Genomic DNA, 44,301 nt, shown 5'->3' on the forward strand with positions numbered 1-44,301 from the left:
GGCGGCGCGCGGCGCTGCGGGCGGGCGGCCTGCTGGCCGGCGCGCCGCTGCTGGCGAAGGGGCTGGCGCTGCTGGCCCGGACAAGGCGCATCCCGCGCATCCGCGCGGTGGCGAGACTGCGCGCGGAGGGCGAGGGGCGGGTCGAGCGCGTCGCCTGGGCAGGCGGCACCACGGACTGCGACACGCTGCTGCTGCATGAGGGCGTTGTGCCGGCGGTGCAGGTCTCCCTGGCCATCGGGCTGGACCATGCCTGGGATGCGGCGCAGCGCTGCTGGCGGCCGCGGGTCGATGGCTTCGGCGCGTCCTCCCATCCCCGCATTGCGGTGGCGGGCGATGGCGCGGGGATCGGCGGTTGGCAGGCGGCCATGGCGTCAGGGCGGCTGGCGGCGATGGATGCGGCGCGGCGCCTGGGGCGGCTGACGCCGGAAGGCCTGGCTCGCCGTGCCGCGCCGGTGCTGGCCGCGCGCCGGGCGGCGCTGGCGCTGCGGCCATTCCTCGACGCGCTCTATGCCCCGCCGGACTGGGTGCTGGTGCCGCCGGACGACGCCACGCTGGTCTGCCGCTGCGAGGAGGTGACGGCCGGCCAGGTCCGGCAGGCGGCGCGCCTCGGGGCGACCGGGCCGAACCAGGCGAAGGCCTATCTGCGGGCGGGAATGGGCCCCTGCCAGGGGCGGATGTGCGGCGCGACCGTCGCGGCGCTGATCGCGGAGGCGCGCGGCGCCACGCCGGAGGCGGTCGGCACGCTGCGGCCGCGGGCGCCCTACAAGCCGCTCACCGTCGGCGAACTGGCCGGGCCCTAGGCCGTCCCGCGACGGGTCGTCCCCGGCCCTGAGCCCGGCTCCGCATCGCGGGCCAGCCTGATCGCGGCGGTGCGTCGCATGGCGGGGTCGATTGGGTACCCGCAAGCGTGATCGGCGCGGCGGCAGTATTTGCGCCGCGTGGCGGCCCTTTGGCCGCGCGCGCCAATCGGAACGCTGTACCGTCCCCGCCCTGCACGCTTCTCCCGGGGACCATGCCGCACCCGTGGAAGGCCCAGAGGCCAGGCCACTCCCTCACCGCCGCCATTCCGCCGCTGCTGGTCGTTCTGCTGGTGGTGCTGTTCCTTCACCGCGTGATCGCCGGCCTCGATGCTGGCCCGCCGCCACTGACGGCCGCCGCCGCGAAGGACCCCACCGGGGCGGGCAGCGGTCCGGCCCAGGCCTCGGCCGGCGGCTGACCGCCGGCGGGGCTCGCCGCAGCGCAGCAAGGCCGCTAGCCTTGCGGCCGCAGAGGTGGAGTCGGGACCATGGCCTTCGTGGTGGCGGTGGCGCAGCAGAAGGGAGGCGCCGGGAAATCCACCGTGGCGGCCAATCTCGCCGCCGCCCTGGCGGCCGATGGTCAGCGCGTCGCGCTGCTGGACACCGACCCGCAGGCCTCGCTCGCCCGCTGGCATGGCGAGAGGGTGAAGCAGGGCGACAAGGCCCGGCCGCTCTCCTTCGAGGCCTCGGCCGGCTGGCGCGTGCCGGCGACGCTGGACCGGCTGCGCGGCGGGCATGACGTCGTCATCCTCGACACGCCGCCGCATGCCGAGACCGAGGCGAAGCTGGCGATCCGCGCCGCCGACCTGGTGCTGATGCCGCTGCAGCCCTCCCCGGCCGATCTCTGGGCGGCCGAGGCGACGCTGAAGCTGGCGAAGGACGAGCGCCGCCAGGTCGCGGCTGTGCTGAACCGTGCCCCGGCGACAGGCCGGCTGAAGGCGAGCATCCTGGCCGCCCTGGGCCGCCAGGGCGTGCCGGTGCTGGACCAGGCGATCGGCAACCGCGTGCAATTCGCCAATGCCTTCCTCGATGGCCTGGCGGTAACCGAGGCGGCGCCGAAGAGCCCCGCCGCGGCGGAGATGCGCGCCGTGGCGGCTGAGATCATGGCGCTGACGCGCAAGGGATAGGGACGCGGATGCTGGGAAGCCTGTTCTACACGCTGCATGTGCTTGGCGCCGTCCTCTGGGTCGGCGGCATGGCCTTCGCGCTGCTGGCGCTGCGGCCGGCGCTGGCGCCGCTGGAACCGCCGCAGCGGATGCTGGTGCATGAGGGCGCGCTGAAGCGCTTCTTCCTGATCGTCTGGCATGCCATGCCGATCCTGCTGCTGACCGGCTATGCCCTGCTGTTCGGCTGGTATGGCGGCTTCCGCGGCGCCGGCTGGCATGTGCATGCCATGCACCTGACGGCGCTGATCATGGCCGGCATCTTCCTGGCGCTGTTCACTGGGCCGTGGAAGGAGTTCCGGGCGGCCCGCGCCGCCGGCGACCTGCCGAAGGCCGCGACGGCGATGGACCGCATCCGCCAGCTGGTGGGCATGAACCTCGTCCTCGGCCTGCTGACGGTGGCGGTGGCGGCCTGGGGGCGCTTCGGCGGCTGACCGGGCGGGCGGCCCGCTGGCAAGCGGGCCGCTTGCGGTCCATCAAGGCGCAACACCGCGCCGGCGCGCTGCGTTGCAGCGCCGGAACACGCGGCGGGGTGGGACAGGCATAATGACGGCCGAAGGCATTCAGATCAGCGAGGACGACTACCCCGAGATGGAGGCGGTGGCCGCCATCCAACGCGGCCTGCACGCCTTCAACCAAGAGATGGGCGGTCCCTATGACCGGGAACCGGTCACGGTGCTGGCCCGCGATGCTCAGGAGACGGTGCGGGGCGGCCTGCTGGGGCTGACCTACTGGAACTGGCTGTTCATCGACTGGCTCTGGCTGGCGCGCGACATGCGCGGCAAGGGCATCGGCAGCGAGTTGCTGAAGCGCGCCGAGGACATCGCCCGCCGCCGCGGCTGCACCGATGCCTATACCGACACCTTCAGCTTCCAGGCGCCGGAATTCTGGGTCGGCAACGGCTATCAGGAGTTCGGCCGGCTCGACCACATGCCGCGCGGCCATTCCCGCATCTGGTTCAAGAAGCCGCTTTGACGGCGCCGCCACCGCTGGCGCTGGAGGTCACCGCGACGCCTTCGCGGGACGACCGGAAGGCGGTCGGCCGCGGCCTTGGTGCCTACAACCGCGCCGCCTATGGCAGGCTGCGGGGCAAGGCGCGCTGGATCCTGGCGCGCGACGCGGCCGGGACGGTGCAGGCCGGCGCGAAATGCGAGGTCGCCTCGGGCTGGCTGTACCTCGACTGGCTCTGGGTGGCGGAAGGGCTGCGGCGGCAGGGCCAGGGCACGCGGCTGCTGGCGGCGGTGGAGGACCTGGCGCGCGAGCAGGGGTGCCAGGGCGTGCACCTGCACACCTGGTCCTTCCAGGCGCCCGATTTCTACCCGCGTCATGGCTATGCCGTCATGGGCCGCGTGGAGGACATGCCGCCCGGCGCGGTGCGGTACTGGCTCGCGAAGCGGTTCTGAGGTCCACTCCGCCCCGAAGGCTCGCAGGGGGAAGATGCCATGAAGGCCGTGATCGTCACCGACCAGGGCGTGCAGGTGCGGGAGGTGCCGGACCCCAAGCCCGGACCGCAGGAGGTGCTGGTGCGCGTCCGCGCCGCCGGCCTGAACCGCGCCGATCTCGGCGTCGCCTCCGGCCAGGCGCATGGCCGCATGGGCGGCGCGGGCACCATCATCGGCCTGGAATTCGCCGGGGAGGTGGTCTCGGTCGGCAGCGAGGTGCCGGGCACGATCGCGCCGGGCATGCGGGTGATGTGCAGCGGATCCGGCGGCTATGCCGAATACGCCGTGGCGGATTGGGGCCGCTGCTCGCCGCTGCCCGACTCCAACATGGGCTGGGTGCAGGCGGCGACCCTGCCGGTGGCGCTGCAGACCATGCATGACGCGGTGGTGACGAATGGCGGGCTGCAGGCGGGCGAGAGCATCCTGATCCAGGGCGCGAGTTCCGGCGTCGGGCTGATGGGCATGCAGATCGCCAAGGCGATGGGCGCGCGGCTGGTGCTCGGCGGGTCGCGCAACCCCGCGGCGCGCGCCCGCTTCGCCGAGTATGGCTGCGACCTGGCGGTGGACACCGCCGATCAGGCCTGGCCCGACACGGTGCTGGAGGCGACGGGCGGTAAGGGCGTCGAGGTCATCGTGGACCAGGTCTCCGGCAGCGTTGCCAACGGCAATTTGCGCGCCTGCGCCATCCTCGGCCGCATCGTGAATGTCGGCCGCCTGGGCGGGGCAAAGGCGGAATTCGACTTCGACCTGCATGCGCTGCGCCGCATCCGCTATGTCGGCGTGACCTTCCGTACCCGCAGCGTGGAGGAGGTGCGGGAGATCAACCGCCGCATGCGCGCCGATCTCTGGGCCGCGGTGGAGGCCGGCAAGCTGCGCCTGCCGGTCGACAGGGTCTTCCCGCTGGCCGAGGCCGCCGCGGCGCTCGAGCACATGAAGGCCAATGCGCATTTCGGCAAGATCGTGCTGGAGTGCTGACGCGTGCCGGGTGAAATCCTCGTCGACCTGCGCGAGGCCGAGGGCGGCGGCCGCATCGCCACCGTCACCATCGCGCATGAGGCCAAGCTCAACACGCTGAATCCCGGCCTGATGCGCGACATCGCCGCGACCTTCGCGCGCCTGTCGGCGGATGCGGCGCTGCGCGCGGTGGTGCTGACCGGCGCCGGGCCGAAATCCTTCGTCGGCGGCGCCGACATCACCACCATGGCCGCGCTGGCGGATGGCGCGGCGGCGCGCGACTTCATCACGCTGGTGCATGGAACCTGCCGCGCGGTGCGGGACTGCCCGGCGCCGGTGATCGCGCGCATCAATGGCTGGACGCTCGGCGCCGGCCTGGAACTCGCGGCCGCCTGCGACCTGCGCCTCGCCGCCGACCATGCGCGCTTCGGCATGCCCGAGGTGCGCGTCGGCATCCCCTCGGTGGTGGAAGCGGCGCTGCTGCCCGGCCTGATCGGCTGGGGGCGCACCCGTCGCCTGCTGCTGCTGGGCGAGACCATCGGCGCCGCCGAGGCCTTGGAGTGGGGCCTGGTGGAGCGCGTGGTCACGGCCGAGGCGCTGGACGCGGCGGTGGCGGAATGGCTGGCGCATCTCGGCGCTGCCGGCCTGCAGGCGCTGCGGCTGCAGAAGCGGCTGATCCGGCAATGGGAGGACCTGCCGATGCGCGAGGCGATCGCCGCCGGCATCCCCGCCTTCGCCGCCGCCTGGGACACGGACGAACCGAAGCGGATGCTGGGCGCCTTCACAGCGCGCCGGCGCTGACCGCTCAGGCCAGCAACCCGCGCTCCGCCGCCGCGAAGCGCTGCGGGTCCGCCAGGACCCGCGGCACCTTGTGCTGCCCGCCCAGCTTGCCCTGCGCCCGCATCCACGCGGCGAAGGCGCCCGGCGGCAGCAGCACGACCTCCGCCGCATCCATCTGCCCGCCGCGGCGATGCGCCGCGTAGTCGTCATTCGCCCGCAGCAGCGCCGCATCCAAGGCTGCGGCCAACCGCCCGGCCAGCGCCGGATCCACCGGTACCGGCGTCTCGACCAGCCAGCGATGATGCCCGCGCACCGCGCCGAAGACCGGCCCCACAAGGTATTCCGCCACCGCCAGCCCCAGCGCCCGCGCGCCGTCCAGCAGCGCCCGCTCGATCTCCTCGCCCGACAGATGCTCGCCGAAGGCCGAGAGGAAATAGGAGGTCCGCCCGGTCACCAGCAGCCGCGGCGGCGCGCGGTCCAGGAAACGCACCGTATCGCCCAGCACATAGCTCCACAGCCCGGCGCAACTCGTCACCACCACGGCATACTCGACGCCCGCCTCCACCGTCGCGGCCCAGTGCCGCGTCGGGCTCGGCGCATCCAGCTCCGCCACCGGCACGAATTCCCAGAAGACGCCGCGGTCGAGGGTAAGCCGCATGCCCTCGCCATCGCCCCGGTCGGCAATGCCGCAGAACCCTTCGCTGGCCGGATAGACCTCCCGCGTCGCGCAGCCCGGGGGCAGGAAGGGCAGGATGCGGTCGCGATAGGGCGCCCAGGCGACGCCGCCATGGATCAGCAATTCCAGCCCCGACAGCGGTTGCCTACCATGCCGCGCCGCCAGCCTCTCCAGCAGCACCAGCAGCCAGGACGGCGTGCCCGAGAGCATCCGCACCGAAGCCGCCGGCGTTCGCTCCGCCAGCAGGTCCAGCTTGCGGTCCCAGTCGGCCTCCAGCGCGATCGCGCGCGGCGGCCAGGACCAGGGCGAGAGGAACCCCGGCACCTCCGCCGCCGCGATGCCCGACAGGTCGCCCTGCCGCACGCCCGGCGCCACTTCGTCCAGCGCGGTCGAGCCGCCCAGCATGAAGGACAGCCCGCCGAAGATGCGGCTGCGCGGATGGTGGTGCAGGTGCCAGGCCAGCACGTCCAGCGCCGCGCCCCGGTTCGCCCGCAGCATGTCGCGCGTCACTGGGATGTATTTGGTGGTGCCGGAGGTGGTGCCGGAGGACAGCGCGAGATAGGGCACCGCCCCGGGCCAGGTGACGCCGCGCAGACGCGGATAGGCCGGCTGCCAGCAGTCCCGCCAGAAATCCTCGTAGCGCCGTAGCGGCACGCGCGCCTGGTAGTCGGCAACGTCGCGCACCGCGGCGAAGCCATGCGCCTGGCCGAAACGCGTGCCCGCCGCGTGCTGCACCAGGCGCAGCAGCAGCCTGCGCTGCTCCGCGGCAGGATCCATGCGCAGCAGGCGTCGCACCCTCGCCGCGGCCACCGCCCGCAGCACGAACGTGCCGTCGACCGGGGCGCCGCCCCGGACCCCGCGAAGGGGGCGAAGCCCCCCTTCGAGACCCCCCCTCATCAGGGCCTCAGCACGGTGATGCGCGGGAACTCCGTCGCGACCGTCTCGGCGCGCAGGGGCAATCGGATGGCACGCCGCTCCCGCCACAGCGGCACCTGGTCGGCAAAGGCGGCGCTGCCCAGCCAGCCATCCTGCCCGCCGAACAGCGTGAACCAGTTGGCATCCGGGTCCGCCATGTCGGAAACCTGCCGCGCCATCGACCCGAAGCTCACCTCATGCGGGCCGCCGATCAGCCCATGGCCGCTCTTCATCGGCGTCTCGCGCGACCCGCCCACGGGATGGAGGCCGAGCACGAAGCGCCGCCCCAGCACCGGCAGGTTCACCAGCCAATGCGCCGCCCGCAAGCGGTGGATCTCGCCCCAGGTTGCGTAGCGCGCCGCCACCGGCGCTGCCTCCGCCACCGCCGCGCGCAGCACCGCCTCCCGCCGCGCGGCCGGCAGCGCATCCAAATCGTGCAGCAGGAAGGTAGTGAGGAAATTCCAGCCCGTCTCCGGCCCGCGCCCGCCGGCCTCCGGCTGCAGGGCCGGCACCAGCTTCGCCAGGATCAGTTCGAAGACCAGCGCCGCTCGGCTCTCGGCGGCATAGTCGCCATCCCAGCCGCGCAGCGGCGCCAGCAGCGCCGGGTCGGGCGCGCCGCCCGGCAGCGCATCCAGCCGCGCCAGCAGCCCCGCCGCCAGCAGCGCGGCCTTGGGCGCCACCGTGTCGGTCTGCATCGCCGCCAGGTCCTGGGGCGTCAGCTTCGGCCTGGCCAGGGCCAGCGCGCGCAGCCGCGCCACCCGGTCGCCATCCGAGAAGAAATAGCCGATCGGCGGCGGGTCCTTCGCCCAGGTCGCGGGGCTTTCGTTGGCCGAGACCAGCACGCCATCCGCCGGGTTCTCGAGGCGCGGCAGGTCGCGCGCATCCCACAGCCGTCGCCAGGGCCCCGTCGCCGCCGGGTCGCTGCCGTCCAGCACCGGATCCGCCTGCGGGAAGCCAGCGCGCGAGGGCAGGATGGCGGCGGTGACGCGCCCGATGGACCCGTCCCGCCCGGCCCACAGCATGTTCTGCGGCGAGACGGCAAAGCCGGAGAAACTGTCGCGGAACTCGGCGCCGCTGCGGGCGCGCGCGGCCTTCAGCAAAGCGGTGATCTCGTCCGCCCGCTCATGCCCCGCCCAGCGCAGCGCGATGACGTCGCCCGGGCGCGCCGGCACCACCGCGGCATCGCTGATCACCGGCCCCTCCGGCGAGACGCGCACCCGCCGCCGCGCCGGGAACCACAGCCGCTGCCGGATCGTCGCCTCGGACTCCGCGAAGGCCTCCGGCGGCAGGCGCGACACGTCGAACAGGTCGGACGACGCCGCCCGCAGGTTGGTCCCACCCCAGGCCACGTCCGGGTTCCGCCCGAGGCCGACGATCGGCAGCCCCGGCACCATCATCCCGACCAGGTGGAAGGACGGCGACCGCATCCCCGCCAGCAGCCAGAGATTGGGCAGCGACAGGCCCAGATGCGGGTCGGAGGCCAGCATCGCCGCGCCCGAGGCGCTGCGCGCCGGCGCGATCGCCACCGCATTGCTGCCGGACCGCGAGACGCTGCGCAGCAGTACCCCCAGCGCCGCCTCCCCGGCCGTGGCGGGGCCGCCGGTGCCGGCTCCGGCCTCCAGCACCCGCTGCCAGCGCCGGGCGAAGCCGGGCGACCCGCGCTCCGCCAGCAGGGAGAAATAGGAGAACCAGTTGATGTCGGTGCCGGCCAGCCGGCCCACCGCCAGCAGGTCGGCGGTGGTCACGGGCTCCCGCGACAGGCCCAGCAGCCCATATTCGGGCGGCCTTGGCCCGGTCATCAGGGAATGGTTCAGCCCGGCCAGGAAGCGCGCGACGAAATCCCGCGTCTCCGCTGGCCAGGAGGCCTCGATGGCAGGCGCCGCGCGGCCGAAATCCAGGATGCGCAGCGCATGGTCGATGTCGCTCGCCAGCGGCCCGGCGATCTCCGACAGCCGCCCGCGCGCGATCATCCGCAGCAGGGAAACCTGCGCGCCGCGCAGATGGCCATGGACCAGGCCGAGGGCGAAGGCCAAGTCGCCATCCGTCTCTGCCTCGACCCAGGGGACCAGGTGGTCGTTCCAGCGGATGGTGACGGGGCGTTGCAGCGCCAGCCCGTCGCGCGGCAGGGCGGCCAGCCGCTGCTCGACCCCGACCGGGCGCGGCAGCAGCGCGGCGCAGCCCGGCAGCAGCGCCACCACGGCCAGCAGCATGGCCGCCCCCTGGGCCCATCGGTTGCGTCCCGCCACGCCTGCACCCCCGCGCTGTCGCCAGCGCGCGCCTGCCCGCAGGGCAAGCGCGCCGAGGCAGCCATGTTGCCGGCCCGCCCCGGCCAGCAGCTTGGGCCGCGCAGGCCCGATGCAAGCACCGGCGGCAAAAGGTCACGCGGCGATACGGTTCGACGGCGACAGGCCCTGGGCCGGCCGCGGCCCGCCCCTCAGCCCCTGGATCCGCTGCGCTGCGAGCCCGGCACCGGATTGCAGCTTGCGGCCGCACAGGCCGCCCGCGGCGGCGGATCGGGACGCCCGGCCGCGGATAGCCGCATGGGGCAGATCGCCGAACCCGGGCGGCGGGCCCGGCATGCCGCGAGGGAAGCGGCCATGCGGGTCTTCGCGCCGGCAGGTCAGGGCGACGGCCCGCCGCACCCTCGCGCCCGGTCGATCATCCGTGAACCCACCGGCTTCCTACGGGTCGGCTCAGGCGATGCCGGCAACCGCCCGCAGCGCCGCGACCAGCGGCGCGATCTCGATCGGCTTGGTCAGCAGGCGCAGCGGCCCCTGGCCGTCATGCAGCGCGCCCGTGCCCTCGGGCGGCGGGAATCCGGTCATCACCACCACCGGCAGGTCCGGCCGTTCCGCCCGCAGCCGGGCGATCAGCTCCCGCCCATCCAGCCGCGGCATCCGCAGGTCGGTCAGCAGCAGGTCGAAGACGGCGCCCGCCGCCGCCAGTTCCAGCGCCGCCTGGCCATCCGGCGCCGACAGCACGGCGAAGCCGGCATCCTCCAACCCTTCTGCGAGCACCTCGGCAGCCAGCCACTCATCCTCCGCCATCAGCACCCGAAGCGGGATGGTCATGCCGCCGCGCCCCGAGAGGAACCCTGGGCGGCGGCCGGGCCGGATTCGGCCAGCGGCAGCACCAGGCGGAACACGGCGCCGGCCTCCGGCCGCCCCTCCGCCCAGTTGGCCCAGCCCAGCCGGCCGCCCATGCCGCGGACGATGCCCACCGCCAGCGGCAGGCCGAGCCCGGTGCCCTGGCCGGGATCCTTGGTGGTGACGAAGGGCTCCAGCATCCGCGGCGCGATGGCGGCCGGCACGCCGCCGCCGCTGTCCCGCACCGCGATGGTCACATTGCCCGGGGTCGCGCCCGCCGTGATGGACACGGCGATGCGCGCCGGCGCCTCTGGCTCCCGCTGCCGCCGCGCAAGCACCGCGTCGCGGGCATTCTCCAGCAGGTGCAGCACCGCCTGCTCCAGCTGCGCCGGACGGCCGCGGACCAGTGCCTCGGCATGCGGCTCCAGCGTGACCTCGATCCGTTCCAGCGCCCAGGCCCGCCGCGTCACCTCGACGGCGGCGGAAACGGCGCCGGCGGCGTCGAAGGTCTCGGCATCCGTCGGCACGTCGCGCGCCAGGTCGCGCATCCGCTCCAGAAGCGCGCCCAGGCGGCGGGTCTGGTCCATCACCACGTCCAGCGCCCGGCGCGGCCGGGCGGCAGCGCCGTCCAGCGTCGCCCGCGCCCGCTCCGCCCAGAGGCCGATGATGTTCACCGGCTGGCTCATCTCATGCGCCACGCCGGCGCACATGGCGCCGATGGTGGCGCGGCGCGCCGTCTCCACCAAGTCGACCTGCAGCCGCCGCAGCTCCGTCACGTCGCGCAGGCTGCCCAGCAGCAGCACCCAGCCATCGGGATCGGCGGGCAGCGGCACCAGCACCGTGTGCCAGTGGCGCGTGCCGTCCGTCTCCGCGCTCGTGCTTTCCCAGTCCCGCATGGTGCCGGCCGCCAGGCAGGCGGTCAGCTCCCGCTCCAGCTCCGCCGCGGCATCGCTGTCGAGAAGCGCCGACGGCCCCGCGCCCTCGACCGACTCCCGCGCCACGCCGAACAGGCGGCAGAAGGCGGGATTGACGGTCTCGAAGGTGAACTCCCCCGGGCCGGCACGCACGACGAAGAGCGCATCGCCCAAGTGCTCGAAGAACCCGGCCAGCCGCGCCTCGCTGCTGCGGGCGCGCTGCTCGGCCTCCCGCCGCTCCGCCACTTCCCGTGTCAGCTGGTCATTCGCCGCGGCCAGCTCCGCGGCCGAGGGCAGGGCGAGCACCCGCGGCAGCAGCGGCCAGAGCAGGATGGCGGTCGCCACCGAGACCAGGGCGGTCACGGCCTTCATCGCGCCCTGCAGCCCGTAATCCGGGTTCCAGAGGGTCCAGATGCTCATGAAGTGCGTGGCGCCGCATGCCAGGATGAACACCGCGAACAGCTCGAAGGCCCAGGGGAAGACCAGGTCGCGCCGCCGCATGGCGATGACGATGAGGACGACCGGGATCGACCAGTAGGCGAGGCCGGTCAGGGCATCGGAGACGACATGCAGCCACAGCAGCTCCGGCCGCCAGAGCAGGCAGACACCGTGCGGCGTCAAAGCCTCGGTGTCGAGAAGGGCGGCGAGGCTTGGCATCGGCGTCCGTCACTCATCGGCAAGGGCGCGGCCGCAACCGCCGCATTCGAACACATGGTTGAGGTAATGCCGTACAGCCCCAGGCGAGGCGAGCCGGACGGGCAGGACCCCACCAGACTGTGAAGCCGGAACTATAGGCTGATTCATATGCAGCAAAATGAAATTCCGTCGTATCCGGTCGTGTATCTGATGGGCTTGTAGCACATCCGGCTGCGGGGGGCGCCCACGCCCCGGCCCGGGCAATCCGGATGGTCCGCCGCCCGACCCCGCTGGGGCGGAGGGGGGCGGCAGGACGGCGCCCCGGCGCCCGCGGCGGCCGGCTGTCATCCCCGGCGCATCGCCCGGGTGAGCGCCAGCACCGGCAGCAGGCCGGTCGCCACGATCAGCAGGGCGGCGGTGCTGGCCTCCGCCAAGCGTTCATCGGCGGCAAGGCTATGGACCCTGACCGCCAGCGTATCGAAGTCGAAGGGCCGGACGATAAGGGTGGCCGGCAGCTCCTTCATCGTGTCGACGAAGACCAGCAGGAAGCCGGTGAAGAGGCTGCCGCGGGCGAGCGGCAGCTCCACCCGCCAGACCGCCCCGGCCGGCCGCGCCCCCAGCACCCGGGCGGCGTCGCGGAGGGAGGGCTTCACCCGTTCCAGCCCCGATTCCACCGCCGAGAGCGCGACTGCCAGGAAGCGGACCAGATAGGCGAAGACCAGCGCCGCCATCCCGCCCGAGAGCAGCAGGCCGGTGGACACCCCGAAGCGCGCCCGCATCCAGGCATCCAGCGCATTGTCGAACAGGCCGAGCGGCACCAGCGTCCCGACCGCGATGACCGAGCCGGGGATGGCATAGCCGAGCCCGGCCAGCTTCAGCGCCAGGCGCTGCGGCGGCCGCGGCCGCAGCCGGGCGGCCCAGGCGAGGAAGCCGGCCAGCGCCACCGCCAGGGCGGCGGCGACGGCCGCCAGCAGCACACTGTTGCGGGCGAAGGGCAGGAAGCGGGCCGGCTCCAGCGGGTCCCCCACCTGCAGCATCAGGGCGAGCAGCGTGCCGGCCGGCAGCAGGAAGCCGAGCGCGACCGGCGCGAAGCACAGGCCGAAGGCGGCCGCCGCCCGCCAGCCGTGCAGCCGCACCGGCCGCAGCGGCGGGTGGCGCATGGTGGTGGCGTGGAAGCGCCGGCCGCCACGCGAGACCGCTTCGAGCGCCAGCAGCAGCCCGACCAGGCCCATCAGGCAGGCGGCAAGCTGGCTGGCGGCGCCACGGTCGCCCAGGCCGAACCAGGCTTCGTAGATCCCGGTGGTGAAGGTGCGGACGGCGAAATGCTGCACCGTGCCGAAATCGGCCAGGGTCTCCATCAGCGCCAGGGCCACCCCGCCAACGATGGCCGGCCGGGCCATCGGCAGGGCCAGCCGGCGGAAGCAGGCGCCGAGCGAATGGCCGAGGGTGCGGGAGGCTTCGATCAGGCAGACGCTCTGCTGCTGGAACGCGGCGCGGCAGAGCAGGTACACATAAGGATAGAGTACCATCGCCAGCATGACGGCGGCGCCGGGCAGGCTGCGCACCTCCGGGAACCAGTACTGGTTCCAGCGCAGGCCGGTCAGGTCGCGGAAGGCGGTCTGCACCGGCCCGGCGACGTCCAGCAGCCAGGTATAGGCGTAGCCGCAGACATAGGCCGGCATGGCCATGGGCAGCAGCAGCGCCACGTCGAGCACGCGGCTGCCGGGAAAGCGGCAGGCGGTGACCAGCCAGGCGGACAGGGCGCCGGCGCTGGCAGTCATCGCCCCGACCAGCAGGAAGAGCAGGGCGCTGTTCGCCAGCATCTCCGGCAGGGTGGTACGGGCGATGTGGCGGAAGGCCTCGCCGGGCGGCACGGCGGCAGCCAGCAGCACCGCCAGCAGCGGCGCGGCGATCAGCCCAGCCAGCGGCAGGGCCAGCAGGCTCCAGCCCGGGCGGTCGGCGCGGGGCCGGGCCTGGGCTGCGGGCAGCGCCAGCCCGGCGGGGGCGATGGGGGTGACGGTCATTTGCGAGTGATTCTCAAATGACCCGGTAGCATGCCGGCGCCAGCCTGGAAATCCGGCCCGCGCATCCCGGGGCGAACCGGCGCGCCCGGGCCCGAACTGGCGCGCCCCGCGGCGAACCGGCCGCCGGCCCCGTCCCGGCGCGCGACTGCCGGCGTTGCCCGGTCCGGCCTATTCGGCGGCCTTCTTCGCCTCCCACTCCGCCACGCTGAGCCGCGGCACCTCGAACCGGTCGGTCGTACGGGTGTACCAGCCGCGGCCATGCATGCGGCCGACCAGGCCGAGCTTCGGGGTGTCCACGTAGCATTTGGCGACGTCGAGCACGCAGTCGTCCTTGATGTGTACGGCGACGACCCGGCCCAGGACGATGGTGTGTCGCCCGGCCGGGACCAGCTGGAAGGTGACGCATTCCAGCGCCACCGGGCTTTCCGCGATGCGCGGCGGCTTCACCTTCGCGGATGGCGCCTTGGTCAGCCCGGCCTCCGCCAGCTCGTCCACGCCGGCCGGGAAGTCGATGGCGGTGACATTCATGCCCTGCACGGCGCTTTCCGGCACCAGATTCACCACGAATTCCCCGGTTTCGCGAATATTCGCCGCGGTGTCCTTCAGCGCGCCCTCCGGCCGCGGGCCGGCGCCGAAGCCGACCACCACCGGGTTGTCGGAGAAGGCATTGAAGAAGGAATAGGGCGCGGCGTTGACGTGCCCCTGCGCGTCCTGGCTGACCACCCAGGCGATCGGCCGCGGCACGACCGAGGACACAACAAGCTTGTAGCAATCCTGCGGAGCGAGTGTCTCGAAGTCGAACAGCATCCGGGGTCTCCCTGCCTTGGCGGCGCGGACGGTGGCGTGGCTGCGCGCCGCTGTCGAGGGGCCGGCGATGGGACTTGCCTCGGGCGGATGCTGTTTGTCCCGGCTTAACCCGCGCCGGCGCAGTCTGCGGGCAAGGAGAGTTCTGCCCATGCGCGTGTTCCGCAACCTGTCCATCGGCCGCAAACTGGCCGCCAGCGCAGCGGTGGCCATCCTGCTGCTGGGCGCGCTGGTCGTGCTGGTCCAGCGGGACCTGAGCGAGGTCCAGCGGCAGCAGGACGCCGAGCGGATGGCCCTGGGCGCGAATGAGGCGGCATCCGCCGGGTCGCTGCACCTGGCGCGCGCCGCGGTGGCGCTGCGCGGCCTGCGCGCCGCCCAGACGGAGGAGGCGGTGACCCGCCTGAACGACACCCTGCAGGCGGAGCTGGCGCAGGCCAGCAGCCGGCTGGATGCCGCCAACACCTCGGCGCGGGACGCCACCGCCGCCGCCCACCTGCTCGACGCCATGCGCGAGTTCGGCGCCTACGCCACCTCGGCCACCGAGCAGGCGCGGCTTCGCCGCAAGCTGATCGAGGAGCGGGACAGCAAGCTCTACCCGCGCACCGCCGAATACGACCAGGCCTTCGAGGCGGTGTCGGGCATGATCGAGATCGACGTCGCCGCCGATCAGCGGGAGGAGGCGCGGCAGCGCCTGATGACCTTCCACACCGCCCTGGGCGAGGTGCGCTTCGGCAGCCAGCGCTTCCTGGCGACGGAGGAGGAGGTGCAGTCCCGCCGGGTGCGCCGTGCCGCCGCGCAGCTTCGGGTGCATGGCCGCGCGCTCGGCTCCATCCCGGTGCAGGGTCCGAGCCAGGGCGATGTCCGCCGGCTGGTGGGCATCGCCGAGGCGGCGACCGCGGCCGCGATCGAGGTAGTGCAGGCCGCCGAGACGCTGCAGCGGGAACAGACCGAGCGCAGCGTACCGGCACGGGAGCGGGTGGAGCGCGCGGTGGCGGCGGCGCAGGCGCGGCTGGGGGAACTGGCACGCGCCCGCACCGCCGAAAGCCTGGCCGCGATGGAGAATGTCCGCACGGCCGTGCTCTGGATCGGCGTGGCCATCGGGCTGCTGCTGGTGGTGTCCGGCTGGCTGACCACCCGGGCGATCGCCGGCCCGCTGCGCCGGCTGTCGGGGGCGATGAGCGCCATTGCCGGCGGCGATGCCGCCACGACGGTGCCGGACCGCGACCGGCGGGACGAGATCGGCAGCATCGCCGGCGCGCTGGAGACGCTGCGCGGCACGGTGCAGCGCGCCTTCGCGCAGCAGCAGATGCTGGAGCAGATGCCGACCGGCATCATGAGCGCGGATCCGCGCGACGATTTCCGCGTGACCTACATGAACCCCTTCAGCCAGGACCTGCTGCGGCGGCTGGAGCAGCACCTGCCGGTGACGGCGGATGCGATGCTGGGGCAGAGCATCGACCTGCTGCACCGCGACCCCGCGCATCAGCGCGCCATCCTGGCCGACCCGTCGCGCCTGCCGCACAAGGCCCGCATCCGGCTGGGCGACGAGGTGATCGACCTTGCGATCAACGCCATCCGCGACCCCCGGGGCGAATACGTCAGCGCCATGCTGGTCTGGACCCTGGCAACCGCGCAGGCGCGCCTGGCCGACCGCTTCGAGGGCGAGGTCGGCGGGGTGGTCGAGGCGGTGGCGGCCGCCGCCAGCCAGGTGCATGCGGCGGCCGAGGCGCTGTCCGGCGCCGCGGCGACCAGCGGGCGGGAGGCCGAGGCGGTGGCCGAGGTCAGCACCCGCGCCGGCAGCGACGTGCAGGCCGTGGCGGCGAGTGCCGAGGAACTGGCCGCCAGCGTCGCCGAGATCACCCGGCAGGTGGCGGACGGCGCCGCGGTGGCGCGTGCCGCGGCCGCCGAGGCGCGGGCGACCGACGGCACCGTGCAGGGCCTGGCCGATGCGGCGCAGAAGATCGGCGACGTGGTGCGGCTGATCGGCGATATCGCCGGGCAGACCAACCTCCTCGCCCTCAACGCGACGATCGAGGCGGCGCGGGCGGGCGAGGCCGGCAAGGGCTTCGCCGTGGTGGCGAGCGAGGTGAAGGCGCTGGCCGGGCAGACCGCCCGGGCGACCGAGGAGATCGGCCAGCAGATCGCTGCCATCCAGTCCGCGACCGGGGAGGCGGTGACGGCCCTGCGCAGCATCGGCAGCACGATCGAGCGGATGAACGAGGTGACCGGCGCCATCGCCGCGGCGGTGGAGGAGCAGGGCAGCGCCACGCGGGAGATCGCCCGCAGCGCCGCCCAGGTGGCCCAGGGCACCGGCGCGGTGAACAGCCGGATCGGCGATGTGCAGCGGGCGGCGCAGGAAACCGGCGATGCGTCGGCATCCCTGCTGCAGGCGGCCAATGATCTCACGGGCCATGCCGGCACGCTGCGCAGCCGGTCCGGCGACTTCATCGCCAATATCCGCCGCGGCTAGGCGGCCAAGGACGCTATCCCCCGTCGCGGCAAGGCCGCGCGGGGCACGACACCGCGGCGCGCACTTCCCCCCCTCCCCACGCGCCGCGGCCTCGGCCCGGGTTCCCCGCCAGGGGCGCCCGGGCCGAGCCCCCCCTTCGGTAGCCATCCGGCTGCCGCCGGCCTAGGCTTCGCCGCGGCAAATGGGGGAACGGGCCATGGCCTTGGGGGAGAAGCAGGTCCCGGCTGTGCATCACCGGCGCATCGGCGACATCACCGTCACCACGGTCAGCGACGGATATCTCGACGGCTCCATGGCCGTCATCCAGAACATCCCGGAGGCCGATGCGGTGCAGCTGCTGCGCGACAGCTTCCGCCCGGTGCCGCGGCGCACCGCGGTGAACTGCTTCCTGATCACCGCCGGGGGGCGCACCGCGCTGGTCGATACCGGCTGCGGCGCGCATATGGCGGCGACCGGCGGCAAGCTGTTCGAGCACCTGGCGGCCCTCGGCGTCGCGCCCGGGAGCGTGGACACGGTGCTGCTGACGCATATGCACCCGGACCATTCCAACGGGCTGGCCGATGCGGATGGCAAGCCGCTCTTCCCCAAGGCCGAACTGGTGATGCATGCGGCCGAGCACGCCTTCTGGCACGACGCCGCCGCCATGGCGCGCGCGGACGAGACCAGCCGGCAGCGCAATTTCCAGGCCGGACGGACGCAGGTGGCGCCCTATCGCGGGCGGCTGCGGCTGCATGAGGGCGGGGAGGTCTTCCCCGGCGTCACCGCCATGCCCTTCCCGGGCCACACGCCGGGCCATACCGGCTACATGGTCGCCTCCGGGAAGGACAGCCTGCTGATCTGGGGCGACATCATCCATGTGCCGGAGATCCAGATCCCCCGCCCCGAGGTGACCATGGCCTTCGACATCGACCCGGCGCAGGCCGCGGCGACGCGCCGCCGCGTCTTCGACATGGTGGCGAAGGACGGCCAGGCGGTGGCCGGGATGCACATGCATTTTCCCGGCTTCCTGCATCTGGTCCGGCGTGGCGAGGGCTATGCCATGATCAACGATGGCTGGTATCCCGGCCTGTAGGGCAGGGGGCCTCGCCGCGAGCGGGGAGATGTTGCTGGAGGGGCCTCGCCGCAAGCGGCGAGGCATGGCAGGCTGCGGGCAACCCCAACCACGGAGGAAACGGGATGCTCGCACCCGGCAGGGCGAAGCCGAAACCCACGCCCGAAACCAAGCATTTCTGGGACGGCTGCAAGGACGGCAAGCTGCTGCTGCAGCGCTGCGGCGATACCGGCAAGGCGTATTTCCCGCCGCGGCCCTTCAGCCCCTACACCGGCACGCGCAATGTCGAGGTCTTCGAGGCGTCCGGCCGCGCCACGCTGCACAGCTACGTGATCCACCACCGGCCGGTGCCCGGCTTCACGCCGCCCTATGCCATCGCGGTGGTCGAGCTGGAGGAAGGTCCGCGGCTGATGACCAATATCGTGGACTGCGAGCAGACGCCGGAGGCGCTGGTGCTGGACATGCCTCTCGAGGTCGCCTTCACCCCGATGGACGAGGAGATCACGCTTCCCCTGTTCCGTCCTGCGAAGGGGAGCTGAGACGATGCTAGGACGTGGAGAGATCGCGGTCGTCGGCGCGGCGGAGACGACGCAGCTCGGCGCCATCCCCGGCATGTCGCAGATCATGCTGCACGCCGATGCGGCGCTGAACGCCATGGCGGATGCCGGCCTCAAGCCCTCGGACATCGACGGCGTCGCCTGCGTCGGGCCGATGATGCCGCAGCAGATCGCGCACTACCTGGGCATCACCCCGAAATGGGTGGACGGCACCGGCGTCGGCGGCTGTTCCTTCATGCTGCATGTGCGCCATGCCGCGGCGGCCATCCATGCGGGCTATGCCAACACCATCCTCATCACCCATGGGGAGAGCGGCAAGTCGCGCATCAACGCCACGCCGCGGCCGGCCGAGCCGGAAGGGCTGAACGGCCAGTTCGAGATGCCCTACGGCCCCTTCGGCCCGCCGACGCTGTTTCCCATCCCCGTGCTCCGCTACATGAAGACGTACGGCGTGACGCATGAGGATCTGGCGACGGTCGCCGTGGTGCAGCGGGAATGGGCGGGCAAGAACCCGCGCGCCATGTTCCGCGACCCGATCACGGTCGACGACGTGCTGAACAGCCGGATGATCGCCTATCCCTTCCGCATCCTGCAGTGCTGCCTGGTGACGGATGGCGGCGGCGCGCTGATCCTGACGAAGTCCGACCGCGCGAAGGATTTCCCGACCAAGCCGGTCTACATCCTCGGCACCGGCGAATCGGTCGAGACCAACATGGTCTCGCAGATGGCGGACTTCACTTCCTCCCGCGCCTTCCGGGTGGCGGGGCCGACGGCGATCGAGGCGGCGGGCATCGACCGAAAGGACGTGGATCACATGATGATCTACGACGCCTTCGCGCATCTGCCGCTGTACGGTCTCGAAGACCTCGGCTTCTGCAAGCCGGGCGAGGCGGCCGGCTTCATCCGGGAGGGCAATACCCGGCCCGGCGGCAAGCTGCCGCTGAACACCACCGGCGGCGGCCTGTCCTACACCCACACGGGCATGTACGGCATGTTCGCCCTGCAGGAGAGCGTGCGGCAGATGCGCGGCACGGCGCCGGCGCAGGTGCCGGGTGCCAAGGTCAGCCTGTGCCATGGCGTCGGCGGCATGTTCAGCGCCTCCGGCACCATCGTTTTCTCGAACGAGCGGCCCTGAGCAGCCGCGGCGGGGGCCCCGTTGTCCTGTGCCCCGATCGGGGCCGGGCGGCGGGGCATCCGCCGCGATGCCGACACGGCGCCGGAGCCGCATGGGATGGGCGCCGGCAGATCCGCGGCGGACGCGCCAGGCGACGTGGCGGACCGGGCGTTCGTGAGGACCGACCTGACCTGTCGGCAAAGCCACCGCGAGGCGTCGCTTGTTGTACGCTGTCGTCGGGGACCGGGGCGGATGGTGGGCGCGACAGGGATTGAACCTGTGACCCCTACCGTGTCAAGGTAGTGCTCTCCCGCTGAGCTACGCGCCCATCGCCCGGGGCCGCGTGTGTAGCCCGGTCGGAAACGGCGGGCAAGCCTCTCGCTGCGGGACGATGGCAACGGATGACACGGGCCGGCGCCTGTGGCTTGAATGGGCGACGCCGATGGACATCCCGCAGGACCTTGCCCCCGCCCCGGCCCTCGCCGCCGAACCGCCCCCCTATCTGCTGACGCGCCCGCTGCGGCAGACCTGTCCGGTCGTCTTCGCCTCGCCGCATTCGGGCCGGCTCTATCCGCCGAATTTCGTCGCCGCGGCGCGGCTGGACCCCGTGGCGCTCCGCAAGTCGGAGGACGGCTTCGTGGACGAGCTGTTCGCCGCCGCGCCGGACCTCGGCGCCCCGCTGCTGGCCGCCACCTTCCCGCGCGTTTTCTGCGACGTGAACCGCGAACCTTGGGAACTGGACCCCGGAATGTTCGACGGGCCGCTGCCGGCCTGGGTGAATACGGCCAGCCCGCGGGTCGGCGCCGGGCTTGGCACCATCGCCCGCGTGGTGGCGACGGGGGAGGCGGTGTATCGCCGCAAGCTCAGCTTCGCCGAGGCGGAGGATCGCATCCGGCGCTACTGGCAGCCCTACCATGCGGCGCTGGCGGCGCTGATCGCCGAGACTCGGGACGAGTTCGGCACCTGCCTGCTGATCGACTGCCATTCCATGCCGACCCACCCGGCGCAGGCCGGCAATCCGCCGGATTTCGTCCTTGGCGATGCGCATGGCACGGCCTGCGCCCCGCGCGCGACCCGGCTGGCGGAGGAGGTGCTGGCAGGCCTCGGCTACCGGGTCCGCCGCAACGACCCCTATGCCGGCGGCTATGTGACGCGCCACTACGGCCGGCCGCGCGAAGGGGTGCATGCCCTGCAGGTGGAGGTGGCGCGGCCGCTCTACATGGATGAGGCGCGGATCGAGCGCCTGCCCCGCATGGCCGCGCTGCAGGCCGACATCACCCGCCTGATCGATGCCCTGGCGAAGGCCGACTGGTCGGCCTTGCGCTGATCGGGGTCCGCCACGGCGGGACCCGCCGTCGATCGCCCGCGCCAGAGGCCCGGACGCGCCAGCGGGTGCGGGCCGGCGATCATCGCGCCGCGCGATGGCGAGGAGCCTGCATCCCGAGCCCGGTTCCGTCCTGCCTGCCGGGCGTCGTCCAGGGGCGCGCCCGGCCGCATCCAGGCTGCGATCCGCTCCGGGCCCGACAAGGTCGTGAACGGCCTCGCGACCCGCTGATCACCGGGAGGGCCGCTGCCTGCCTAAACACGAACTGGCCAGAGGTCCGGTGTAATGCAGCCCGGGGCATGCCCCGGCGCGTGAGACGCGCCGACGGGAGGCGGGACAAAAAAAGGGCGGTGCCGTGAAGCACCGCCGAGTTTAGGGAGGAAACGTCCAAGAAAGACAGACAACCCGGCATTGCCGTGTTGCTGCACCGGGAAAGTAGGATGCAGCCAAGCGGCTTGCAAGGCTTTTTTTGCGCCGCAACATCGCTTTGTTGCGGTGGCCGTGCGTCCCGGCCGGGACCAGGCAAAACGTTAATGAAATACAGCTAGTTGCGCGGGGCGGCTGCGGTCGATCCTTAGGAGTTCTCTGCATGCGTCTCGGCCCCGCCATCCTGCTGCTGCTGGGCCTGACAATGCCGGAGGCGGGGGCGCAGCGGCGCGAGGCATCGCCGACCGGTCCCGCCCTGCTTTGCCGCGAGGCGATCCAGGCGGCGGAGCGCGAGCACCGCCTGCCGGGTGGCCTGCTGCACGCCATTGCCCGCGTCGAGTCCGGCCGCCCCGATCCCGCGGGCGGCGCCGCGCCCTGGCCCTGGACCATCAATGCCGAAGGGCAGGGCCGCTTCTTCGACAGCAAGGAGGCGGCGATCGCCGCCGTGCAGGCGCTGCGGGCCCGTGGCGTCCGCCTGATCGATGTCGGCTGCCTGCAGGTGAACCTGCACCACCACGCCCCGGCCTTCCCCGACCTGGAGACGGCCTTCGATCCGACGGCGAATGCCAGCTATGCCGGGCTGTTCCTCACCCGCCTCCATGCCCAGACCCGAAGCTGGGAGCAGGCAGCCGCCTTCTACCATTCGCAGACGCCCGAACTGGCCGAGGCCTATCGGCTGAAGGTGATGGAAGCCTGGCCGGCCATGGCGGTGCGCCTGGCCGAGGAGCGCCGGCGGGATGACCTGGTCTCGGCCTGGAGCAATGGCCGCGTCCTGGAGGCGCGGCCGATGCCGAACAATGGCTGGCAGGTAGTGACGATGGCACCCACGGCCCGGCCGGCTGCGCCGCGTGGCCCCGGGGCCCCGCTGCTGATCATGGGCACCCCGGTCCTGCGTCCGGCGATCGGCGCGCCGCGCCGTGGGCCGCAGCCTGGCCCTACCCCCCGGGCGCCGTTGCGGCTGGACCTGGCAGAGGCCCCTGGGCGGCGCTGAGGCGGAGCTAGGGCGGCGGCCGCGGGCGCCACATCGGCCCCATTCCCCGCCACCCGTCCACGGGGGAGTGCAGGTTGCGGCAGCGGACGGGATGGCGCTTGCGGCCATGGCGGCGCGGTGACCACGGCCTGCCCCGGCTGGACCGCGGCACTGGCTCCCAGCGCCGCTGTTGCGCGCCCAGGGTCGCCGGGCGTCGCCGCCACGGCACGTCCGGCCTTCGGCACCCCCCGGCCGCGACCAGATCACGCCGATGGCGGATCGTCCGCCTGGCTGCCCCTGCCCCCCGCAAGCGGGTGGCGTCCGGTGGTGCCGTCCGCAGGGGCTAGTGCCGCGATCCTTCCCCGCCGCGGCGAGCACATCGCCCGGCCTGCGCAAGATGCCGCGAGGGGCCCAGGGAAGGGCTTCAGCCGGGCTCTGTCATGGGCCGGCAATGGTGCCGCTTCGCGCAGGACATGCAGTGCGGCCGGGATCTGCAACTCGGTAAAGTATGCAATATTCTTTAGATCCTGTAAGCACCCCGCGCGCTGCACCCGAACGGCGACAGGAGGTGACATGCCTGCTCCGAGCCGCACGACGGCCCCGGCCCTACCCTTCGAGGATGCGTGCCTCGACACGGGGCGCGGTCGCGCCGGCTTCGATGCGATCCGGATCGCGCATCGGGCCTATCGATTGATGCCGCGGGATTTCCGGCAGCGCCTGTTCGCCCGCCTCTCACAGCGGCTGGCACCGCGGCCGCATCCGGCGCCGCTGCCGCCGGCGGGCGGCGTCGTCCTCGTCGGCGAATTCGGCCTGCCGACCGGCGTCGGCGCCGGGGCAAGGCTGATGCGCGACGCGCTGCTGCGGCTGGGCGTGCGGGTCTGATGGGGTGGACGCCCCCCGACGGCATCAATGTGCCAAGGTGGAGGTGTTAAGCAACCACCAGAGGAGGCGTCCGTGGGAGAGGCTAGCACGATCGGGCTGGATATTGCGAAGAACGTTTTCCAGGCGCACGGCGTCGATGCGGATGGGCATGTGGTGTTCCGCAAACGCCTGGTGCGGGCCAAGGTGCTCGAGTTCTTTGCCCGACAGGCACCATGTTTCGTGGCGCTGGAGGCCTGTGGCGGTGCGCACCACTGGGCACGAGAACTTGGCAAGCTGGGCCATACCGTGCGGCTGATCCCGCCGGCCTACGTCAAGCCCTTTGTCAAGCGGCAGAAGAGCGACGTGGCCGATGCCGAGGCGATCTGCGAAGCAGCGCAGCGGCCAAGCATGCGCTTCGTGCCGGTGAAGACTGACACGCAGCAGGCGAACGCCCTTGTGTTCCGGACCCGCGACCTGCTGGTGCGGCAACGGACGCAGTGCATCAACGCGTTGCGCGGGCACCTGACCGAGTATGGCCATGTCGTGCCAAAGGGAACCGATCACGTCGATCAGCTAATCGCTCTGGTCAAGGACGAGACATCGTCTATACCGCAAGCTGCACGAGACATTCTGCAAGTACTTATTGACAGCATCGAGGTGCTCGGGAAGCAGATCAACGACCTCGATGCCCAGATTGGTCGGCGCGCGAAGGACGACCCTGTCGCGCGGCGGCTCATGACAATCCCAGGCATCGGTCCGATCGCAGCAACCGCGATCACCGCTCTGGTGCCGGCGCCAGAGGGCTTCCGGGCAGGGCGCGACTTTGCGGCCTGGCTGGGGCTGACGCCGCTGCAGAAGTCGACAGGGGGCAAGCAGAAGCTCGGAGCTATCTCGAAAATGGGTGAGCGGACCATCCGACGGCTGCTCATCTTGGGCGCCAGCGCGGTGGTGCGCTGGGCCGTTCATCGCGGGGCGGCGCCGGGCTCATGGCTGGCCCAGATGCTCGCGCGCAAGCCGCGCATGCTGGTCACCACCGCGCTGGCCAACAAGACGGCCCGCATCGTCTGGGCCCTGCTGGTCAGGGGCGGGACGTACAAGGCTCCGGCTGTGGCGGCGTAACTCCGCCGCGGTCACTGAGGCGTAGGGCGAGCGAACGGAGGACATGGCGCAATAGTCGACGAGACGGGATTGGGAGAACCAGGCCGCACCAACGTACCCTGAGTACGCGGGTCTGATGTGGACCCAATCCGCGAACTCCCATGCAGGCCGGCGGTCCATGGCCGCGATAGAGGCCGGACAGATGGCAGCATCCGACTACGCGTCACCGCACTCCTGCGGTTTTCCCTTGCCCTGAAGGGGGCGTCCACAGATGGTGCGTGGACGTAGCGGGCATCGTGCCGGGCGGCGACCGCACCGCCGACCCGCCGGCGATCGACCTGGACGGGGTGCCGGAGGGGGCGCCGGTCATCCTGCACGTAAACCCGCCCATCCTGGCCTGGACATTGCTGCGGCTCGGCCGGCAGCTGCTCGGCCGCCGCCGCGTCATCGGCTTCTGGGCCTGGGAACTGGCGGCCATTCCGGCGGCCTGGGCGCCTGCCTTCAGCCTGGTCCACGAGGTCTGGACACCATCGCGCTTCGTGCGGGATGCGGTGCGTCGCGCCTGGCCCGGCCTGGTCCGCCATGTGCCGCATCCGGTTGGCGGGTCGCGCCTCGTGCCCTCCGCGCTCGACCGCGGCGCCTTCGGCCTGCCCGGCGACCGCACCATCGTGCTCGCCTCCTTCAGCCTCGGCTCCTCGCCCATGCGGAAGAATCCGGAAGGCGCCATCGCCGCCTTCCGCCACGCCTTCGGCGACAGCGAGTCGACGCTGCTAGTGCTGAAGGTGTCGGGCCATCGCGCCTTCCCCGACGACCTGGCCCGGCTGCGGGCGCAGGCCGCCGGCCTGGACAATGTCGCGATCGAGACGCGGACCCTGGACGGGCCCGACAATTTCGCGCTGATGCGGAATGCCGACATCGTGCTTTCCCTTCATCGCAGCGAGGGGTTTGGCTTGGTGCCGGCGGAGGCGATGGCGCTCGGCCTGCCGGTGGTGGCGACCGACTGGTCCGCGACCACGGAATATCTCGGCCCCGATTGCGGAGTTCCCGTGCCCTACCGCCTCACCCCGGTCCAGGATCCGCGCGGGGTCTATGCGCTGCCGGGCGCGCTCTGGGCGGAGCCCGATATCGGCGCCGCCGCGGCCGCACTCTCGGCGCTCGCCGCCGATGCGGCGCTGCGTCGCAGGCTGGGCCGGGCCGGGCAGGCGGCCGTGGCGTCGCGCCTCGGCGATGCCGGCCTGGCGGCGGCGCTCGCCGCGCTCGGCCTGTGTCCCGCCCCGCGTCCCGTGCCGGCCGCCCCCATCCCCAGCTACGAGGTGCATGATGACCGACGGCAACAGGGTTGAGCGCGCGCTCGACCTGTTCGACCGGCATGTCGAGGAACTGGAACGCCAAGCCGGCAGCCAGGATTTCGACAAGGGCTACTACCTGAAGCATCGGCCGCGCTTCGCCGGCACCCTGGACCTGATCGCGCCGGCGCAGGAGGCCGGGGCGCGCGCGCTCGAGCTTGGGGCCACGGATTTCCTGCAGGTCGCGCTGCGGCACGTCTTCGGCTACGACGAGGTCTTCGGGTCGGTGTTCAGCACCGAGATCGAGCGAAAATACTACCACCGCGCGGTGGCCGCCGCGGGAATGGAAACCCGCAACCCGACCTTCAGCGTCAACCTCGAGCACGACCTGCTGCCGGTGCCGCCCGAGCATTTCGCCATGGTGCTGTGCTGCGAGGTGCTGGAGCATATGGACATCGATCCGATGTTCATGCTGGTCGAGGTGAACCGGGTCTGCCAGATGGGCGCGGAGCTGGTGCTGACCACGCCCAATTGCTGCTCGGCGCGGAATTTCTGGAAGATCGCGCATGGCTACCGCCCGCATTTCTTCATGCAGTACGAGCGCTCGCGCTCGCCCTACCGGCACAACATCGAATGGGACGTGCATGCGGTGGCGCAGCTGGCCCGTGCCGCCGGATTCGAGCCGGTGACGCTCGAGACCACGGACGTGTTCGAGGCGCCGATGCCCGAGGCGCTCGCGCTGCTGGCCCGCAACGGGCTGACCACCGACCACCGGGGGGACTGCATCATGCTGCGCGCCCGCAAGGTGTCCGGCGTCGTCGACCGCTGGCCCGCCGGCCTCTATGTCTGAGGCCGCGTGATGCTGCGCCAGGCCTTCCGCCTCGTCGCCCGGGTCTCGCCGGGCCTCGCCCGCCATGCCGAGAACCTGAACGTCACCATCAACGGCTGGCGCTTCCACGACATCAAGCACTACATCGACACGCGACTGGCCGCCGGGCTGGATGGCGGCGGCGTGACGCTGTCGCGCAGCTTCCAGGCGATCACCGCCGGAGCGCCCGGTGCCGGGCGCATCGCCTTCGTCAGCAACATGCCGCCCGACGATACCGGCATCGCCGCCTGCTCGCTCTATTCCTGGCTGGGGCATGACGGGCCTGTCGACATCTTCTGCCCGACAATCGACGCCGACTGGTTCGGCGCGCTGGGCGCGCTGCTGGCGGGCGGCGCGGGGCAAGGCGGTCCGCGGCTGCTCGACATCGGCACCCTGCTGACCGCCGACCAGACCGTCGGCTACCGTGCCATCGTCTTCGCCATCGGCAACTCGCCGCATTGCTACTGGGTCCACAAGGCGCTGAAGAAGCTCGGCGCCTTCAGCGGCCTCGATCGCTGCGTGCTCTATGTCCACGACCCCTGCCTGCTGAACCTGGTGCAGAACGGCAGCGGCATCTCGGCGCAGGAGATGGTGCAGTCCATGCAGACCATCTATGGCCGGCCGCTGCCGGAGGCGCTGGCGCCCGGCCTGGTGGAGTGGGAGGTGCACGAGAAACTGGTGGAGGCCGGGATCCTTGGCCCACGCTGGTTCGCCAGCCTCGGCGTGAAGCGCTTCGTGGTGAACTCCGCCGCCGCCGAGGCTCTGCTCCAGGACGACCTGGCCGGCACCGACACCACCATCAGCCGGGTCTTCCATCCCGTCTTCCTGCCGCGCGGCGCGCCGGAGATGATGGCGGAGGCCCGCGCCACGCGGGTGGAGGACCCGGACGGCACCATCACGATCGGCAGCTTCGGCATCCCCGGGACGTCGAAGCGCACCGATGCGATCATCGCCGCGGCGCGGCTGCTGCAGGACCGCGGTCAACGGCTGCGGCTCCTCCTCGCCGGCTATGGCGTCCGCGCCTATGCCGCGACGAATGCCCGTCTCTGGGACGGGCTGGATGTCACGCTGTTCGACGGCCCCAGCGACCTGCAGTTGCTGCAATGCATGCTGGACTGCGACATCGGCCTGCAGCTGCGGTCCCGCAACCTCGGCGAGAGCAGCGGCATCGTGCCGCAGCTGCTCTGCCTGGGGCGGCCGACCATCGTCTCCGACCTCGGCAGCTTCCGCGAGTTCGGCGATGCGGTCGCCAGCGTGCCGCCCGAGGCAACGCCGGAGGAGATCGCGGCGGCGATCGAGCAGACGCTTGCCGCGCCGCCCAGCGCGGCGGCGATGGCACGCTACGTGGCCGAGCGCAGCCCGGCCCGATTCCGCCAGGCGCTGCAGGAAGCGCTGGCGGACCGGCCGGTGGCGCTGCGCAAGGCGTCCTGAGGCGCCGCCCGCCCGGGCGGGCGGCGGGCCCCGGCGGTCAGCCGCCGAACTCGGCGCGGATCGCCGCCGAATGCTGGCCGATGGCGGGCACCGCGCCCAGAGCCCGCGGCCCGTCCGAGAGGCGGGCCGGCGGCGCGCCGACCTGCACCGGTCCGTTCGGCGTCTCCACCGTCACCCGCCGCAGCGCCGGATGCGTCCGCAGCCCCTCGCAGTCGTTGACGAAGCCATAGGCGGTGTTGGCGCGGCGCAGCCGGGCGGCGCATTCCTCCCGGGTCAGGCCGGCGAAGACGCGGGCGATATGGGCATCCACCATGGGCCGGTGGGCGACGCGTTCGTTGTTGCTGCGGAAGCCCTCGCGCGCCGGCAGCCCGGCATCCTCCAGGAAAGCCTCGCAGAAGCCGGCCCATTCCCGCTCGTTCTGGATGGCGATCAGGACGGGGTGGCCGTCCGCGGTCTCGAAGGCGCCGTAGGGGCAGATGGAGGGATGCGCGAGGCCGATGCGCGGCGGGTTCCTGCCCGTGCCCTCGTACTGCAGCAGCGGCACCGTCATCCAGTCCGCCATGCCGTCGAAGAGCGAGACGGCGATGCCCTTGCCGCGGCCGGTGATGCCGCGCTCGATCAGCGCTTCCAGCACCGCGGCATAGCTGTGCATGCCGCAGGCGATGTCGCAGGCCGAGACGCCGACGCGCCCCGCGCCTTCCGCCCGGCCGGTGATGGAGGCGAGGCCGGATTCCGCCTGCACCAGCAGGTCGTAGGCCTTCATCGTGGCGTAGTCGCCCTCATCGCCATAGCCGCTGATGTCCACGGTGATCAGCCGCGGATGCTTCTCCCGCAGCGCGGCGGACGCGAACCCGGCCCGGGCCATGGCGCCGGGGGCGAGGTTCTGGATGAAGACATCGGCGCGGGCGATCAGCTTCGCCAGCAGCGCCTTGTCCGCCGGATTCTTGATGTCGAGGCAGAGGCTTTCCTTGCCGCGGTTCAGCCAGACGAAGTAGCTGGACTGGCCCTTCGCCACCGCGTCATAGGCGCGGGCGAAGTCGCCCTCCGCCCGTTCGATCTTGATGACGCGCGCCCCGGCATCGGCGAGGCGGGAGGCGCAGTAGGGCGCAGCGACGGCCTGCTCCATGGAGACGACCAGCAGCCCTTCGAGGGGCTTCGATCCCGACATGCATTTCTCCCGACCGGCCGGCGACGTTGCGGCAATCTAGCCGCGCCCCGCCGGGCCGGCCAGCCGCCCAGGCCCGGCGCGGCGGCTAGCGCCGGCCGACGGCCCCGGGGTTATGCTCCCGGAATGTCCTGCGGCCCTCTTCTGCGGCGCTGGCGCCTGCTGCGCGGCGAAAGCCAGCTCGACTTCGCCCTGGCAGCGGACACCTCGGCGCGGCACCTTTCCTTCCTGGAGACGGGGCGGGCGCAGAACGAGCCGTTCCTTGCGGCCGGCTTCGCCCCGGCCTTCCGCCACGCCCCGGACCTGGCGGCTCCCCGCAATGTCAGGCTGGCCGAGGCGCTGCGGCTTGTCCTGAAGGCGCAGCATCCCAATGTGGCGCGGTTCCGGTAGGTGATGCCGGCGCCCGGCTGCGCGCCCAGATTGTCGGGGATGATGGCATCCTCCGTCGCCGGAACGTCGATGGTGATGGTCGCGGCCCCGAGCGGCATGGCAGCAAGGGGCAGGGCGGCGAGGATGCCCGGTCGCATGGCTGGTTCTCCTGGCGGGGGCCGGGCCGCGGCCCTGGCGCGGAGAAGCCTCGCCGCAAGGCGGCGCGGCGCGTCATCACGTCGCAGGTCATGCCACCGGCATGGATGGTCCCTGCAGGCCGGGCGCCCGGACGGGCGCCGCGTCGGCAAGGCTTGCGGCGCAGACCGCCCCGCGATGCGGCGCAGACCGCCCCGCGATCGGGCGGGCGTCGATCGCGGTCGCTATCGGCGGCCGTCGGCATAGGGTGGCTGCCCGGCTTGCGCCGCGGCCGCGGCCACCACAGGTCAGGCGCCGCCGGCAGGGGTGGCCGGCGATGACGGGCCGGGATGCATGACGAAGAGCTGGGACGCGAAATTCCAGGGTGCGAAGCCGCCGCATGTCGTGGTGCTGGACAAGCCCTTCGCCGGGCTGAAGCAGGGCCAGCGCCTGTTCATCGCGTCCCCGGCGCTGCTGGAGACGCGCATCCGCGCCATTCCCGCCGGCACGACGCAGGATCCCGCCACGCTGCGGGCCGAACTGGCGCGGGAGCATGGGGCGGATGCCACCTGCCCGGCTTCCACCGGCATCTTTCTCCGCATCATCGCGGAGCGGGCGTTGGAGAGGCTGGCGGCGGGCGATCCCGACCCCGCCCCCTTCTGGCGCGTGGTGGCGCCGGCTTCGCCGCTGGCCGCGAAGCTGTCCTGCGGGGCGGAGTTCCTCAGCGCCCGCCGGGCGGCGGACGCGCCACATGCCGGCCGGCACACCGGTCGACCGGCATGATCATCGTGCCTGCCGCGCGGCGGCCACGCCACGCCCGCGCGCGATACCGGGGTGCCCGACTCAGGACATCGGCACCGCCGGGTCAGTAGCTTCGCGGCATGCCGAGCACATGCTCGCCGACATAGCTGAGCACGAGGTTGGTGCTGATCGGCGCCACCTGGTAGAGCCGCGCCTCGCGGTACTTGCGCTCCACGTCGTACTCCTCGGCGAAGCCGAAGCCGCCGAAGGTCTGGATGCAGGCCTCGCCGGCCGCCCAGGCCGCCTCGGCCGCCAGCATCTTCGACATGTTCGCCTCCTCGCCGCAGGCAAGGCCCGCCTCGAACTTCTCGAGCCCGGTCTTCAGCAGCGCCTCGGCCGCGCGCATCTGCGCATAGGCGCGGGCGATCGGGAACTGCACGCCCTGGTTCTGCCCGATCGGCCGGCCGAACAGCACCCGTTCCTTGCTGTAGTCCACCGCCTTCCGGATGAACCACTTGGCGTCGCCGATGCTCTCGCTGGCGATCAGCAGGCGTTCGGCATTCATCCCGTCCAGGATGTAGCGGAAGCCCTTGCCCTCCACGCCGACCAGGTTCTCCGCCGGCACCGCCATGTTGTCGAAGAACACCTCGGTCGTGTTGTGGTTCATCATGGTGCGGATCGGCCGGATGGTCAGGCCGTTGCCCAGCGCCGCCTTCATGTCGACGATGAAGGTGGACAGCCCGTCGGTCTTCTTCTGCACCTCGCCGCGCGGGGTGGTGCGGGCCAGCAGCAGCATCAGGTCGGAATGCTCGGCGCGGCTGGTCCAGATCTTCTGGCCGTTGACGATGTAGCGGTCGCCCTCGCGCTTCGCCACGGTGCGCAGCGCGGTGGTGTCGGTGCCGCTCGTCGGCTCGGTCACGCCGAAGGCCTGCAGCCGCAGCGCGCCGCTGGCGATCCTCGGCAGGTAGCGCGTCTTCTGCTCCGGGCTGCCATGCTTGAGGATGGTGCCCATGATGTACATCTGCGCATGGCAGGCGCCGGCATTGCCGCCGGAGCGGTGGATCTCCTCGAGGATCGCCGCCGCGGCCGAGAGCGGCAGCCCGGCGCCGCCGAACTCCTCGGGGATCAGCGCGCCGAGATAGCCCGCCTCGGTCAGCGCCTGGACGAACTCGGTCGGGTAGGCGCGGTCGCGGTCCACCCGGCGCCAGTACTCCCCGGGAAAGCGGGCGCAGAGCTTCGCAACCTCCTCCCGGATCTCGGCATGCGGGTCGGCTTGCGTGGGGTCCATGCGGGTGCGGTCTCCGGCGGCGGCGCGCCGACCCTGGCCGCATCCGGCCCCCTCGGGAAACCAGAATCCCGGCCTATCCGCTATGCCGGATTTCGATCGCCGCGGAGGAGCTGCCCGCTCCAGATCCCGGCCTCGACCATGCCCGCGACCTCGGCCCGCAGCAGGCGGGCGAAGGCGGTCGCGGCGTTGGACGGGTGGCGGCCCAGCGGCTCGGCGACCGCCAGCTTGCGGGTCAGCGGCGGGTCGATGATCGGCGCGGCGCCGAGCAGCCCGGCCGCCACCTCCTCCCGCACCGCCGCCAGCGGCAGGACCGTGCCGCCCAGCCGCCGCATGGCCAGCGCCTTCAGCACCGACAGGTCGTCCGCCTCCACGGCGATCCGCAGCGCCAGCCCGCGCTGCGCCGCCTCGGCCTCGACCAGCCGGCGCAGCCCATGCGCCGGCCCCGGCAGCACCAGCCTCTCCCGCATCGCCTCGGCGAAGCCGATCGCCTGGTGCGGCGCAAGGCCCGGCCCGGGCGGGCCGACGAAGCACAGCCCTTCCGTCAGCAGCGGGGTCTGGCGCACCCCGGCGCCCTGGCCGCCGGCATAGACCACGGCCAGGTCGAGCTCGCCGCCCTGCAGCCAGTCGAGCAGGTAGCCGCTGAAGCCCTGCACCACCCGCAAGGTCGCCTCCGGATGGGCGGCGAGGAAGCGTTCGACCAGCCGTGCCGTCAGCACCGCGCCGACGGTCGGCGGCAGGCCGAAGACCACCTTGCCGCGCACCGCGCCGGCCGCCTCGGCGAGGTCGGCGCGTGTCTCCTCCACCTGCCGCAGGATGGCGCCGGCGCGGCCGCGCAGCCGGTCCCCGGCGGCGGTGAGCTGCATGCCGCGGCCGTGGCGGAGGAAGAGCGGCGTGCCCAGCTCCGCCTCCAGCAGGCGGATCTGCCGGCTCAGCGCGGGCTGGGCGATCCGCAGCCGCTCGGCGGCCCGGCTGAGGCTGCCGAGCTCGGCGACCTGGAGGAAGGTGGCGAGCTGCCTGAGATCCACCGGGCCATAGAATCACGGCATGGCGGAAAGCTCCATATTCGAATTTCGTGCTGCCTCCGCCCCGCCTAGGACTGCCGGGCGCCAGCAGAGGTTCCCATGACCCCCGACCCAGACGCCGCATCCTGGCGGCAGGACGTGTTCGACGTGCTCAAGGCCGCCGGGGTGCGGCATGTCGCCTATGTGCCGGATGCCGGCCATGCCACGGCGATCCGCCTCGCCGAGGCCGACCCGGAGATCAACGCGGTGGTGCTGACCACCGAGGAGGAGGGCATCGGCTACCTCGCCGGCGCCTGGCTGGGCGGCGAGCGCGGCGCGCTGCTGATGCAGTCCTCGGGCGTCGGCAACTGCATCAACACGCTCGGCCTCGTCGCCTGCGCCCGCTTCCCCTTCCTGACGGTGGTGACGATGCGCGGCGACTGGGCCGAGTTCAACCCGTGGCAGACCCCGATGGGCCAGGCGACCGAGCCGGCGCTGCGGCTGATGGGCGTGCTGACCTGGCGCGCGGAGGAGCCGGAACAGGTGCGGCCGCTGCTGCAGGGCGCGGCCAGCATGGCCTTCGAGGGCGACGCCGCCTGCGCCGTCCTGCTCGGGCAGCGGCTGATCGGGCGGAAGGAGTGGGTGAAGTGACCGGCGGAACCCTGGACCGGCGGGCGGTGGTCGCCGACCTGCTGCGCGACCGCGGCGCGCTCTGCGTCGTCAGCGGGCTCGGCTCGCCCTCCTACGACGTCATGGCCGCGGGCGACCACGACCTGAACTACTATCTGTGGGCGGCGATGGGCAGCGCCATGACGGTCGGCCTCGGCCTGGCCGCCGCGCAGCCGGACCGGCCCGTCATGGTGGTGACCGGCGATGGCGAGGCGCTGATGGGCCTCGGCGCGCTGGCGACCATCGCGCTGCGGCGGCCGCGCAACCTCGGCATCGTCATCTTGGACAACGGCCATTTCGGCGAGACCGGGATGCAGCCGAGCCATGCCGGCCAGGGCATCGAGCTCACCCGCGTCGCCGAGGCCTGCGGCTTCCCGGTGGTGGACCGCGTGACGGAGCGGCAGGGCATCGCGCCGCTGCGCCGCCGCATCCACGCGATGGAGAGCCTGACCCTCGCCGTGGTGAAGATCGCGGCGGCGGATCTGCCGCGGGCGCTGCCGCCGCGCGACGGCGTGCATGGCAAGAACCGCTTCCGCGCGGCGCTCGGCTTCCAGCCGGCCTGAGCAGCAGGCGAGGACCGCGATGGGCCAGGGGGCCGGATTCCACGACCTCGACGCCCCGGTCGGCGGGATCGCCCGCGACCTGGCGCCGGGGATGAGCGCCACGATCGTCCCGGGCGAGGGGGCGATGCTGTCCGTCGTCGTCATCGCGCCGAACGCCACCGGCGTGCTGCACCGCCATCCGGAGGAGCAATGGGGCGTGCTGCCGGGCGGCAGCGCCATCCGCATGCGGGGCGACGAGGCGATCGCGGTGGCGAAGGGCGATGCCTGGCGCAGGCCCGGCGGCGTGCCGCACGCCATGCGGGCGGGGCCGGCGGGTGCCGCCGGCCCGACATCGTCGCCCCGCCGCGGCCGGACGACCGGGTGCCGGGCACGGGCTTCGGCGCCCCCTGACGGGCACCGGGAGGGCAGTTCGTTACGCGATCCAAGATCGTAAAAACGAAAATACCTTGCGGATCGATCGGATTCAGGGAAACTAACACGCTCCTACATCGTGATAGAGGCCGGCCGCCCCGCGGCCGCCGGAGGAGCCATGACCGGAGCCCGCACCGACCCGTCGTTCGCCGCCCCGGCGCGGCGCGCCCTGCTCGCCGGCGCCGCGGCGCTCGCCCTGCCGGTGCCCGCCCGGGCGCAGGAGGCGACGCTGCTCAACGTCTCCTACGACCCGACGCGGGAATTCTACCGCGACTACAATGCCGCCTTCGCCACCCAGTGGCGTGCCCGGTCCGGCCAGGCCCTGCGGGTCAACACCTCGCATGGCGGCTCGGGCCGGCAGGCCCGCTCGGTCATCGACGGGCTGGAGGCGGATGTCGTCACCCTCGCCCTGGCCTATGACATCGACAGCATCGCCGACCGTGGCCTGATCGCGGCGGACTGGCAGGCCCGGCTGCCGCAGGACAGCGCGCCCTATACCAGCACCATCGTCTTCCTGGTGCGGAAGGGAAATCCGAAGGGGCTGCGGGACTGGGGCGACCTGGCGAAGCCGGGCCTCCAGGTCATCACGCCCAACCCGAAGACCTCCGGCGGGGCGCGGTGGAACTACCTGGCGGCCTGGGCCTGGGCGCAGCGCCAGGGCAACCCCGAGGAGTTCGTGGCGCGCCTCTACCGCAACGTGCCGGTGCTCGACACCGGCGCGCGCGGATCCACCACGACCTTCGCCCAGCGCGGCCTGGGCGACGTGCTGCTGGCCTGGGAGAACGAGGCGCATCTGGCGCTGAAGGAGTTCGGCGAAGGCCGCTTCGACATCGTCGCCCCCAGCCTGTCCATCCTGGCGGAGCCGCCGGTCGCGGTGGTGGACCGCGTGGTGGACCGCCGCGGCACCCGCGCGGTGGCGGAGGCGTATCTGCAGGGCCTCTATGCGCCGGAGGCGCAGCGGCTGGCGGCGCGGCATTTCTACCGCCCGCGCGACGCCGCCATCCTGGCCGAGCATGCCGCGACCTTCCCGTCGCTCGACCTCGTCACGATCGCCGCCTTCGGCGGCTGGCGGGAGGCACAGAAGACCCATTTCGCCGATGGCGGCGCCTTCGACCGGCTCTACCGGCCCGGGCGATGACCGGGTGGCGGCCGCGCAGCGCGCTGCCCGGTTTCGGCCTCTCGCTCGGCGTCACGCTGCTCTGGCTCTCGGCCATCGTGCTGCTGCCGCTGGCGGCGCTGGCGCTGCGGCCCTGGGAGTTGGGGGTGGCGAGCGCCTGGGAGTCGGTGACGCAGCCGCGGGTGCTGGCGGCGCTGCGCCTGTCCTTCGGCGCGGCGTTGGCGGCGGCGGCGCTCGACGTCCCGCTCGGCCTGCTGATCGCCTGGGTGCTGGTGCGCTACCGCTTCCCCGGGCGACGGCTGGCGGATGCCATGGTGGACCTGCCCTTCGCCCTGCCCACCGCCGTCGCCGGCGTGGCGCTGACCGCGCTCTATGCGCCGAATGGCTGGGTCGGCGAGCCGCTCGGCGCCAGCCTCGGCTGGCGCATCGCCTTCACCCCCTGGGGCGTGCTGATCGCGCTGGTCTTCGTCGGCCTGCCCTTCGTGGTGCGGACGGTCGAGCCGGTGCTGCGCGACCTGCCGGCGGAGGCGGAGGAGGCGGCGGCGACGCTCGGCGCCACCCGCGCCCAGGCGCTGCGGCGGGTGGTGCTGCCGGCGCTGGCGCCGGCGCTGCTGACCGGCTTCGGCCTCGCCTTCGCCCGGGCGGTCGGGGAATATGGCAGCGTGATCTTCATCGCCGGCAACCTGCCCATGCTGACCGAGATCGCGCCGCTGCTGATCGTCATCCGGCTGGAGGAGTTCGACTATGCCGGCGCCGCGGCGGTCGGGCTGGCCATGCTGGTGCTGGCCTTCGGCGTGCTGCTGGCGGTGAATGCGGCGCAGCGCCGGCTGCGGCCCTGGGCGCGGGCGTGACGCGCCCCGCCGCCCAGGATCCGGCCTTGGCCCGCCGCCTGGCGCTGCTGGCCGCGCTGCTGGTGCTGGCCGTGCTGTTCCTGCTGCCGCTGGTCGCGGTCTTCGCCGAGGCGCTGCGGCGCGGCTGGGACGTCGCGCTAGCCGCCATCGCCGAGCCCGATGCGCTGGCCGCCATCAGCCTGACCCTGCTGGTGGCCGCCATCGCCGTGCCGGTGAACCTGCTGGGCGGGGTCGCCGCGGCCTGGTGCATCGCCAAATTCGACTTTCCCGGGAAGCGCCTGCTGGTGACGCTGGTGGAACTGCCCTTCGCCGTCTCTCCGGTCATTTCCGGCCTCGTCTGGGTGCTGCTGTTCGGCGCGCATGGCTGGCTGGGGCCCTGGCTGCAGGCGCATGGGCTGCGCATCGTCTTCGCCCTGCCGGGGCTGGTGCTGGCGACCGTCTTCGTCACCTTCCCCTTCGTCGCCCGCACGCTCATCCCGCTGATGCAGGACCAGGGGCGGGAGGAGGAGGAGGCGGCGGCGACCCTCGGCGCCGGCGGGTTGCAGACCTTCTTCCGCGTGACGCTGCCCAACATCCGCTGGGCGCTGCTGTCCGGCGTGCTGCTGTGCAATGCCCGGGCGATGGGGGAATTCGGCGCGGTCTCCGTCGTTTCCGGCCATGTGCGCGGGCAGACCAACACCATGCCGCTGCATGTCGAGATCCTGTACAACGAATACCAGTTCGCAGGTGCGTTTGCCGTCGCGGCGCTGCTGGCGCTGCTGGCGCTGGTGACGCTCGGGGCCAAGGCGCTGCTGGAGAGGCTGGCGGGCCGACAGGCCGGGGCGGCGGGATGAGACCAGGGATGGGATGGTATCGCGCGCGGCCGGCCCTGTCGGTCGAGGCGCCGCCCGGCGCCTGCCGGCCGGCCTTGCCAGGCCCGGGTCATGCCGCATGACCGCCGGGCTGGGCGTGGATGTCGCCGGGCTGACCCGCCGCTTCGGCGCGGGGCGGCCGGCGCTGCATGGCGTGGATCTGGCGGTCCGGCAGGGGGAATTCGTCGCGCTGCTCGGCCCCTCGGGCTCGGGCAAGACCACGCTGCTGCGCATCCTGGCCGGGCTGGAATTCCCCGATGCCGGCAGGGTGCGGGTGGGCGGCCGCGACATGGCGGGCGTGCCGGCGCGGGCGCGCGGCGTCGGCTTCGTCTTCCAGCACTATGCGCTGTTCCGCCACATGACGGTGTTCGAGAATGTCGCCTTCGGCCTGCGCGTCCGCCCGCGCGCGCGCCGGCCGGCCGAGGCCGAGATCGCCCGGCGCGTGCGCGACCTGCTGGCGCTGGTGCAGGTGCCGGAGCTGGAGCGGCGCTACCCCGAGCAGATCTCGGGCGGGCAGCGGCAGCGCGTGGCGCTGGCGCGGGCGCTGGCGATCGAGCCGCCGCTGCTGCTGCTGGACGAGCCCTTCGGCGCGCTGGATGCGCAGGTGCGCAAGGACCTGCGGCTCTGGCTGCGCGGGCTGCATGACCGGCTGGGCATCACCACGCTGTTCGTGACGCATGACCAGGACGAGGCGATGGCGATCGCCGACCGCATCGCCCTGCTGCGGGACGGGCGGGTGGTGCAGTTCGATGCGCCGGAGGCGCTGTTCGAGCATCCGGCGGATGCCTTCGTCGCGGGTTTCCTGGGCGACAGCAACCGGCTGCCCTGCGTGGTGGCGGGCGGGCTGGCGTGCTTCGCGCCGTTGCCCCTGCCGGGGATGGCGACGTCCCTGCCGGATGGGCCGGCGCTGGCCTTCGTGCGGCCGGGCGCGTTGCTGGCGGCGCCGGGGGAGGGGGCGGTGGTGCAGGGCGTGCGCCATGATGGCCGCGCGCTGCACCTGGTGGTGGCGGCCGGCGGGCGGATGCTGGAGGCGGCGCCGGCGCCGGGCTGGGACGCGCCGCGGCGGGGCGATGCCTGCGCGCTGAGCATCGCCGAGGCGCGGTTCTTCGCCGCGCAGCAATAGTGCAAGCCGGGCGTGACGGCAGCGCGTTCCGCGCGGGCGCATATTGCGCGCTCGACGCCGCTTCGCCAGCATGGCCGAGGGCAATGGTCGCCATCGACGGTGTCGAAGGCGCCTGACACGCCTTCGCGGAACGACCACACATGCCGCGGTGATGCCGCAGGCCAGCGCAGGCATGCACTGCCGCCCTGACGGCGCGTGAAGCATGGTTTCGGGACGGTTTGGCCGGCTGCGTCGTCGGCGCGGATCGGCTTGGGCGTGCGTCGCTGCGTCGAGAGTGGCTGATGTGCTGCAACGGAACGACAGGGGACGCTGCGGCGCAGGCCAGCGCCGCCGCGCCGGCGCTGGCCTGCGCCTTCTACGGCACGACGGGAAAGGTCGCCGCGATGGCCCAGGCCAGCGCCAGCGCATTGGCCGCCGCCGCCGGCCAGGGCGACCCCGTCGCCCGGAAGGCCCAGCGGCTCAGCAGGCCGAAGACCAGCAGGAAGACCAGCATCACCGGCACGATGATCACCAGGAAGAACAGCCGCGGCGGGTCCAGCGCCACCGCCCCCACCAGCGAGAGCAGGAACAGCGCCTTGGTCGCCGGATAGGCCAGCCGCGCCGCGCCCGGCCCGCGCGCGGCCCATTCATCCGCCGCGAACCAGGGCAGCGTGCCGCAGAGCAGCACCGGCACCAGCCAGGCGCGGTGGGGCGCCGGCACGAAGGCCAGGGCGAAGCGGTCGATCGCCAGCCCGATGCCGAGGATGGCGAACCCCGCCAGCGCCGCTGCCGCCAGCGCGGCGCCACCGGGCCGCCCCGGCCAGCGCGGCCGCGGCGCGCCCAGCCGCCACAGCAGCGCCGCGGTCAGCACCCCGTACAGCGCGCAATGCGCCGCCAGGTAGTCGCCCAGCAGCAGCGGCAGCGCATGGGTCGGCACCACCCGCAGCACCAGCGGCGTCAGCACCGCCGGCAGCAGCGCCACCACCCAGAAGCGACGCCAGGGCAGGCCGCCGCCCTGCGCCAGAGGCTCCACCCGCGGCAGCAGGCGCGAGAGCGGCCAGGCCAGCAGCACCAGCCCGCCCAGCAGCACGCCGATCCAGGGGCCGCGCGCATCCACCAGCCCCGCGGCGCTGCGGCCGAAGGCGGCGTTCAGCCAGGCGCGGGCGGCCTCCAGGCTCTCCCGCGCATAGATCACGCCGATATGCTCGACGCCATCGGCCAGCACGAGGCGGCGGGCCCTGCCGGTGGCCGGGTCGCCATAGGTCACGTTCTCCTCGACCACGCCGCCGGGTGCGGCCATGCCGACCAGGCGGCGCGCCTCGGCCTGCAGGATCTCCGGCTCCCAGGCCCCGACGATGACCAGCAGGTTGCGCGGCAGGTCGGGGGTGGCGCCCTTGGCGAAGAGCGAGAGGCCCACGGTCGCCTCCGCCCCCGGATGGGCGATGGCCCAGCGCGTCACGATGTCGCCCGCCATGGAATGGCCGAGCAGGGCGAAGCGCCCGTCGCCCAGCGGCCGCGCCGCCTCCACCACCCGGCCGAGCGCCGCCATCAGCACCCCGGCCGCCGCCGCATCGTCCGACAGCCCGCCCGCAAGCGGCGTCGGGTTGCCGCCATGGCCGGGGAAGTCGAAGGTCACGGCGATGAAGCCGGCCTGGGCCAGGGTGGTGGCGAAGGGCTCCATCATCCGGCGCGACCCGGCGAAGCCATGCGCGATGACGACCACCGGCGCCGGTCCGCCCGCGGCGGGGCGGTAGAGCGTCGCCGGGATCTCGCCCACCGGCATCTGCGTGACGGACAGCCCCTGCAGCGGCGCCAGCATCCGGGCCAGCGCCAGGCCGATGGCGCCGAGGGCGAGCAGGGCGACCAGCCCGGGAAACCAGCGTCGCAATCGGTTCTCCTTCGATCCCGGGCCGCCGGAAAGGGCTGGCCGGATCTGTCAGCTTCGCTTTACAGTAGCGTCGGATTGGATTTCTGACAGTCGCGGCGCCGCCCGCGGCCCTGCGAGGGGAATGCGAGAATGCGCCTGTCCCGGGCCGAGAGTTCCGGCTGGTCCGCCTTCAGCCCCGTGCTGAGCGCCGCCGACCTGGCCGATTGCCGCACCCTGCTCGCCGGCGGGTCGAAGAGCTTCCACGCCGCCTCCAAGCTGCTGCCGCGCAGCGTGGCAGAGCCGGCGACCGCCCTCTACGCCTTCTGCCGGGTGGCGGACGACGCCATCGACCTGGACCCGAGCCCGGCGGCGCTGGCCATGCTGCAGGACCGGCTGGCGCGGGCCTGCGAGGGGCGGCCGCTGCCCCTGCCGGCCGACCGGGCGCTCGCCGCCGTCGTCACCCGCTATGCCATCCCGCGGGCGGTGCCGGAGGCGCTGCTGGACGGCTTCGCCTGGGACCGCCAGGGCCGCCGCTACGAGACGCTGTCGGACCTGACCGCCTATGCCGCCCGCGTCGCCGGCACCGTCGGCATCATGATGGCGCTGCTGATGGGGGAGCGGCGGCCGGCGGTGCTGGCGCGCGCCGCCGATCTCGGCGTCGCCATGCAATTCTCCAACATCGCCCGCGATGTGGGGGAGGATGCGCGGGCCGGCCGGCTGTATCTGCCGCTGGAATGGCTGCGGGAGGCCGGGCTGGACCCGGAGGCCTGGCTGGCGGCGCCCGGCTTCGATGCGCGGATCGGCCGCGTGGTGGCGCGGCTGCTGGCGGAGGCGGCGGCGCTCTATCGCCGGTCGGAGGCCGGGATCGCCCGCCTGCCGCTGGCCTGCCGGCCGGGCATCGGCGCCGCGCGCTGGATCTATGCCGAGATCGGCCACGAGGTGGCGCGCAACGGGCATGACAGCGTCTCGCGCCGGGCCGTGGTCTCCCACCGGCGGAAGCTCGCCTTGCTGGCGCGCAGCCTGGGCGCCATCGCCCTGCCCGCCGGCGGCGCGGCGGCGCCCTGCCTGCCGGAGACGCAGTTCCTGGTGGAGGCGGTGGCGGCCGCGCCGCGGCAGGTGCGCGTGCCGGTGCCGGAGCCGGGGACCGGCGCGCGCGTGGCCTGGATGTTCGAGCTGTTCGAGCAGATCGAGCAGGACCGCGCGCTAGGGCGGGGCACGCCGGCGGCGGAATAGGCCGCCCCGTCCCGCCGGACGGCCCGCGGCGACGGCCCGCGGCAACGGCCCGCCCTGTCGCTGGCCGGCGCGACGCGGCTCAGAGCGGGTCGCGGAGGGCCGTGAACGGCCCGGAGCGTTACTCTGCTCCGACAACACCGCGCGACAGCGGCGCGGCGTTCAATTCTGAACGCAAGCCGCTGTAGCCGCCCATCCGGCCGGGCCCGGCGCAACGGGCGGCACCGCCGCCGCGTTCCGCCGGCGACAGAACCCCGGAGCCGATCCCCGATGAGCCAGGCCCTCGCCGAAGGCGCCCGCCGCGCCCTGGTGCCGCGCAATGCCGGTCCGCTCGGCACCGCCGACATCGCCACCGCGCTCGCGGTCTGCGGCGGCGCCGTCCTCGCCTCCGCCCTGGTCTCGGCGCGCTTCTCGCCCTCCCCGGCGCATGGCAGGCTGCGGCGCGACTACGACAGGCTGGAGAAACCGCCCTTCAACCCGCCCGATGCGGCCTTCGTCATCTGGGGCCCGCTCTACGCCGCGCTCACCGCCTCCGGCGCGCGCATCTGGAATGCCCCGCCCGGCCGGGAGCGCAGCCGCGCGCTGGTCCATTGGTTCGGCATCCAGGGGCTGAACGCCCTCTGGCTCTGGCTCGGCTTCGGGCAGCGCCGGCGCGGCGCGGCGACGCTGGAAGCCGCCCTCACCACGGTGAATGCCGTGGCCTATCTGGATGCGGCGCGGCGGGTGGACCGGCCGGCGGCCTGGCTGGCAGCGCCCTATGCCGCCTGGATCGGCTTCGCCGCGCTGCTGAGCGAGGAGCTGTGGCGCCGCAACCGCGGCCGCGTCGAGTAGCGTCAACCGAAACGGCATTGACCTGCGTCAAGGCCGATTGACAGAAGCGCGGGCAACCTTCCGTCCCAGCCGGCACTGGCCGGGGGAGGGAGTGGCCCGGTGCGCATCGTTCTCATTCATCCGAACTACCACTCGGGCGGCGCCGAGATCGCCGGCAACTGGCCGCCCGCCTGGGTCGCCTACCTCGCCGGCTACCTGAAGAACGCCGGCTACACCGACGTCACCTTCATCGACGCGATGACCGACCACCTCTCGCATGATCAGTTGCGGGAGGCGCTGGCGGAATTGCAGCCCGACCTCGTCGGCACCACCGCCATCACGCCGGCGATCTACGAGGCGGAGGCGGTGCTGGAACTGGCGAAGCAGGCCTGCCCGCAGGCGGTGACGGTGCTGGGCGGCATCCACGGCACCTTCATGTTCCCGCAGGTGCTGGCGGAGGCGCCCTGGATCGACTGCGTGGTGCGGGGGGAGGGGGAGCAGGTGCTGCTCGACCTCGTCCGCTGCATCGACGAAGGCCGCTGGCCGGCGGAACGCAACACGGTGAGGGGCATCGCCTATCATGACGGGACGGAGGTGGTGGCGACCCCCGCCGCGCCGCCGATCGCCGATGTGGACAAGATCGCGCCGGACTGGGGCATCCTCGACTGGGGCAAGTACATCTACATCCCGACCGGCACGCGCGTGGCGATCCCGAACCTGGCGCGCGGCTGTCCCTTCACCTGCAGCTTCTGCAGCCAGTGGAAATTCTGGCGCGACTACCGGGTGCGCGACCCGAGGAAGGTGGTGGACGAGATCGAGACGCTGGTGCGCGACCACCAGGTCGGCTTCTTCATCCTGGCCGATGAGGAACCCACCATCCACAAGAAGAAATTCGTGCAGTTCTGCGAGGAGATGATCGCCCGCGGCCTGCCGGCCAAGGTGCAATGGGGCATCAACACCCGCGTCACCGACATTTTGCGGGATGAGGCGCTGCTGCCGCTGTACCGCAAGGCCGGCCTCGTCCATGTCTCGCTGGGCACGGAAGCCGCCGCGCAGCTCAAGCTCGACCGCTTCAACAAGGAGACGACGGTCGCGCAGAACAAGAAGGCGATCCAGCTGCTGCGCGCCGCCGGGATCGTGACCGAGGCGCAGTTCATCGTCGGGCTGGAGAACGAGACGGTCGAGACGCTGGAGGAGACCTACCGCATGGCCCGGGACTGGAACCCGGACATGGCGAACTGGGCGATGTACACGCCCTGGCCGTTCAGCGACCTGTTCCAGGAGCTGGGCGACAAGGTCGAGGTCTTCGACTTCTCGAAGTACAATTTCGTCACGCCGATCATGAAGCCGGATGCGATGGACCGGGCGACGCTGCTCGACCGCACCATGGCGAATTACCGGCGATTCTACATGAACAAGGCGCTGTTCCAGTATCCCTGGACCCTCGACCGGCGGCGCCGCAGCTACCTCGTCGGCTGCCTGAAGGCCTTCCTGAAGTCGGGCTTCAAGCGGACCTTCTACGACCTGGGCAAGGTCGGCTACTGGGGCCCGCAGACCAAGAAGAGCGTGGATTTCCACTTCGACGCGACGCGCAGTCTGGCGGCGCCGGTGGCCAAGGCGCCGCACAATGCGATGTGGAAGACCATGCACCGGCCGAAGGCGAAGCTGCCCACCGCCAACGCGGCCGAGCAGTCGGCGCTGGCCGCCAGGGCCTGCGGCGGCGGCACCGAGCAGCTGGCGGAGAGCCTGGCGCCCGTGACGCTGCGCGACGGCGGCACGCGGCCGCCGCCCCAGACGGCATCGGGCGGCGACTGAGATGGACGGCGGCATCGCCGTCGCCGGCCGCATCGGGCCGAATGCCATCACCCAGGCGGCGGCGGCGCTGGATGCCGCCCTGCCGGGGGATGCGGTGGACGCGCTCTTCGCCGAGGCGGGGCTGGCGCGCTATCGCCACGACCCGCCCGAACGCATGGTGGATGAGCGGGAGGTAACGGCGCTGCACCGCGTGCTGCGCGCCCGGTTGCCGCCGGCGCAACTGCGGGCGCTGACGCGGGAGGCGGGGTTGCGCACCGGCGACTACCTGCTGGCGCATCGCATCCCGCGTCCGGTGCAATGGCTGCTGCGCGTGTTGCCGGCGCCGCTCGCGGCGCGGGTGCTGCTCTCGGCCATCCGGCGGCATGCCTGGACCTTCGCGGGCGGCGGCGCCTTCGCCTGCGCGGCGGGGCACCCCGTGCGGCTGGCGATCGCGTCCTGCCCGCTCTGCCGCGGCGCCCGGCTGGACCACCCCGCCTGCGACTACTACGCCGCGACCTTCGAGCGGCTCTTCGCCAGGCTGGTGCATCCCCGCGCCCGGGTGACGGAGGTGGCCTGCGAGGCGATGGGCGCCGCGGCCTGCGTGTTCGAGCTGCGCTGGCGCGACGGCCCGGCGGCTGCCGCGCGCGCAAGCGCCTCGCCGCCGCGAGCCCCGCCGGGCGCCGGCGCCCC

The 44,301-nt window shown here is 72.9% G+C and carries 42 protein-coding genes and 1 tRNA gene; 32 read left to right on the plus strand and 11 right to left on the minus strand.

Annotated features, from left to right (window positions below; genetic code table 11):
- The 8 genes from E2C05_RS08005 to E2C05_RS08040 form a co-directional block, all read left to right on the plus strand.
- Positions 1-800: (2Fe-2S)-binding protein (locus tag E2C05_RS08005; RefSeq protein WP_192912433.1), on the plus strand; the 800-nt coding region annotated here is incomplete at its 5' end.
- 212 nt (positions 801-1,012) lie between these two features.
- Positions 1,013-1,216: a hypothetical protein gene (locus E2C05_RS08010; protein WP_133219093.1), complete on the plus strand. Its 204-nt coding sequence runs from the start codon at positions 1,013-1,015 to the stop codon at positions 1,214-1,216.
- A 69-nt stretch (positions 1,217-1,285) separates the two neighbouring features.
- Positions 1,286-1,924, plus strand: coding sequence for a ParA family partition ATPase (gene parA / locus E2C05_RS08015; RefSeq protein WP_133219094.1), 639 nt, complete (start codon positions 1,286-1,288; stop codon positions 1,922-1,924).
- Positions 1,925-1,932: 8 nt separating this feature from the next.
- Positions 1,933-2,394, plus strand: coding sequence for a CopD family protein (locus E2C05_RS08020; RefSeq protein WP_133219095.1), 462 nt, complete (start codon positions 1,933-1,935; stop codon positions 2,392-2,394).
- Positions 2,395-2,506: 112 nt separating this feature from the next.
- Positions 2,507-2,935 carry a GNAT family N-acetyltransferase gene (locus E2C05_RS08025; protein ID WP_133219096.1) on the plus strand — a complete coding sequence of 143 codons (429 nt, stop codon included), beginning with the start codon at positions 2,507-2,509 and terminating at the stop codon, positions 2,933-2,935.
- Positions 2,932-3,363, plus strand: coding sequence for a GNAT family N-acetyltransferase (locus E2C05_RS08030; RefSeq protein WP_158292009.1), 432 nt, complete (start codon positions 2,932-2,934; stop codon positions 3,361-3,363). Before E2C05_RS08025 ends, E2C05_RS08030 begins: the two co-directional genes overlap by 4 nt.
- Positions 3,364-3,402: 39 nt before the next feature.
- Positions 3,403-4,377 carry a zinc-binding dehydrogenase gene (locus tag E2C05_RS08035; RefSeq protein ID WP_133219098.1) on the plus strand — a complete coding sequence of 325 codons (975 nt, stop codon included), beginning with the start codon at positions 3,403-3,405 and terminating at the stop codon, positions 4,375-4,377.
- Between the two features lie 3 nt (positions 4,378-4,380).
- Positions 4,381-5,157, plus strand: a complete 777-nt coding sequence (locus E2C05_RS08040) for an enoyl-CoA hydratase (RefSeq protein WP_133219099.1) — start codon at positions 4,381-4,383, stop codon at positions 5,155-5,157.
- A gap of 4 nt (positions 5,158-5,161) precedes the next feature.
- Here the strand turns inward: E2C05_RS08040 and E2C05_RS08045 are convergent, their stop codons facing one another.
- From E2C05_RS08045 to E2C05_RS08070, 6 genes are all read right to left on the minus strand, one after another.
- Positions 5,162-6,589 (minus strand): GH3 family domain-containing protein, encoded by a 1,428-nt coding sequence (locus tag E2C05_RS08045; RefSeq protein WP_200305704.1) that lies wholly within the window; start codon positions 6,587-6,589, stop codon positions 5,162-5,164.
- A 119-nt stretch (positions 6,590-6,708) separates the two neighbouring features.
- A complete protein-coding gene (locus E2C05_RS08050; RefSeq protein ID WP_133219101.1) occupies positions 6,709-8,937 on the minus strand; it encodes a penicillin acylase family protein in 2,229 nt (742 codons plus the stop codon).
- Positions 8,938-9,420: 483 nt separating this feature from the next.
- Complete coding sequence (locus E2C05_RS08055; RefSeq protein WP_133219102.1) at positions 9,421-9,798, minus strand: response regulator; 378 nt, start codon at positions 9,796-9,798, stop codon at positions 9,421-9,423.
- Positions 9,795-11,384: a PAS domain-containing sensor histidine kinase gene (locus E2C05_RS08060; protein WP_133219103.1), complete on the minus strand. Its 1,590-nt coding sequence runs from the start codon at positions 11,382-11,384 to the stop codon at positions 9,795-9,797. Before E2C05_RS08060 ends, E2C05_RS08055 begins: the two co-directional genes overlap by 4 nt.
- Before the next feature lie 323 nt (positions 11,385-11,707).
- Entirely contained in the window at positions 11,708-13,387 is a 1,680-nt protein-coding gene (locus tag E2C05_RS08065; RefSeq protein ID WP_133219104.1) for an ABC transporter permease, read from the minus strand.
- 168 nt (positions 13,388-13,555) lie between these two features.
- The gene (locus tag E2C05_RS08070) at positions 13,556-14,194 is read right to left on the minus strand and encodes a flavin reductase family protein (protein ID WP_133219105.1); all 639 of its coding nucleotides are present in this window, start codon (positions 14,192-14,194) and stop codon (positions 13,556-13,558) included.
- A gap of 148 nt (positions 14,195-14,342) precedes the next feature.
- Here E2C05_RS08070 and E2C05_RS08075 point away from each other — a divergent pair, with 148 nt between their 5' ends.
- The 4 genes from E2C05_RS08075 (at position 14,343) to E2C05_RS08090 (ending at position 19,404) form a co-directional block, all read left to right on the plus strand.
- A complete protein-coding gene (locus E2C05_RS08075) occupies positions 14,343-16,661 on the plus strand; it encodes a methyl-accepting chemotaxis protein (protein WP_133219106.1) in 2,319 nt (772 codons plus the stop codon).
- Positions 16,662-16,857: 196 nt separating this feature from the next.
- Positions 16,858-17,733, plus strand: coding sequence for an MBL fold metallo-hydrolase (locus E2C05_RS08080; protein WP_240046650.1), 876 nt, complete (start codon positions 16,858-16,860; stop codon positions 17,731-17,733).
- A gap of 104 nt (positions 17,734-17,837) precedes the next feature.
- Positions 17,838-18,251 (plus strand): Zn-ribbon domain-containing OB-fold protein, encoded by a 414-nt coding sequence (locus tag E2C05_RS08085; protein ID WP_133219108.1) that lies wholly within the window; start codon positions 17,838-17,840, stop codon positions 18,249-18,251.
- Between the two features lie 4 nt (positions 18,252-18,255).
- Positions 18,256-19,404, plus strand: a complete 1,149-nt coding sequence (locus E2C05_RS08090) for a thiolase C-terminal domain-containing protein (RefSeq protein WP_133219109.1) — start codon at positions 18,256-18,258, stop codon at positions 19,402-19,404.
- A gap of 232 nt (positions 19,405-19,636) precedes the next feature.
- On the opposite strand, the gene E2C05_RS08095 is transcribed toward E2C05_RS08090, so the two are convergent.
- Positions 19,637-19,711, minus strand: a tRNA-Val gene (locus E2C05_RS08095).
- A gap of 114 nt (positions 19,712-19,825) precedes the next feature.
- On the opposite strand from E2C05_RS08095, the gene E2C05_RS08100 reads away from it, so the two are divergent.
- From E2C05_RS08100 to E2C05_RS08130, 7 genes are all read left to right on the plus strand, one after another.
- Positions 19,826-20,710, plus strand: a complete 885-nt coding sequence (locus E2C05_RS08100; protein WP_133219110.1) for an N-formylglutamate amidohydrolase — start codon at positions 19,826-19,828, stop codon at positions 20,708-20,710.
- A gap of 586 nt (positions 20,711-21,296) precedes the next feature.
- Positions 21,297-22,124: a transglycosylase SLT domain-containing protein gene (locus E2C05_RS08105; protein ID WP_133219111.1), complete on the plus strand. Its 828-nt coding sequence runs from the start codon at positions 21,297-21,299 to the stop codon at positions 22,122-22,124.
- 552 nt (positions 22,125-22,676) lie between these two features.
- Positions 22,677-22,985 carry a hypothetical protein gene (locus E2C05_RS08110; protein ID WP_133219112.1) on the plus strand — a complete coding sequence of 103 codons (309 nt, stop codon included), beginning with the start codon at positions 22,677-22,679 and terminating at the stop codon, positions 22,983-22,985.
- Positions 22,986-23,057: 72 nt separating this feature from the next.
- Positions 23,058-24,083 carry an IS110 family RNA-guided transposase gene (locus E2C05_RS08115; protein ID WP_133219113.1) on the plus strand — a complete coding sequence of 342 codons (1,026 nt, stop codon included), beginning with the start codon at positions 23,058-23,060 and terminating at the stop codon, positions 24,081-24,083.
- Between the two features lie 257 nt (positions 24,084-24,340).
- Positions 24,341-25,405, plus strand: a complete 1,065-nt coding sequence (locus E2C05_RS08120) for a glycosyltransferase (protein WP_133219114.1) — start codon at positions 24,341-24,343, stop codon at positions 25,403-25,405.
- Positions 25,383-26,198 carry a class I SAM-dependent methyltransferase gene (locus tag E2C05_RS08125; RefSeq protein ID WP_158292010.1) on the plus strand — a complete coding sequence of 272 codons (816 nt, stop codon included), beginning with the start codon at positions 25,383-25,385 and terminating at the stop codon, positions 26,196-26,198. The genes E2C05_RS08120 and E2C05_RS08125 overlap by 23 nt, the downstream gene beginning before the upstream one ends.
- Before the next feature lie 9 nt (positions 26,199-26,207).
- Positions 26,208-27,647 (plus strand): glycosyltransferase, encoded by a 1,440-nt coding sequence (locus E2C05_RS08130; protein ID WP_133219116.1) that lies wholly within the window; start codon positions 26,208-26,210, stop codon positions 27,645-27,647.
- Positions 27,648-27,684: 37 nt separating this feature from the next.
- On the opposite strand, the gene E2C05_RS08135 is transcribed toward E2C05_RS08130, so the two are convergent.
- A complete protein-coding gene (locus E2C05_RS08135) occupies positions 27,685-28,815 on the minus strand; it encodes a CaiB/BaiF CoA transferase family protein (RefSeq protein ID WP_133219117.1) in 1,131 nt (376 codons plus the stop codon).
- Positions 28,816-28,938: 123 nt separating this feature from the next.
- Here E2C05_RS08135 and E2C05_RS33995 point away from each other — a divergent pair, with 123 nt between their 5' ends.
- Positions 28,939-29,202, plus strand: coding sequence for a hypothetical protein (locus tag E2C05_RS33995; protein WP_192912434.1), 264 nt, complete (start codon positions 28,939-28,941; stop codon positions 29,200-29,202).
- Positions 29,203-29,670: 468 nt separating this feature from the next.
- On the plus strand, positions 29,671-30,099 hold the full coding sequence (locus tag E2C05_RS08145) for a hypothetical protein (protein WP_133219118.1): 429 nt from the start codon (positions 29,671-29,673) through the stop codon (positions 30,097-30,099).
- Between the two features lie 82 nt (positions 30,100-30,181).
- Here the strand turns inward: E2C05_RS08145 and E2C05_RS08150 are convergent, their stop codons facing one another.
- Both E2C05_RS08150 and E2C05_RS08155 read right to left on the minus strand, forming a co-directional pair.
- A complete protein-coding gene (locus E2C05_RS08150; protein WP_133219119.1) occupies positions 30,182-31,345 on the minus strand; it encodes an acyl-CoA dehydrogenase family protein in 1,164 nt (387 codons plus the stop codon).
- Between the two features lie 80 nt (positions 31,346-31,425).
- Complete coding sequence (locus E2C05_RS08155; protein ID WP_133219120.1) at positions 31,426-32,370, minus strand: LysR family transcriptional regulator; 945 nt, start codon at positions 32,368-32,370, stop codon at positions 31,426-31,428.
- 96 nt (positions 32,371-32,466) lie between these two features.
- Here E2C05_RS08155 and E2C05_RS08160 point away from each other — a divergent pair, with 96 nt between their 5' ends.
- The 7 genes from E2C05_RS08160 (at position 32,467) to E2C05_RS08190 (ending at position 37,931) form a co-directional block, all read left to right on the plus strand.
- On the plus strand, positions 32,467-32,997 hold the full coding sequence (locus E2C05_RS08160; protein WP_133219121.1) for a thiamine pyrophosphate-binding protein: 531 nt from the start codon (positions 32,467-32,469) through the stop codon (positions 32,995-32,997).
- Complete coding sequence (locus E2C05_RS08165; protein WP_200305583.1) at positions 32,994-33,578, plus strand: thiamine pyrophosphate-dependent enzyme; 585 nt, start codon at positions 32,994-32,996, stop codon at positions 33,576-33,578. The genes E2C05_RS08160 and E2C05_RS08165 overlap by 4 nt, the downstream gene beginning before the upstream one ends.
- 19 nt (positions 33,579-33,597) lie before the next feature.
- Positions 33,598-34,011, plus strand: a complete 414-nt coding sequence (locus E2C05_RS08170) for a cupin domain-containing protein (protein WP_200305581.1) — start codon at positions 33,598-33,600, stop codon at positions 34,009-34,011.
- Between the two features lie 96 nt (positions 34,012-34,107).
- Positions 34,108-35,127 (plus strand): sulfate ABC transporter substrate-binding protein, encoded by a 1,020-nt coding sequence (locus E2C05_RS08175; RefSeq protein WP_133219123.1) that lies wholly within the window; start codon positions 34,108-34,110, stop codon positions 35,125-35,127.
- Complete coding sequence (cysT, locus tag E2C05_RS08180; RefSeq protein ID WP_133219124.1) at positions 35,124-35,957, plus strand: sulfate ABC transporter permease subunit CysT; 834 nt, start codon at positions 35,124-35,126, stop codon at positions 35,955-35,957. Before E2C05_RS08175 ends, cysT begins: the two co-directional genes overlap by 4 nt.
- Before the next feature lie 26 nt (positions 35,958-35,983).
- Positions 35,984-36,790 (plus strand): sulfate ABC transporter permease subunit CysW, encoded by an 807-nt coding sequence (gene cysW, locus E2C05_RS08185; protein ID WP_242481764.1) that lies wholly within the window; start codon positions 35,984-35,986, stop codon positions 36,788-36,790.
- Between the two features lie 97 nt (positions 36,791-36,887).
- Positions 36,888-37,931 (plus strand): sulfate/molybdate ABC transporter ATP-binding protein, encoded by a 1,044-nt coding sequence (locus E2C05_RS08190; protein WP_200305577.1) that lies wholly within the window; start codon positions 36,888-36,890, stop codon positions 37,929-37,931.
- 355 nt (positions 37,932-38,286) lie between these two features.
- On the opposite strand, the gene E2C05_RS08195 is transcribed toward E2C05_RS08190, so the two are convergent.
- Positions 38,287-39,798, minus strand: a complete 1,512-nt coding sequence (locus E2C05_RS08195; protein WP_200305575.1) for an alpha/beta hydrolase — start codon at positions 39,796-39,798, stop codon at positions 38,287-38,289.
- 129 nt (positions 39,799-39,927) lie between these two features.
- On the opposite strand from E2C05_RS08195, the gene E2C05_RS08200 reads away from it, so the two are divergent.
- The 4 genes from E2C05_RS08200 to bchJ form a co-directional block, all read left to right on the plus strand.
- Positions 39,928-41,010, plus strand: coding sequence for a phytoene/squalene synthase family protein (locus E2C05_RS08200; RefSeq protein ID WP_133219125.1), 1,083 nt, complete (start codon positions 39,928-39,930; stop codon positions 41,008-41,010).
- A 267-nt stretch (positions 41,011-41,277) separates the two neighbouring features.
- Positions 41,278-41,838, plus strand: a complete 561-nt coding sequence (locus E2C05_RS08205; RefSeq protein ID WP_133219126.1) for a TspO/MBR family protein — start codon at positions 41,278-41,280, stop codon at positions 41,836-41,838.
- Positions 41,839-41,937: 99 nt separating this feature from the next.
- The gene (bchE, locus tag E2C05_RS08210; RefSeq protein ID WP_133219127.1) at positions 41,938-43,632 is read left to right on the plus strand and encodes a magnesium-protoporphyrin IX monomethyl ester anaerobic oxidative cyclase; all 1,695 of its coding nucleotides are present in this window, start codon (positions 41,938-41,940) and stop codon (positions 43,630-43,632) included.
- 1 nt (position 43,633) lies between these two features.
- Positions 43,634-44,301: bacteriochlorophyll 4-vinyl reductase (bchJ, locus tag E2C05_RS08215; protein WP_133219128.1), on the plus strand; the 668-nt coding region annotated here is incomplete at its 3' end.

This window comes from Paracraurococcus ruber (genome assembly GCF_004353985.1).
Taxonomy (GTDB): domain Bacteria; phylum Pseudomonadota; class Alphaproteobacteria; order Acetobacterales; family Acetobacteraceae; genus Paracraurococcus; species Paracraurococcus ruber.

Excerpts from the sequence above, each read along its gene's own strand:
- E2C05_RS08010 (WP_133219093.1), top strand. The coding sequence starts at position 1,013 with ATGCCGCACCCGTGGAAGGCCCAGAGGCCAGGCCACTCCCTCACCGCC.
- parA (WP_133219094.1), top strand. The coding sequence starts at position 1,286 with ATGGCCTTCGTGGTGGCGGTGGCGCAGCAGAAGGGAGGCGCCGGGAAA.
- E2C05_RS08020 (WP_133219095.1), top strand. The coding sequence starts at position 1,933 with ATGCTGGGAAGCCTGTTCTACACGCTGCATGTGCTTGGCGCCGTCCTC.
- E2C05_RS08025 (WP_133219096.1), top strand. The coding sequence starts at position 2,507 with ATGACGGCCGAAGGCATTCAGATCAGCGAGGACGACTACCCCGAGATG.
- E2C05_RS08035 (WP_133219098.1), top strand. The coding sequence starts at position 3,403 with ATGAAGGCCGTGATCGTCACCGACCAGGGCGTGCAGGTGCGGGAGGTG.
- E2C05_RS08045 (WP_200305704.1), bottom strand. The coding sequence starts at position 6,589 with ATGGATCCTGCCGCGGAGCAGCGCAGGCTGCTGCTGCGCCTGGTGCAG.
- E2C05_RS08050 (WP_133219101.1), bottom strand. The coding sequence starts at position 8,937 with ATGCTGCTGGCCGTGGTGGCGCTGCTGCCGGGCTGCGCCGCGCTGCTG.
- E2C05_RS08055 (WP_133219102.1), bottom strand. The coding sequence starts at position 9,798 with ATGACCATCCCGCTTCGGGTGCTGATGGCGGAGGATGAGTGGCTGGCT.
- E2C05_RS08060 (WP_133219103.1), bottom strand. The coding sequence starts at position 11,384 with ATGCCAAGCCTCGCCGCCCTTCTCGACACCGAGGCTTTGACGCCGCAC.
- E2C05_RS08065 (WP_133219104.1), bottom strand. The coding sequence starts at position 13,387 with ATGACCGTCACCCCCATCGCCCCCGCCGGGCTGGCGCTGCCCGCAGCC.
- E2C05_RS08070 (WP_133219105.1), bottom strand. The coding sequence starts at position 14,194 with ATGCTGTTCGACTTCGAGACACTCGCTCCGCAGGATTGCTACAAGCTT.
- E2C05_RS08075 (WP_133219106.1), top strand. The coding sequence starts at position 14,343 with ATGCGCGTGTTCCGCAACCTGTCCATCGGCCGCAAACTGGCCGCCAGC.
- E2C05_RS08080 (WP_240046650.1), top strand. The coding sequence starts at position 16,858 with ATGGCCTTGGGGGAGAAGCAGGTCCCGGCTGTGCATCACCGGCGCATC.
- E2C05_RS08085 (WP_133219108.1), top strand. The coding sequence starts at position 17,838 with ATGCTCGCACCCGGCAGGGCGAAGCCGAAACCCACGCCCGAAACCAAG.
- E2C05_RS08090 (WP_133219109.1), top strand. The coding sequence starts at position 18,256 with ATGCTAGGACGTGGAGAGATCGCGGTCGTCGGCGCGGCGGAGACGACG.
- E2C05_RS08100 (WP_133219110.1), top strand. The coding sequence starts at position 19,826 with ATGGACATCCCGCAGGACCTTGCCCCCGCCCCGGCCCTCGCCGCCGAA.
- E2C05_RS08105 (WP_133219111.1), top strand. The coding sequence starts at position 21,297 with ATGCGTCTCGGCCCCGCCATCCTGCTGCTGCTGGGCCTGACAATGCCG.
- E2C05_RS08110 (WP_133219112.1), top strand. The coding sequence starts at position 22,677 with ATGCCTGCTCCGAGCCGCACGACGGCCCCGGCCCTACCCTTCGAGGAT.
- E2C05_RS08125 (WP_158292010.1), top strand. The coding sequence starts at position 25,383 with ATGACCGACGGCAACAGGGTTGAGCGCGCGCTCGACCTGTTCGACCGG.
- E2C05_RS08130 (WP_133219116.1), top strand. The coding sequence starts at position 26,208 with ATGCTGCGCCAGGCCTTCCGCCTCGTCGCCCGGGTCTCGCCGGGCCTC.
- E2C05_RS08135 (WP_133219117.1), bottom strand. The coding sequence starts at position 28,815 with ATGTCGGGATCGAAGCCCCTCGAAGGGCTGCTGGTCGTCTCCATGGAG.
- E2C05_RS33995 (WP_192912434.1), top strand. The coding sequence starts at position 28,939 with ATGTCCTGCGGCCCTCTTCTGCGGCGCTGGCGCCTGCTGCGCGGCGAA.
- E2C05_RS08145 (WP_133219118.1), top strand. The coding sequence starts at position 29,671 with ATGACGAAGAGCTGGGACGCGAAATTCCAGGGTGCGAAGCCGCCGCAT.
- E2C05_RS08150 (WP_133219119.1), bottom strand. The coding sequence starts at position 31,345 with ATGGACCCCACGCAAGCCGACCCGCATGCCGAGATCCGGGAGGAGGTT.
- E2C05_RS08160 (WP_133219121.1), top strand. The coding sequence starts at position 32,467 with ATGACCCCCGACCCAGACGCCGCATCCTGGCGGCAGGACGTGTTCGAC.
- E2C05_RS08170 (WP_200305581.1), top strand. The coding sequence starts at position 33,598 with ATGGGCCAGGGGGCCGGATTCCACGACCTCGACGCCCCGGTCGGCGGG.
- E2C05_RS08175 (WP_133219123.1), top strand. The coding sequence starts at position 34,108 with ATGACCGGAGCCCGCACCGACCCGTCGTTCGCCGCCCCGGCGCGGCGC.
- cysT (WP_133219124.1), top strand. The coding sequence starts at position 35,124 with ATGACCGGGTGGCGGCCGCGCAGCGCGCTGCCCGGTTTCGGCCTCTCG.
- E2C05_RS08190 (WP_200305577.1), top strand. The coding sequence starts at position 36,888 with ATGACCGCCGGGCTGGGCGTGGATGTCGCCGGGCTGACCCGCCGCTTC.
- E2C05_RS08200 (WP_133219125.1), top strand. The coding sequence starts at position 39,928 with ATGCGCCTGTCCCGGGCCGAGAGTTCCGGCTGGTCCGCCTTCAGCCCC.
- E2C05_RS08205 (WP_133219126.1), top strand. The coding sequence starts at position 41,278 with ATGAGCCAGGCCCTCGCCGAAGGCGCCCGCCGCGCCCTGGTGCCGCGC.